This window comes from Pectobacterium peruviense (assembly GCF_002847345.1).
Classification (GTDB): domain Bacteria; phylum Pseudomonadota; class Gammaproteobacteria; order Enterobacterales; family Enterobacteriaceae; genus Pectobacterium; species Pectobacterium peruviense.
Genome location: NZ_LXFV01000030.1, coordinates 1 through 57,671 on the forward strand (window position 1 = coordinate 1; position 57,671 = coordinate 57,671).

General features: G+C 50.6%; 49 protein-coding genes, 6 tRNA genes and 1 pseudogene (1 of these 56 running past the window's edge). 22 read left to right on the forward strand and 34 right to left on the reverse strand.

The window, feature by feature from the left end:
* A partial coding sequence (locus A0G03_RS17910; protein WP_244177738.1) for a retention module-containing protein occupies window positions 1–1,377 on the reverse strand: 1,377 nt, incomplete at its 3' end.
* Between the two features lie 391 nt (window positions 1,378–1,768).
* On the opposite strand from A0G03_RS17910, the gene A0G03_RS17915 reads away from it, so the two are divergent.
* The 3 genes from A0G03_RS17915 to A0G03_RS17925 all read left to right on the forward strand — a co-directional run bounded on the left by A0G03_RS17915 (window position 1,769) and on the right by A0G03_RS17925 (window position 6,765).
* Entirely contained in the window at window positions 1,769–3,121 is a 1,353-nt protein-coding gene (locus A0G03_RS17915; RefSeq protein ID WP_048261538.1) for a TolC family outer membrane protein, read from the forward strand.
* A 79-nt stretch (window positions 3,122–3,200) separates the two neighbouring features.
* Window positions 3,201–5,417, forward strand: a complete 2,217-nt coding sequence (locus A0G03_RS17920; RefSeq protein WP_048261540.1) for a type I secretion system permease/ATPase — start codon at window positions 3,201–3,203, stop codon at window positions 5,415–5,417.
* The gene (locus tag A0G03_RS17925; protein ID WP_048261541.1) at window positions 5,404–6,765 is read left to right on the forward strand and encodes an HlyD family type I secretion periplasmic adaptor subunit; all 1,362 of its coding nucleotides are present in this window, start codon (window positions 5,404–5,406) and stop codon (window positions 6,763–6,765) included. Before A0G03_RS17920 ends, A0G03_RS17925 begins: the two co-directional genes overlap by 14 nt.
* A gap of 169 nt (window positions 6,766–6,934) precedes the next feature.
* Here A0G03_RS17925 and A0G03_RS17930 read toward each other — a convergent pair whose 3' ends face one another.
* Window positions 6,935–8,449: a sensor domain-containing protein gene (locus tag A0G03_RS17930; protein ID WP_048261543.1), complete on the reverse strand. Its 1,515-nt coding sequence runs from the start codon at window positions 8,447–8,449 to the stop codon at window positions 6,935–6,937.
* A gap of 787 nt (window positions 8,450–9,236) precedes the next feature.
* Window positions 9,237–10,028, reverse strand: coding sequence for a cyclic-guanylate-specific phosphodiesterase (pdeH, locus tag A0G03_RS17935; RefSeq protein WP_072062053.1), 792 nt, complete (start codon window positions 10,026–10,028; stop codon window positions 9,237–9,239).
* A gap of 471 nt (window positions 10,029–10,499) precedes the next feature.
* Between pdeH and A0G03_RS17940 the strand changes: the two genes are divergently transcribed.
* On the forward strand, window positions 10,500–10,760 hold the full coding sequence (locus tag A0G03_RS17940; RefSeq protein WP_072062054.1) for a YfhL family 4Fe-4S dicluster ferredoxin: 261 nt from the start codon (window positions 10,500–10,502) through the stop codon (window positions 10,758–10,760).
* A gap of 18 nt (window positions 10,761–10,778) precedes the next feature.
* Here A0G03_RS17940 and acpS read toward each other — a convergent pair whose 3' ends face one another.
* The 7 genes from acpS to lepA all read right to left on the reverse strand — a co-directional run bounded on the left by acpS (window position 10,779) and on the right by lepA (window position 17,376).
* Window positions 10,779–11,159 (reverse strand): holo-ACP synthase, encoded by a 381-nt coding sequence (gene acpS, locus A0G03_RS17945; protein WP_048261549.1) that lies wholly within the window; start codon window positions 11,157–11,159, stop codon window positions 10,779–10,781.
* Window positions 11,159–11,890, reverse strand: coding sequence for a pyridoxine 5'-phosphate synthase (gene pdxJ / locus A0G03_RS17950; protein WP_048261550.1), 732 nt, complete (start codon window positions 11,888–11,890; stop codon window positions 11,159–11,161). The genes acpS and pdxJ overlap by 1 nt, the downstream gene beginning before the upstream one ends.
* 80 nt (window positions 11,891–11,970) lie before the next feature.
* Window positions 11,971–12,708 carry a DNA repair protein RecO gene (recO, locus tag A0G03_RS17955; RefSeq protein ID WP_048261552.1) on the reverse strand — a complete coding sequence of 246 codons (738 nt, stop codon included), beginning with the start codon at window positions 12,706–12,708 and terminating at the stop codon, window positions 11,971–11,973.
* Between the two features lie 11 nt (window positions 12,709–12,719).
* The gene (era, locus tag A0G03_RS17960; protein WP_048261553.1) at window positions 12,720–13,625 is read right to left on the reverse strand and encodes a GTPase Era; all 906 of its coding nucleotides are present in this window, start codon (window positions 13,623–13,625) and stop codon (window positions 12,720–12,722) included.
* Window positions 13,622–14,302, reverse strand: coding sequence for a ribonuclease III (gene rnc / locus A0G03_RS17965; RefSeq protein WP_048261555.1), 681 nt, complete (start codon window positions 14,300–14,302; stop codon window positions 13,622–13,624). The genes era and rnc overlap by 4 nt, the downstream gene beginning before the upstream one ends.
* Window positions 14,303–14,594: 292 nt before the next feature.
* A complete protein-coding gene (gene lepB, locus A0G03_RS17970; protein ID WP_048261557.1) occupies window positions 14,595–15,560 on the reverse strand; it encodes a signal peptidase I in 966 nt (321 codons plus the stop codon).
* Between the two features lie 16 nt (window positions 15,561–15,576).
* Window positions 15,577–17,376, reverse strand: coding sequence for a translation elongation factor 4 (lepA, locus tag A0G03_RS17975; protein WP_048261559.1), 1,800 nt, complete (start codon window positions 17,374–17,376; stop codon window positions 15,577–15,579).
* On the opposite strand from lepA, the gene A0G03_RS21790 reads away from it, so the two are divergent.
* The gene (locus A0G03_RS21790) at window positions 17,368–17,580 is read left to right on the forward strand and encodes a hypothetical protein (protein ID WP_113631580.1); all 213 of its coding nucleotides are present in this window, start codon (window positions 17,368–17,370) and stop codon (window positions 17,578–17,580) included. The genes lepA and A0G03_RS21790 overlap by 9 nt on opposite strands.
* A 92-nt stretch (window positions 17,581–17,672) precedes the next feature.
* Here the strand turns inward: A0G03_RS21790 and rseC are convergent, their stop codons facing one another.
* The 4 genes from rseC to rpoE are packed head-to-tail and all read right to left on the reverse strand — an operon-like array spanning window position 17,673 to window position 20,366.
* A complete protein-coding gene (gene rseC, locus A0G03_RS17980) occupies window positions 17,673–18,125 on the reverse strand; it encodes a SoxR-reducing system protein RseC (RefSeq protein WP_048261561.1) in 453 nt (150 codons plus the stop codon).
* Window positions 18,122–19,084, reverse strand: coding sequence for a sigma-E factor regulatory protein RseB (gene rseB / locus A0G03_RS17985; protein WP_048261562.1), 963 nt, complete (start codon window positions 19,082–19,084; stop codon window positions 18,122–18,124). Before rseB ends, rseC begins: the two co-directional genes overlap by 4 nt.
* Window positions 19,084–19,731, reverse strand: a complete 648-nt coding sequence (rseA, locus tag A0G03_RS17990; RefSeq protein WP_048261564.1) for an anti-sigma-E factor RseA — start codon at window positions 19,729–19,731, stop codon at window positions 19,084–19,086. Before rseA ends, rseB begins: the two co-directional genes overlap by 1 nt.
* Before the next feature lie 59 nt (window positions 19,732–19,790).
* Entirely contained in the window at window positions 19,791–20,366 is a 576-nt protein-coding gene (rpoE, locus tag A0G03_RS17995; RefSeq protein ID WP_005973561.1) for an RNA polymerase sigma factor RpoE, read from the reverse strand.
* A gap of 392 nt (window positions 20,367–20,758) precedes the next feature.
* Between rpoE and nadB the strand changes: the two genes are divergently transcribed.
* Window positions 20,759–22,360: an L-aspartate oxidase gene (nadB, locus tag A0G03_RS18000; protein ID WP_048261566.1), complete on the forward strand. Its 1,602-nt coding sequence runs from the start codon at window positions 20,759–20,761 to the stop codon at window positions 22,358–22,360.
* Between the two features lie 70 nt (window positions 22,361–22,430).
* Here nadB and trmN read toward each other — a convergent pair whose 3' ends face one another.
* On the reverse strand, window positions 22,431–23,177 hold the full coding sequence (gene trmN / locus A0G03_RS18005) for a tRNA(1)(Val) (adenine(37)-N(6))-methyltransferase TrmN (protein WP_048261567.1): 747 nt from the start codon (window positions 23,175–23,177) through the stop codon (window positions 22,431–22,433).
* Between the two features lie 134 nt (window positions 23,178–23,311).
* On the opposite strand from trmN, the gene srmB reads away from it, so the two are divergent.
* A complete protein-coding gene (gene srmB, locus A0G03_RS18010; protein WP_048261569.1) occupies window positions 23,312–24,637 on the forward strand; it encodes an ATP-dependent RNA helicase SrmB in 1,326 nt (441 codons plus the stop codon).
* A 72-nt stretch (window positions 24,638–24,709) separates the two neighbouring features.
* Here srmB and grcA read toward each other — a convergent pair whose 3' ends face one another.
* The gene (gene grcA, locus A0G03_RS18015; RefSeq protein ID WP_005973551.1) at window positions 24,710–25,093 is read right to left on the reverse strand and encodes an autonomous glycyl radical cofactor GrcA; all 384 of its coding nucleotides are present in this window, start codon (window positions 25,091–25,093) and stop codon (window positions 24,710–24,712) included.
* A gap of 392 nt (window positions 25,094–25,485) precedes the next feature.
* Here grcA and ung point away from each other — a divergent pair, with 392 nt between their 5' ends.
* Complete coding sequence (gene ung, locus A0G03_RS18020; protein WP_048261571.1) at window positions 25,486–26,172, forward strand: uracil-DNA glycosylase; 687 nt, start codon at window positions 25,486–25,488, stop codon at window positions 26,170–26,172.
* Between the two features lie 179 nt (window positions 26,173–26,351).
* Here ung and A0G03_RS18025 read toward each other — a convergent pair.
* Both A0G03_RS18025 and A0G03_RS18030 read right to left on the reverse strand, forming a co-directional pair.
* Window positions 26,352–26,427 (reverse strand) — tRNA-Ala (locus tag A0G03_RS18025).
* A gap of 47 nt (window positions 26,428–26,474) precedes the next feature.
* Window positions 26,475–26,550, reverse strand: a tRNA-Ala gene (locus A0G03_RS18030).
* 265 nt (window positions 26,551–26,815) lie between these two features.
* Between A0G03_RS18030 and A0G03_RS18035 the strand changes: the two genes are divergently transcribed.
* Window positions 26,816–27,685, forward strand: a complete 870-nt coding sequence (locus tag A0G03_RS18035) for an alpha/beta hydrolase (protein ID WP_241771510.1) — start codon at window positions 26,816–26,818, stop codon at window positions 27,683–27,685.
* A gap of 73 nt (window positions 27,686–27,758) precedes the next feature.
* On the opposite strand, the gene gltX is transcribed toward A0G03_RS18035, so the two are convergent.
* Window positions 27,759–29,174 carry a glutamate--tRNA ligase gene (gltX, locus tag A0G03_RS18040; RefSeq protein WP_048261575.1) on the reverse strand — a complete coding sequence of 472 codons (1,416 nt, stop codon included), beginning with the start codon at window positions 29,172–29,174 and terminating at the stop codon, window positions 27,759–27,761.
* 291 nt (window positions 29,175–29,465) lie between these two features.
* Between gltX and A0G03_RS18045 the strand changes: the two genes are divergently transcribed.
* The 4 genes from A0G03_RS18045 (at window position 29,466) to A0G03_RS18060 (ending at window position 29,899) form a co-directional block, all read left to right on the forward strand.
* Window positions 29,466–29,541 (forward strand) — tRNA-Val (locus tag A0G03_RS18045).
* A gap of 57 nt (window positions 29,542–29,598) precedes the next feature.
* Window positions 29,599–29,674 (forward strand) — tRNA-Val (locus tag A0G03_RS18050).
* Between the two features lie 66 nt (window positions 29,675–29,740).
* Window positions 29,741–29,816, forward strand: a tRNA-Val gene (locus A0G03_RS18055).
* A gap of 7 nt (window positions 29,817–29,823) precedes the next feature.
* Window positions 29,824–29,899 (forward strand) — tRNA-Lys (locus A0G03_RS18060).
* Between the two features lie 32 nt (window positions 29,900–29,931).
* Here the strand turns inward: A0G03_RS18060 and A0G03_RS18065 are convergent.
* A complete protein-coding gene (locus A0G03_RS18065; RefSeq protein ID WP_048261577.1) occupies window positions 29,932–30,756 on the reverse strand; it encodes an oxidoreductase in 825 nt (274 codons plus the stop codon).
* 148 nt (window positions 30,757–30,904) lie between these two features.
* Window positions 30,905–31,999, reverse strand: a pseudogene (locus A0G03_RS18070) (NADH:flavin oxidoreductase).
* A gap of 187 nt (window positions 32,000–32,186) precedes the next feature.
* On the opposite strand from A0G03_RS18070, the gene A0G03_RS18075 reads away from it, so the two are divergent.
* The 3 genes from A0G03_RS18075 (at window position 32,187) to A0G03_RS18085 (ending at window position 34,654) form a co-directional block, all read left to right on the forward strand.
* Window positions 32,187–33,236, forward strand: a complete 1,050-nt coding sequence (locus A0G03_RS18075; protein WP_048261579.1) for an aldo/keto reductase — start codon at window positions 32,187–32,189, stop codon at window positions 33,234–33,236.
* 84 nt (window positions 33,237–33,320) lie between these two features.
* The gene (locus A0G03_RS18080; protein ID WP_048261581.1) at window positions 33,321–33,902 is read left to right on the forward strand and encodes a TetR/AcrR family transcriptional regulator; all 582 of its coding nucleotides are present in this window, start codon (window positions 33,321–33,323) and stop codon (window positions 33,900–33,902) included.
* Between the two features lie 317 nt (window positions 33,903–34,219).
* On the forward strand, window positions 34,220–34,654 hold the full coding sequence (locus A0G03_RS18085; RefSeq protein ID WP_048261583.1) for a DoxX family protein: 435 nt from the start codon (window positions 34,220–34,222) through the stop codon (window positions 34,652–34,654).
* A gap of 84 nt (window positions 34,655–34,738) precedes the next feature.
* On the opposite strand, the gene A0G03_RS18090 is transcribed toward A0G03_RS18085, so the two are convergent.
* The 7 genes from A0G03_RS18090 to dgt form a co-directional block, all read right to left on the reverse strand.
* Entirely contained in the window at window positions 34,739–35,731 is a 993-nt protein-coding gene (locus A0G03_RS18090) for a sulfate/molybdate ABC transporter ATP-binding protein (protein ID WP_011094813.1), read from the reverse strand.
* Window positions 35,721–36,602 carry a sulfate ABC transporter permease subunit CysW gene (gene cysW, locus A0G03_RS18095; RefSeq protein ID WP_048261586.1) on the reverse strand — a complete coding sequence of 294 codons (882 nt, stop codon included), beginning with the start codon at window positions 36,600–36,602 and terminating at the stop codon, window positions 35,721–35,723. Before cysW ends, A0G03_RS18090 begins: the two co-directional genes overlap by 11 nt.
* A 12-nt stretch (window positions 36,603–36,614) precedes the next feature.
* Window positions 36,615–37,427 (reverse strand): sulfate ABC transporter permease subunit CysT, encoded by an 813-nt coding sequence (cysT, locus tag A0G03_RS18100; protein ID WP_048261588.1) that lies wholly within the window; start codon window positions 37,425–37,427, stop codon window positions 36,615–36,617.
* 155 nt (window positions 37,428–37,582) lie between these two features.
* Entirely contained in the window at window positions 37,583–38,587 is a 1,005-nt protein-coding gene (locus tag A0G03_RS18105; protein ID WP_397241439.1) for a sulfate ABC transporter substrate-binding protein, read from the reverse strand.
* A gap of 513 nt (window positions 38,588–39,100) precedes the next feature.
* On the reverse strand, window positions 39,101–40,258 hold the full coding sequence (locus A0G03_RS18115) for a CdaR family transcriptional regulator (RefSeq protein ID WP_048261593.1): 1,158 nt from the start codon (window positions 40,256–40,258) through the stop codon (window positions 39,101–39,103).
* A gap of 231 nt (window positions 40,259–40,489) precedes the next feature.
* Window positions 40,490–41,953 carry a serine endoprotease DegP gene (gene degP, locus A0G03_RS18120; RefSeq protein WP_048261595.1) on the reverse strand — a complete coding sequence of 488 codons (1,464 nt, stop codon included), beginning with the start codon at window positions 41,951–41,953 and terminating at the stop codon, window positions 40,490–40,492.
* Window positions 41,954–42,142: 189 nt separating this feature from the next.
* The gene (gene dgt, locus A0G03_RS18125; RefSeq protein WP_048261597.1) at window positions 42,143–43,654 is read right to left on the reverse strand and encodes a dGTPase; all 1,512 of its coding nucleotides are present in this window, start codon (window positions 43,652–43,654) and stop codon (window positions 42,143–42,145) included.
* Window positions 43,655–43,777: 123 nt separating this feature from the next.
* On the opposite strand from dgt, the gene mtnN reads away from it, so the two are divergent.
* The 3 genes from mtnN (at window position 43,778) to A0G03_RS18140 (ending at window position 45,830) form a co-directional block, all read left to right on the forward strand.
* A complete protein-coding gene (mtnN, locus tag A0G03_RS18130; RefSeq protein ID WP_048261598.1) occupies window positions 43,778–44,476 on the forward strand; it encodes a 5'-methylthioadenosine/S-adenosylhomocysteine nucleosidase in 699 nt (232 codons plus the stop codon).
* A 3-nt stretch (window positions 44,477–44,479) separates the two neighbouring features.
* Window positions 44,480–45,319, forward strand: a complete 840-nt coding sequence (gene btuF / locus A0G03_RS18135; RefSeq protein WP_048261600.1) for a vitamin B12 ABC transporter substrate-binding protein BtuF — start codon at window positions 44,480–44,482, stop codon at window positions 45,317–45,319.
* 232 nt (window positions 45,320–45,551) lie between these two features.
* Entirely contained in the window at window positions 45,552–45,830 is a 279-nt protein-coding gene (locus A0G03_RS18140) for a hypothetical protein (RefSeq protein WP_048261603.1), read from the forward strand.
* A 138-nt stretch (window positions 45,831–45,968) separates the two neighbouring features.
* On the opposite strand, the gene erpA is transcribed toward A0G03_RS18140, so the two are convergent.
* The gene (gene erpA / locus A0G03_RS18145; protein ID WP_005969047.1) at window positions 45,969–46,316 is read right to left on the reverse strand and encodes an iron-sulfur cluster insertion protein ErpA; all 348 of its coding nucleotides are present in this window, start codon (window positions 46,314–46,316) and stop codon (window positions 45,969–45,971) included.
* Window positions 46,317–46,583: 267 nt separating this feature from the next.
* Here erpA and hemL point away from each other — a divergent pair, with 267 nt between their 5' ends.
* Both hemL and A0G03_RS18155 read left to right on the forward strand, forming a co-directional pair.
* Complete coding sequence (gene hemL / locus A0G03_RS18150) at window positions 46,584–47,864, forward strand: glutamate-1-semialdehyde 2,1-aminomutase (protein ID WP_048261605.1); 1,281 nt, start codon at window positions 46,584–46,586, stop codon at window positions 47,862–47,864.
* Window positions 47,865–48,039: 175 nt separating this feature from the next.
* Window positions 48,040–48,663 (forward strand): glutathione S-transferase family protein, encoded by a 624-nt coding sequence (locus A0G03_RS18155; protein WP_048261607.1) that lies wholly within the window; start codon window positions 48,040–48,042, stop codon window positions 48,661–48,663.
* Window positions 48,664–48,665: 2 nt separating this feature from the next.
* On the opposite strand, the gene A0G03_RS18160 is transcribed toward A0G03_RS18155, so the two are convergent.
* Entirely contained in the window at window positions 48,666–50,126 is a 1,461-nt protein-coding gene (locus tag A0G03_RS18160; protein WP_048261609.1) for an aminotransferase-like domain-containing protein, read from the reverse strand.
* Window positions 50,127–50,261: 135 nt separating this feature from the next.
* On the opposite strand from A0G03_RS18160, the gene A0G03_RS18165 reads away from it, so the two are divergent.
* Window positions 50,262–50,852 (forward strand): LysE family translocator, encoded by a 591-nt coding sequence (locus tag A0G03_RS18165; RefSeq protein WP_048261611.1) that lies wholly within the window; start codon window positions 50,262–50,264, stop codon window positions 50,850–50,852.
* Between the two features lie 42 nt (window positions 50,853–50,894).
* Here A0G03_RS18165 and fhuB read toward each other — a convergent pair whose 3' ends face one another.
* The 4 genes from fhuB to mrcB all read right to left on the reverse strand — a co-directional run.
* Complete coding sequence (gene fhuB / locus A0G03_RS18170; RefSeq protein ID WP_048261613.1) at window positions 50,895–52,913, reverse strand: Fe(3+)-hydroxamate ABC transporter permease FhuB; 2,019 nt, start codon at window positions 52,911–52,913, stop codon at window positions 50,895–50,897.
* Entirely contained in the window at window positions 52,906–53,832 is a 927-nt protein-coding gene (gene fhuD / locus A0G03_RS18175) for a Fe(3+)-hydroxamate ABC transporter substrate-binding protein FhuD (protein ID WP_048261615.1), read from the reverse strand. Before fhuD ends, fhuB begins: the two co-directional genes overlap by 8 nt.
* A 16-nt stretch (window positions 53,833–53,848) precedes the next feature.
* Window positions 53,849–54,646 carry a Fe3+-hydroxamate ABC transporter ATP-binding protein FhuC gene (gene fhuC, locus A0G03_RS18180; RefSeq protein WP_048261697.1) on the reverse strand — a complete coding sequence of 266 codons (798 nt, stop codon included), beginning with the start codon at window positions 54,644–54,646 and terminating at the stop codon, window positions 53,849–53,851.
* A gap of 612 nt (window positions 54,647–55,258) precedes the next feature.
* Window positions 55,259–57,671, reverse strand: the 3' portion of a protein-coding gene (mrcB, locus tag A0G03_RS18185; RefSeq protein WP_048261617.1) for a bifunctional glycosyl transferase/transpeptidase. The gene runs 68 nt beyond the window's last position; 2,413 of the gene's 2,481 nt are visible here — the last part of the coding sequence; the start codon falls outside the window, past its right edge; it ends in the stop codon at window positions 55,259–55,261.

A 57,671-nucleotide genomic window follows, 5' to 3' on the forward strand; every position in this document is an offset into this window, starting at 1 on the left:
CGTGGCATTGCCTGCGGTATCACGGGTGGTGACCGTCGCAGAAACATCACCGTTCGCGGCCAGCACTGAACCTGGAACATTAACGCTCCAGGTCTTGCCATCGGTATTCACCGTCGTCTGGTAGGTCTCGATGCCGACTTTTATGGTGACCGCATCACCCGCTTTGACGTCGTTATCAACCTTACCGGTCACCGCGATGGTCTGACCGGATTCAGCAGCGTTAATCACGTTATCCGACGTCACATCGTCGATAGAAATCGACGCCGTTGGCGCAACGGTGTCAACGCCGTAAGCGTGAGTGGTGTTCGCCGTGGTGGCGTTGCCTGCCGTATCGCGAGTCGTCACGGTCGCAGAAACATCACCGTTCGCCGCCAATACCGATCCCGGCACATTGACGCTCCAGGTCTTGCCATCAGGATTCACTGTTGTCTGGTAGGTTTCGGTGCCCACGGTGACCGTCACCGCATCGCCCGCTTTGACGTCGTTATCGACTTTACCGGTCACCGCGATGGTCTGACCCGACTCGCTGGCGTTAATCACGTTATCCGACGTGAGATCGTCGATAGAAATTGAGGCAACAGGGGGCAAGGTATCGACGGTTACCGCTTCGCTTCCCCCAGTACCAGGAATGCCCGCAGCATCGGTATAGCTGCCGTCAGGGATGCTGACGCGGACCTCTCCCTCAAAATTGGTGGCTGGCCTCAATGTCGCCGTCCAGCGGGTAGAATCGTTAGGATCTTGTACCAAATTCGTTATGGAGCCGTTTGTGACAGTGACATCACTGAGATCAAAACCGACGGGAGTTCTTGTAAAAACGAAACTTATTGTGCCGTCACTGTTTATAACAATGGTGACAGAAGGCGGTGTGGTATCGGTAGTATCCGTTGCTGCAATAATTGAGGTGGATGAATCTATGCCATCCAGCACAGACGAGGCTCTGTCAGTAAACGATATGCCTGCCGTATCATAACCAATCGGGGTAGTAACAACGTCGCCCGTTAAATTCAGCACCACCGTTGAATTGAAATGCCCACCGCCGCCGTCACCCGCGTCTCCCGAGTCGTCATTACCCGCGGCAGTGGCCTCTAATACTTGCGTTGGGTCGGCACCCTGAGCGATGGCATCTTGTATAGCAGCGACATCATTGGCGACATCCACATTTTTCTGAGAAGACGCACTACTCACATCACTCCAGCGACTATCACGCCCCAGATCCAACGTTTTACCATCGGGTAATGTGATTGAAACCGCGCCGTTAGCGCCGGTAACAACTTCTTCCCCACTGTAAACCCGATCGCCAGCAACCAGCAGCCTCTGGCTCCCATCAAGCGCAACGATAAAAACCTGTCCAATGACGAATTTAATAACACCAATCACACTATTCAAAATACTTTCTCCTTGATATCTATAATTATTTTTATGATATTGCGATATTGCGGCTATAGATCTTGGATATCATCCTGATAAGGTTGATTTGCTGTGTGTCGTCCTGACATTTTATGAAAAAAAGCGTTACGATAGTGCTGTTGTTATGCGTCAAACGCTTGACTCAATGAACGATATAATAAAAAATTCAGAATATTCTTTCCAGAACTTTACTCATTTAGAGTAACCCTTATTTTTCTTGCAGTAGGGCCCTTCCGGAATGAAAATTAACATATTGATATTAAAGGAATAAAAGCAAATCAATTCGTTAAGCGTTTATATAACACTCAAACACTTTAATAGGAATAATCACAAATAAAGTTTTTGTGAAGGAAAACTGCTGATGATTCATAGATACCGTTTTGCTTTATTATCTTTTATTACCGTTTTTTCCACAGCGACGCATGCCGATACGCTCCAAGAAGCAATAAAAAATACGCTCTATACACATCCCGAAGTGAGCGCATCCATCAATAGTCGTTTTTCTGCCGAACACGATTTACGTGCAGCAAAAGGGGGATACCTTCCTTCCATCACGCTGAGTGCAGGTGTTGGCCGCGAAGAAACAGATAGCCCCTCAACACGTGCCAGTATCAATAAACGCGTTGAACTCAGCCGCCAAGAATCAAGTATCAATCTGAGCCAGACGGTATTTGATGGTTTTGCCACCTCCAGCGAAGTAGGCAGACAGCGTGCCACCGTTAATTCACGTGCTTATAAAGTATTAAATACCAGTGAGGCAACAGCGTTAGACGCTGTTCAGGTGTATCTCAGTGTGCTGCAACGTCAGGAATTCGTACGTTTGGCAGAAGCCAACCTTGCAAGCCATGAACGTATTTACGATCAAATAAGGCTGCGTAGCGAGCAAGGCGTTGGGCGATTGGCAGACTTGGATCAGGCTGAAGCACGTTTGGCACAAGCACGAAACAACGCACTGACAGAAAAAACCAATCTTGACGATGCCAAAATCAACTATATGAGCATTGTGGGTAAGGTGCCGGAGAATTTGGTGATGCCCGATGCATCAGCGATAAAACTCCCCGTCTCGTTGGAGGAAGCCCAGCGCATCATGCTGGCAAACAGCCCGACGCTGAAATCCGCAGAGTCGGATATTGAAGCGACTCAGCAACAGTATGAGACGTCAAAATCAACGTTTTACCCGCGCCTTAATGTTGAACTCTCTCGCACAATGGATAATAACGTTGACGGGACACGCGGCCAGAACAATGAGTGGCAGGCGATGCTGCGGATGCGCTACAACCTGTATGAAGGCGGTAGCAGCAAGGCCAACATGGAATCCAAAGCCTATCAGGTAAAAGAAGCACAGGATGTCCGAAATAATGCCCTGCGCCTGCTCAATGAAGAACTCAAGCTAGCCTGGTCAGCATTAAGCAACTCGCGTCAGCAGGTTCCGATTGCTGCCGAATATGCCGATCGCAGTATGAAAGTACGTACCGCCTATCAGAAGCAATTTGGTCTGGGGGAAAGGACGCTATTGGACTTGCTAGATAGTGAAAACGAGCTGTTCACCGCGCAACGCCGCCTGGTTGAGGTTCGCTTCATCGCCCTCTATACCGAATACCGGATCACATCACGTATGGGAGAGCTATTAAACCGTTTAGCAATCCCTGCCCCTGATGCGGGTACCAGTTTGACAAACGTAACAACCCACGCAGAGTTGCCGAGCCTCAATTAATATATTTCATTAGTCAGACGGCGATAAATTATGGTTTATATGCGAGAGAATTACGTTGCGTAAGGGAACGTTCAGTTAAATGAAGTTGCATTCAGTAGAAGAGACGAAGGGTTCTGATGAATCGGTCACCCATGAGCCTATCGTTCATGAACCCATCGTCCATGAAAATAGTGACCCTCGCAGCCGTCACGACGATCCCTTATTGGATAGTTTGCTGATCCTTTGTACCTTGCAGGGGAAATCCGTCAGCCGTACAACACTCACCGCTGGGTTACCATTAGCCAACCAGCGGTTGTCTGTAAAATTGCTTCCAAGAGCCGCTGCGCGTGCGGGGTTGCAAGGGCGGGTTCTCAAGCGTTCTCTGAATAAAATTTCTGAGATGTCGCTCCCCGCGATGCTGCTGTTACGGGAAGGACGAGCGGCGATTCTGTTAGGCTGGAATGCAGACGGCAGTGCACGCCTGATGCCCAGTGAAACAGAAGGCGGAGAAATTTCCGTTGAGCACAATACGCTGCAACAGAATTACCTTGGTTTGGTGATGTTTGCCCAGCCTCGTCATCAGTTCGATCTGCAGAATCCGTCTCTGATTCCTCGCACCAAATCCTGGTTCAAGGATACGCTTAAGCTTTCACGTTCACTTTATCTTGATGCCATCCTCGCTAGCTTGCTGGTCAACATTATCGCGCTTGCCACACCGCTATTCGTGATGAATGTCTATGACAGAGTTGTCCCGAATCAGGCAACGGCGACATTGTGGGTGCTGGCTATCGGCGTTACTGGCGCTTTCGTTTTCGATTTAATACTCAAAACGCTGCGCGGCATTTGCCTCGATATGGCGGGCAAAAAAACCGATCTGATTATTTCTGCCACGTTATTTGAACGCATCACGGGTATGTCGATGAAAGCTCGGCCAGCACGGGTCGGTAGCTTTGCGCAGAATATTCATGAATTTCAGTCGCTAAGAGATTTCCTTTCTTCACTAACGCTGACGACGCTGATCGATTTTCCCTTTACCCTGCTTCTGCTGCTGGTTATCGGCATTATCGGCGGCCCGCTCGTCTGGGTTTCCATACTGGCCTACCCTATTGCCCTGCTGGCAAGCTGGGCGATGCAAAAACCGCTGTCCGCGACGATCGAGAAAACGATGCACCTTGCCAGCGAACGGCAGGCTACGTTGATCGAAACTTTGAGCTGTCTGGATGCCATCAAGGTCAACAATGCGGAAAGTGAACGACAGCACCAGTGGGAACAGACGATTGGCAGTCTAGGCAAGCTCGAAATGCGGGCAAAAGCGTTATCATCACTGGCGGTAAATCTGACACAGTGGTTCCAGCAATTTGCTGGCGTTGCCATGATTGTCGTCGGCGTCTATATGCTGATTAACGGCAAACTCAGCATGGGTGGACTGATTGCCTGCTACATGCTGAACGGCAGAGCGCTGATGCCTTTAGGTCAACTGTCTGGCTTGGTCAGCCGTTACCAGCAAGCGCGTTTAACCATGCAAACCACCGAACAGATGATGCAGTTGCCGCAAGAACGTAGCGATAACGAGCGCCCGCTGAAGCGCGAAAGCATCCGAGGCGGTATCGAATTTCGCGATGTGACGTTCAATTATCCAGAACAAAAAACCAGTTCACTTCAAAGCATCAGCCTGACTATCGCTCCCGGTGAGAAAGTGGGCGTCATTGGCCGCAGCGGCTCAGGTAAAAGTTCGCTACAAAAATTGATCGTGAACCTCTATCAGCCCAATGCGGGCAATATTCTGATCGACGGCGTCGATGCTCGTCAGTTAGATGTCAGCGATTTGCGCCACAATATCGGCTATGTTCCTCAGGATATTCAGCTATTCAGCGGATCGCTACGCAACAACCTCATTAGCGGCGCACGCTATGTCGAAGACGAAGCCATGTTGCGAGCCGCAGAAATTTCTGGGGTGAACGAGTTTGCACGTCTACACCCCGATGGTTACAACCTTCAGGTTGGCGAACGCGGCCAACAACTCTCCGGCGGGCAGCGTCAGGCTGTCGCAATAGCCAGGGCGTTATTGCTCGACCCACCCATTCTGGTGCTCGATGAACCCACCAGTTCGATGGATAACACCAGCGAAGATCGACTAAAGCAGGCTCTGGCTCCCGTGATTGCGGAAAAAACGCTCTTGCTGGTCACACACCGGGTTTCAATGCTGGCGCTGGTCGATCGCTTAGTGATTGTCGATAGAGGTAAAATTATTGCTGATGGGCCGAAAGCGATCGTGATGGATGCGTTGAAGAAGGGGCAGATCAATGCGTCTCGGTAAATATATCAAACGAATCAAACGATATTTTGTCGGCGGAGACGAAGAAAGCCTGCAAACAATGCCAGAGGTGAGCCGAGCAATGGCTGAGGATTCGCCACGCTCTATTCGCTTCACGCTGTGGGCTATTGGTGCTTTTTTCCTGTTTTTTATCCTGTGGGCAGGGCTTGCAAATATTGATGAAGTCACTCGGGGTGACGGGAAAGCGATCCCTTCCTCTCGGCTACAAAAAATCCAAAACCTGGAAGGTGGCATTATCACGGAAATGTTCATCCGTGAGGGTCAGGTTGTCAATGCAGGCGACCCTTTGCTACGCCTTGATGATACGCGTTTCGCTTCTAATGTCGGTGAAACCGAAGCCGATCGGCTTGCGCTGCTATCGCGAATTGAGCGCCTGAGTGCCGAAATCAGCGGCCAGGAGCTCGTGCTTTCCGAAGAAATTACGACGCAAGCACCGAAAGTCGCGGCAGGAGAAAAAGAGCTTTATAACAGCCGCCGCCAGCAGCTTCATAATGAGATATCCGGCCTGGAAGAGCAGTTGATTCAGCGCCGTCAGGAACTGCGAGATTTCTCGGCCAAAGAGATTCAGTTCCGCAATAGTCTGGGTCTGCTTCAGCAAGAAATTAAAATGTCAGAGCCGCTGATCGCAGAAGGCGCTATTTCTAAAGTAGAAGTTTTGCGTCTGCGCCGTGCTGAAGTTGAAACCCGTGGTCAGCTTGATTCCATCAAACTCTCCATACCGCGGGCGGAGTCTGCGATTAAAGAGGGTGAGAATAAAATAGAGGAAACGCGCAGCCGCTATAAAAGCGAGGCGTTATCTCAACTTAGCGAAGCACAAACCAACCTGAACAAAATTGAAGCCACAGGTAAAGCACTTGAAGATCGGGTAAACCGAACGCTGGTTGTATCCCCTGTTCGCGGTATCGTGCAGCAGGTTCTGGTGAATACCATCGGTGGCGTGATTCAACCGGGTAGCGATCTGGTGGAAATTGTCCCGCTGGATGACAAACTGCTAGTGGAGGCTAAAATTCGTCCTCAGGATATTGCCTTCTTGCATCCAGGTCAGGATGCCATAATAAAATTGACAGCCTATGACTACACTATCTACGGTGGCTTAAAAGGTCAGTTGGAACAAATTAGCCCAGACACGGTAACGGATAAAGAAGGGAACAGCTTTTATATTATTCGGCTCCGGACTGATAAGAATTATTTAGGTTCAGCCGATAAACCCCTTCTTATCATTCCTGGCATGGTGGCTTCTGTTGATATAATAACGGGAAAGAAAACGATCCTCAGTTATTTGTTAAAGCCGATTATTCGGGCAAAAGCAGAAGCACTACGAGAAAGATAAATAAAAAGGTGCTCAGTTGAGCGCCTTTTTTCTATTCTATACTCCAAATAATTCGAGTCTCAGGACAAAACGTTAGCATTTTGAACAACGCAAAGCGTTGGTCCTTTAAGGCGTGGGCCTCGTAACGCGGCCAACGCACATGTAGCTTGAAGTATGACGAGTATATTTATCAGTGATCGTTCATGCTGTGATAAATCTGAGTTTGACTCCGCCCCATGGCTTTAGCCTGATACATGGCAGAATCAGCATTAATTGCCAGCGTCAGAGAATCAGAGCCATGCTCTGGGTACAGAGCAATACCGATACTGCATGAGATATCAAGCGCTTTACCATTGATCTCAAAAGGTTTATTCAACGCGTTATGAATTTTATCTGCGACATAAAGTGTATTATCAATTTCTTTAATGCCTTGAAGCAGAATAATAAATTCATCACCGCTACGGCGATATACCGTATCCGAATCCCGAACTGCACCACGCATACGCGCAGCGGCTTCTTTTAATAGTAAATCGCCGACGGCATGTCCGAACGAATCGTTTATCTGTTTAAATTTATCGAGATCCAAGAACATCAGCGCGATTTTCCTGCCTGTTTGTTTAGATAACAAAATCGCTTGTTCCATTTGTTCGGCGAACGTCAGGCCGTTAGCCAATGACGTTAATGAGTCATAGTGCGCCAACTGCCGATAGTGTTCCTCGCTGCGTCGCAGCATATCGATGGCATGATAGCGCTCTATGGCGATCGCAATCAGCTGTGCCGATTTCTCTATAGAGAAAATCTCGTCTTCGGTCGGCACGTACACTTTGCGGTGGTAAACACTTAAAACACCTAATATTTCTTTATTTTGACCGATGATAGGTTCAGACCAACAGGAACGCAGCCCAGCATATAATGCGAGCCCTTTGTACAACGACCAGTGTGGATGAACAGAGATATCGTCAGCGATTACGCGTTTACCGGTATAAGCCGCGGTCCCAAAAGACGCGACACCGTCGGCAATTTTCACGTTGTGAATGGCATTTTTATAAAAACCCGGCAAGCTCGGCGCAGATCCCAGCGTCAGACATTTTTTGTCTTTATCGACCAGCAGCACGGAACAGACAATACGGCCAGGATTTTTTTCCTCAACGCTGAAAATGATTGCATCCAGAATATCCTTCAGCGGCGCGCCGCTTGATAACAACTCCAGTGCACGATTGTATGAATTATCATGATGTTCCTGTGATTTCCGTTCCGTAATATCTAACTTAATACCGACATACTGAGTCGCGTTACTCGCCTTATTATATATTTTAACGATATTGGCCTTTTCCCAATACAACTGCCCATCTTTACGTCGGTTAACGAACTCACCACTCCATACATTACCTTTATTTATGGTCGCCCACAGATCTTCATAGACGCTGGCGTTAGTCATACCGGAGTTTAATATATTCGTTTTTTTGCCAATAACCTCATCCGGCATATAGCCAGACATGGTAATAAACTGACGATTTACATAAATAATTTCACAATTTTCATCTGCGATCATAATTGAGGCAGGACTATATTCCATTGCAAAGAAAGTCATGTTGAGAAAATCTTGTTTTTTCTGCTCAGTTTTAAACTTTTGTTTAATTTTTCTATTTTTGACAGAAGAAAACAATAACAACAACAAAAGTAGGGTTATTATAATTTCATACACAATAACACTCTCCTCAGGCCCGAGCGGTCCTGATCGTACAAATCACAACGCTGATGACGAAAAATCCCGGCAACAAACCCCCACCCCGTAGATTTTCAGGGTTGGTGCATTTCCGGAGAGCAGAAAGGATGAAAGAAAAAATGCTCCATGAAGCAGGAGTATTTAGAAACATAGCAACGTCAGCATAAAGCCCTCGCATATCACTGTGCGCAAATAAAAACAGCAAATTCAAAAGAGTATCTTAATTTAATAGTAGTAATTGTTCGGGTTATAAGCTTCTCTAATGGAATAAAAGAATATTCCTAAAGGTACATGGCGATATATTCTGAACGTCAATTTTTTGTAAGCAAATCAATTATACCAATAAGTATCATTGTTTTAATCAACAAAATCTATCACAAAATGATTTTTGATCGTTAACAGTAAACATTATATTTTTTTACCATTAAAAATCAAATAATTAAAAGAAAAAAATAAAATCATTAACGCAAACCTCTGATTATATATGTCATAATTTGATGCAAAATCTACCACCTCTCTTCCCTTCTCTTTTTTGAAATTAAACACTGCCATAACAAATAAAACAAGAATCAAACAACAAAAATAAAACAAAAAACAGCATTTTCCCTTATCACCTAGAGGATAAAACGAGATACATTAAGTGGCTATTTTTTATACGGCAATAAAACATTAGGAAATATAATGAATCGATGCGAAGGAGGGAAAGCGAGGAACAGACAGCAGGACATTAATAATTAAATTAATAGCCTAAACAACAAGTTATCACCTATAACTCAAGCTTCAATGCTTCAAAATTCTCAAATGGCTGGGGACGCGAGAGGTAGTAACCTTGGGCAGCATAAGCATGTGATGCCTGCACAATCGCCCACTCCTCCTGCGTTTCAATGCCCTCAATTACCACATAATTGCAAAAGCGCGATAGTAAAGCGATCAGAGCAGGAAAAACGGTCCGCCCTTCGCCACTTTGTTGCAGGAGAATAAAAAGCTCACGCGCCACTTTGATGCAGTCATACTGAGCCAGCATAAGTGATGAAAAATTCGCCATGCCGCAGCCGAAATCATCCAGCCACAAGGTTTGCGCTTCAGGAAGCTTGGTCAGTACTTCTTTCGGCAGCCCTCCCTGATTTTCAACCATTTCAAAACGAATCCAGGGCATTGCTGCGATCAGGCGCTTGGCTTCTAAATTATTTTGCAACGCCAATAAAGTCATACCATCAATGTTGACGGAGGCAAAAAGATCGTCGCGAATAAATCGAAAATTCCACTGAGATAAAAGTTGCAGTTGTTCTACAATAATTAGAAGGCGGGTTTCAACATCAATATTAGCGAAGTATTTTTCAGGAGAGATGAACTTTTGCGGCAGGGTAGGAGAAAAAACGGAAGTCAGCAACTCAATAGCCATTAATTTACCTGATGTTCGGTAAATGGGCTGAAAAGTATACCGCCGTTGGCATTGGTGCCAGTAATCAGCGCCTAATGCTTCTGCGCTTCCTTGTTGGAAAAATCCTGCCCCAACCAGATTAAGATGACCTTCCTGCTGCACTATGAGTTCCGCCATTAAACTGACACTATTAGTTATAAAATTATATCATATGGACATGCACCGTCATCGACTCTCCAGATGCAAACGTCATCGGTAATACCGATTAAATCGATGTCCATCGATATTACAAAAATAAGTGGTTCAATATCACAACTAAATTTATTTAAATTGTAAATCAATAAATTAAAACCCAAGACACACAGTCGCACTGGCTGATTCGTACATTTTAAAGCATACGTATAAAACCAATTTAACGAACAGATGGTAATTTTACCCTGTAACCTCACTATTTATGCAGACAATAGGTTGCATGCTGAAGGCCTCCGAAAACGCAAAAAAACCACAGTAAGCCGACTCGGAAGGAAGATGTGTCGAAGACAACGGGGGGCAGTCTGGCTGTATATTATCGATCAATGACAGTTACGCGTGTCTAAATGGGCCCTAGCGGGTATAATCTGCGCCCTGTTTGTAAGGTAGAAGAACATCATGGCGTTACTCATCACCCATAAATGCATCAACTGTGACATGTGCGAGCCTGAGTGTCCTAACCAGGCCATTTCCATGGGCATGGACATTTATGAAATCGATACCACTCTCTGCACTGAGTGCGTTGGCCACTACGATACGCCTACATGCCAGAAAGTTTGTCCCATCGACAATACGATCGTCAAAGATCCAAACCATGTTGAAGGTAATGAGCATCTGTGGGAGAAATACGTGCTCATGCATCACGCCGACAGGATTTGAGAGTCTGTTTACAAACGGTCAACTTTCGATAATCACCGTCGCACAGGCATAGCGTCTTTCATCAGCCAGTGTCACATGTACATGTCTGACACCCATCTGTTCAGCCAGCTCTGCCGCTTTAGCAAAAAACCGCAGACAGGGTTTGCCCAGTTCGTCATTAAAGACCTCAAACTGGTTGAACGCGAGGCCATTACGAATTCCTGTACCAAACGCTTTTGCTGCCGCTTCTTTCACAGCAAAACGCTTGGCGAGGAAACGGACAGGCTGCTGATGCTGCTGATAATGCGCCCATTCAGCATCCGTCAGAATGCGGCGAGCCAATCGCTCGCCTGAACGTTCAATCACCACTTCAATACGGGAGATTTCGACAATATCCGTTCCCAGCCCGAGAATCGCCATCAGCGGCGTGCTTCCCGCATCAGAATTTTCATTTCGCCAACTGCATCCTTCAGCCCGCTCATCACTGCACGCCCGATAATCGCATGCCCGATATTTAATTCGTGCATTTCCGGCAACGCCGCAATCGGAAGAACGTTATGGTACGTCAAGCCGTGACCAGCATTCACCTTGAGCCCTTTCGCCGCCGCGTAAGTCGCCGCATCACGAATGCGCTCGAACTCATGCTGACGAGTTTCATCATCTGGCGCATCGGCATACGCCCCAGTATGGATTTCGATATAGGGCGCACCGCTGGCAACGGCAGCATCAATTTGCCGTTTATCCGCATCAATAAAGAGCGAAACCAGTATGTTAGCCTGGCTAAGTCTGGCCACTGCGTTCTCTATTTTTTCCTGCTGCCCTGCCACATCTAACCCGCCTTCCGTTGTCACTTCCTGGCGTTTTTCGGGTACCAGACAGCAAAAATGCGGCTTCACCTCACAGGCGATGTTCAGCATTTCTTCCGTGACGGCCATTTCTAGATTCATACGGGTTTGGAGCGTCTCTCTCAGGATCCTCACATCACGATCCGTAATATGGCGACGATCTTCACGCAAGTGCACCGTGATACCATCCGCCCCCGCCTGCTCAGCGACAAAAGCCGCTTGAACGGGATCGGGATACGCCGTTCCGCGTGCATTACGCAGTGTCGCAATGTGATCAATGTTAACACCAAGTAACAGTTCAGCCATGATAAATCCTCGGTAAAGTCATGCACGGTACGTGGCAGTTTACACCGATGTCACGGCGTCAGGGTACTGACGAAAGGGGATTATTTATCAGAAGAAGTAGGTTTGGACAAATTAGCCGCAGGAACGAACTGCCTGAATAGTTCACGACTTTTCAGCGGTTTCCCCCCCAGATACGGTTTTAACGCAATGCGGGTGAAACGCTTTGCAGCCTTCAGTGTGCCAACATCAGGAAATTCACGTGATGCCAGTGAATGTAACTCATGCCCAGTAAAACTCTTATTATCAACAACCAGACTGGCGATGAACCCTCTTTCCTCTCGATACTGATAGGTCATGGTATCCGCCACGGGTTCGCCGCTACCAGCACAATGCAGGAAATCGACGCCATATCCCAGGTAGCCCAATAACGCCAATTCAAAGCGTCTTAATGCCGGTTCTGGAGAAGCATCTTGTGCAGCAAGGTGTTGTAAACAGTGGAGATAATCGAAGAAAAGAGCGGAATAATTAGTTTCGTGTTCCAGCACGCGGGACAGCAGCTCGTTAACATATAAACCGCTATACAGCATCGAGCCAGTCAGTGGCAGCGCCAGTGAGACGGGCTCCGCACTGCGTAATGTTTTCACTTCACCCCGCCCGCTCCAGCGCACCAGCAGCGGAGTAAAAGGCTGTAAACAGCCTTTTAGGCTAGAGCGTCGAGCTCGCGCACCTTTGGCAAGCACGCGAACACGACCATCGCTTTCGCTAAACAGATCCAGCAATAAACTGGTTTCACTATAAGGTCGCCCATGTAAGACAAATGCGCGCTGCCAGCCTTCCATCGACGTAAACCTTACAAGTCTTCGCTATAACCCAGGCTGCGCAGGGCACGTTCGTCATCTGCCCAGCCGGATTTCACTTTAACCCACAGTTCAAGGTGAACTTTGGCTTCGAACATCTCTTCCATATCATGACGAGACTCGATACCAATGGTTTTAATTTTGGCACCTTTGTTACCAATGACCATCTTCTTCTGGCCTTCACGTTCAACCAGAATCAGGCCATTGATGTCATAACCGCCGCGTTCGTTAGTCACGAAACGTTCGATTTCGACCGTTACGGAATACGGCAATTCTTCACCCAGAAAACGCATCAGCTTTTCACGGATAATTTCCGATGCCATAAAACGCTGAGAACGATCGGTGATGTAATCTTCCGGGAAGTGATGAGTTGCCTGCGGTAAGTGTTTACGCACAATGCTCGCAATCGTATCAACATTTGTGCCTTTCTCCGCAGAGATAGGCACGACATCAAGGAAGTCCATCTGTTGGCTGAGGAACTGGATATGCGGCAGTAACTTGGTTTTATCCGTGACGTTATCGACTTTATTGATCGCCAACAGCACAGGAAGTTTCTGGTCACGCAGTTTATTCAACACCATGTCATCGTCGTCGTTCCAGTGCGTACCTTCAACAACGAAAATGATCAGCTCAACGTCACCAATCGAGCTGCTAGCCGCACGGTTCATCAGGCGGTTAATCGCTCGTTTTTCCTCAATATGCAGCCCCGGCGTATCCACATAGATAGCCTGATAAGGCCCTTCAGTGTGAATACCCATAATGCGGTGCCGCGTCGTCTGGGGCTTACGTGACGTAATGGAGATCTTCTGCCCCAGTAATTGATTCAATAACGTCGATTTTCCGACATTAGGTCGACCAACAATCGCGACAAAACCGCAGTGTGTTTGTATTTCGCTCATTCAAGCCCCAGTTTTTTCAACGCTTGTTCAGCCGCAGCCTGTTCGGCTTTACGACGACTCGATCCAGTACCAATGACCGACTCACTAAAGCCGCTCACCTCACAGTGGATAGTAAATTCCTGATCGTGTGCTTCCCCACGAACCTGCACAACCAGATAGGTTGGCAAAGGTAAGTGACGCCCTTGCAGAAATTCCTGCAACCGCGTTTTCGGATCTTTTTGCTTATCGCCAGGACTGATTTCATCCAGACGCGTTTGGTACCAATTCAGGATCAAACGCTCGATATTCAGGATGTCGCTGTCGAGGAAAATACCACCAATCAACGCTTCGACCGTATCAGCCAAGATCGATTCACGACGAAAACCACCGCTTTTTAATTCACCAGGACCGAGGCGCAAGCACTCTCCCAGTTCAAATTCACGCGCGATTTCCGCCAAAGTGTTTCCTCGCACCAGCGTTGCCCGCATCCGGCTCATATCCCCTTCATCAACCTTAGGGAAACGGTGATACAGCGCATTGGCGATCACAAAACTCAGGATGGAGTCACCCAGGAACTCGAGTCTTTCATTATGTTTGCTGCTGGCACTGCGATGTGTCAACGCCTGTAACAAAAGCTCGTACTGCTGAAAAGTATAGCCCAGCTTTCTTTGTAAACGATTTATCAGGATGGGATTCATGTGTTACCAATAGATCAACGATGCGTCAAAAACAGCAGCATACGGAACAGCCCTGCTTACCAATTCGGTCAAAACTGTTTCGTTTGCATTGGCTCCCATCAGGGAGCCTGCCTTTCTGCCCGTCATACTTCGCGTTGCATGTCCGTTAACGTGGTTCAAACGATAACGTTTTGTCCTGCAACTTCCATTATTTAGGGCACGTTCTTTCAAAAAGAACATTTCAGAAAATATTCTACAACGGACAGCATCAGAATGCTGCCTGTATCTTATTTTGAGTAATGCTTACTTTTGATTAATGAATACCACCGATGCGGCTCAAACGTACACCAGTAGGCCATTCACCTTCCTGCTTCTCAAAACTCATCCAGATAGCAGTGGCTTTACCGACCAAATTTCTCTCCGGTACAAAGCCCCAATAGCGACTATCCAGGCTGTTGTCGCGGTTATCACCCATCATGAAGTAGTGCCCTGCTGGGACGACCCATGTCGCAAGCTGCTGCTGCGATTGCTGATAATAACCACCGAGCTGATCCTGCTGGCCCGGCACTAATAAGATATTATGCGTCACATTACCTAATGACTCTTTGCGCGCGCCCATGCGGACACCATCCACGCTGTTGTCATTGGCTGGCACCTGATAGAAACCACCACGCGATTCCATACCAGGCTGGTTAAAAGTCTGAACAAAATCGCTAGGCTGTACATTACTGTATGTGACTGCCAGTGCGGTATCACACGCCTGCTGCCCTTGACAGGATGGACGAATCGTTACCTGCTTGGTCATCGGGTTATAGCTGACGCGATCGCCAGGAATACCAACCACACGCTTGATGAAATCTACCTTAGGATCGGACGGATATTTAAACACCACCACGTCGCCACGCTTCGGATGCCCCGTTTCGATCAGCGTTTTTTGCGTGAAGGGTTCTTTAATGCCATAGGCAAATTTTTCCACCAGAATAAAATCACCGATCAACAGCGTCGGCATCATCGAACCAGATGGAATTTGAAACGGCTCATAAATAAAAGAACGCACAACCAATACTAAAGCAACGACTGGGAATACGGACGCTATCGTCTCAATCCAGCCTGGCTGTTCAATGGCTTTCGATGAAACCGCGCCATCAGCCAGATTGGCACCGCTCATAGCGGCAAATTTTTTCCGGCGAGCAGGTTCCCAGACGAAACGTTCTAAACACCAGACAATCCCCGTGACCAGCGTCACCAATGCCAAAATTACGGCAAACATATTGGCCATGCATACTCCTCAGAATTTATTTACTGTCTTTGCCGACGTGCAGAATTGCCAGAAACGCTTCTTGCGGCAGCTCGACATTCCCGACCTGCTTCATACGCTTCTTACCATCTTTCTGTTTCTGCAACAGTTTCTTCTTACGGCTGACGTCGCCACCATAACACTTGGCCAGTACGTTTTTACGCAATTGCTTAACCGTCGCACGCGCAATAATGTGGTTACCAATCGCAGCCTGAATCGCAATATCAAACTGCTGACGCGGAATGAGTTCTTTCATCTTTTCGACGAACTCACGGCCACGATATTGTGAATTATCACGGTGAGTAATCAGGGCCAATGCGTCGACACGCTCGTTGTTGATTAATACATCAACACGCACCATGTCCGATGTCTGGAAACGTTTGAAGCCGTAATCCAGCGACGCATAACCACGAGAGGTTGATTTCAGACGATCGAAGAAATCGAGCACCACTTCAGCCATCGGAATTTCATACGTCAACGCAACCTGATTACCGTGATACACCATGTTCGTCTGCACGCCACGCTTCTCAATACAGAGCGTAATCACGTTGCCCAAATATTCCTGAGGCATCAGCATATGACACTCGGCAATCGGCTCACGCAGTTCCTGAATGTTATTCAGCGGCGGCAGTTTAGACGGGCTATCAACATAAATGGTTTCTTTAGCCGTCGTTTCTACTTCATATACGACCGTCGGTGCAGTGGTGATCAATTCCAGATCGTACTCACGCTCCAGACGTTCCTGAATGATCTCCATGTGCAGCAGACCCAGGAAGCCACAGCGGAAGCCAAAGCCCAGCGCAGTAGAGCTTTCCGGCTCATAGAACAGAGAGGCATCATTGAGGCTCAGCTTGCCTAACGCATCACGGAATGCTTCATAGTCGTCGGAACTGATCGGGAACAAACCGGCATAAACCTGAGGTTTGACTTTCTTAAAGCCCGGCAATGCTTTTTCAGCTGGCTGACGCGACAGCGTCAGGGTATCCCCGACTGGTGCCCCCAAAATATCTTTGATGGCACACACCAACCAACCTACTTCGCCGCAGTTCAATACATCGCGGTCGATCTGCTTCGGTGTAAAAATACCAAGACGGTCAGCGTTATACACCTGACCCGTACTCATCACCTTAATTTTGTCGCCTTTGCGCATCGTGCCGTTTTTGATACGTACCAGCGATACCACGCCAAGGTAATTATCAAACCAGGAGTCGATAATCAGCGCCTGCAACGGTGCATCAGCGCTGCCTTCCGGCGGCGGAATATCACGCACCAGACGGTCCAAAATATCCGGCACGCCAACTCCTGTTTTCGCGGAGCAACGCACGGCATCAGTGGCATCAATACCAACGATGTCTTCAATTTCTTGAGCAACACGATCTGGATCAGCAGCAGGCAGGTCGATCTTGTTCAGAACCGGCACCACTTCCAGATTCATATCTAACGCGGTATAGCAGTTAGCCAGCGTTTGGGCTTCAACACCCTGCCCAGCATCAACAACAAGCAGCGCGCCTTCACAAGCAGCGAGCGAGCGGGAAACTTCATAAGAGAAGTCAACGTGCCCAGGCGTATCAATGAAGTTTAACTGGTAGGTTTGGCCGTCCTGCGCTTTATAATCCAGCGTTACGCTTTGTGCTTTAATCGTTATTCCGCGTTCACGTTCCAGATCCATGGAATCCAGAACCTGCGCAGCCATTTCACGCTCGGTTAAACCGCCGCAGATCTGGATAATACGGTCAGATAACGTCGATTTACCGTGGTCGATATGGGCAATAATGGAGAAATTTCGTATATGCTTCATTATAAAAATTTTTCTACCTTGATATTCCTGAAATTCTTGCCGATGGGCATGCGCATAGGTGAAAAAATCAGCGATGTTATTCCACCTGAATCGCAGCATTCTACATGCGAGAAGCGTGAAAACCTAGTCATGTCCGGTGCATTCCCCTTGATTATGACGGTTTTATTTGGAATAGCAGAACAACGAGAGGAAAGCAGGAAGTAAAGTGTCATTACGTGGCAAACATCGTGTCGAAAGATAACAAAATACTGAACGCTGTCTCCGCATCGCACGCCGTTTATGCTCAGGCGCACAGGTCAATTTTGTAAGAGCGTGCCAGGCAACGCAATTTGCAGGATAACAGGCTCATAACGCTTATTCTTACCTAACCGTTTTGCCCATCGCTTCACGCCGATAAACGCGAATCCACCGCCCAACAACGCACCGATAACAGCAGCCAAGTCGGTACCGAATAGCGTTTGGAATACCGCAGCACCAAACAACAGTCCCACCAGCGGAACGAAGTAAACCAGAGCGGCAGAAAGTAGTAATCGCCCCTCGGAAATTCCCAGCTCTACTTTTTGCCCGACCTCTAAAGGTCGATCGTAAGGGACATACAGCGTATTTTCAGCGGAAAGCCCGAGCTGACTTAACAACCCCGTTCCACACGACGAGCGAGATTTACAGGTGCCACATCCCGCACTCGGTTCACACCGCAGTTCTGCGATGCCATCCTGCCATGATACAACCGTTGCCCACTCTTTGATCATGGCTGCACCTTCAACACGATACTGTCAGCCACGCGTTTAGCCGTAGAAGGCGGAATATCACCGACAACGGTAATCTCGCGATTTCCCCGCATGACGGTATGAATAGCACGTCGCCCCGTGAGCAGAGACTGTTCCTCGCTCACGTCAGAAGACGGGCTAATGTTAATCGAGAAACTGAACAAACCATCGCTGTACAGCCGTGTTTCAATCGGAACAGATGATCCAGGCAATACTTTCTTATTGTGCGAAAGTGCTTTCATCCCTGTAGGCAGCCATTCTGGTTCCCAGGTAAAATCACCTTTTTCTGCAGCAGGCGTCGGTAAAACAGGAGGTAGTTTGATCCCTTCCAGCGGACGCATCACGCTAACCACATCATCGTCAACAATCAGCGATGTCGTTAAGAATTGCTCCAACCGCTTGTCGCCATTGCGATCCTGTAAATCAATCCGCAGGGGAAGTTTCGATTCCGCATCGATCCAGACCATGTAGCTGTAGCGTGTACCATCGCGTGAAATAACCCGAACCCCTGACGCCAGACGATCGGCAATACGCACCCTTCCGTCGGCGGGAATAAAGTCATAATAAGGCGATAACTTCTGGAAATCAGCGAAAACCAGAGAAGGGAGAGAATCGACAATATGATCGCTGGCGAGCGTAAACGGCTCAAAACCCGGATCGAAATAGCTAACTTCATTGCCACGCTGCACGATTTCGCGTCGCGGCCCGTCCATAAACAGCAATTGAGCCAAGGAGCGATTGTTGACTATGGCATGGCGATATCGTACCGACTCAAATCCTTGCGGGGTGATGTTGATGAATGAAATTTCGTAATTCAGAGAACGAACGGCGCTATTCATCTGCTGCAGCAACACACCCGGCTCAACATTCTGAGCCGGGGCGAACGTAGAATAAAACAGACTGCCAATCAGAAAACAGGCGGCGAACCAAACACGCTTCATTACCGAGACTGTGTTCCTAATGATTGAGTGCCGGGAACTTGAATTGCCGCTTGCTGATCGTCCTGCGGCAGAGCGTGTTCGGCATGCAGCCGACGCTGTAATTCGTAGTCCTGCAAAATGGCGTTAAGGCGGTTACGCTGCATATCAGATTTCTGTTGGCCGCTATGAGGGGCAATATTTTCTGACGGCACGCCCAAGCTCACTGGGGAAGCCGTGCCCATAGCAGGCAAGGTACTGAACACACCAGATTCGACAACATGCTCGGGTGCATTACCCTGCTGGTAATTTTGTACGCCGACGATCACCGCTAAAGATACGCAGGCAGCGACACCGATTTGTGTCAGTTGGCTACCCCACGGACGGATTTTGTGCCAGAAAGGCATCTTCGTCCACTCGACAGGTTGTGGCTGAGATTCAGGCTGCGCTTGGGGAACCAGACGCACAGGTTCCTTTTCAATTGCAGCAGCAACACGAGAAGCGATGTCCAGATGAATCACGTTTTCACTGACATCACCACGCAACGTATCACGAATTAGATGATAACTTTGCCAACTTTGCTGCAACGCGTCATCGCGTGACAGTGCGCCTAACAGTTCGGAATCTACTGCTTCGCCATCCATTAAAGCGGAAAGTTTCTCTTTCTGCATACCGACACCCTTACCTTGTCAAATCCATCATTAGTCATGCGGATAGCTGAAAACGCTCGCTAGCGCTGAATAAGCGGTTGTACTTTATTATCAATAGCTTCCCGCGCCCGGAAAATACGAGAACGAACAGTGCCGACGGGACAATCCATAATCACGGCAATCTCTTCGTAGCTTAAACCGTCCAACTCACGCAGCGTAATCGCTAAACGTAAATCCTCCGGCAAAGACTCGATAGTTCGGAAAACTATGCTTCGTAATTCCTCTGACAACATTAAATTCTCAGGGTTCGATATTTCTTTCAGTGCGCCCGCATTTTCATAGTTTTCCGCGTCATTGGCATCAATGTCGCTGGAAGGCGGGCGGCGACCCTGAGCTACCAGATAATTCTTGGCCGTATTCACTGCAATACGATACAGCCACGTATAAAATGCACTATCGCCACGGAATGATTCCAACGCGCGATACGCTTTAATAAACGATTCCTGTACCACGTCCGGCACGTCCCCTTGTGGAACATACCGCGATACCAGACTCGCTACCTTATGCTGATAACGAACGACCAACAAGTTAAACGATTTTTGATCGCCTTTTTGGACTCGCTCGACCAGAACCTGATCTGCCAGTTGCTCGCTCATCCGAGGTAATCTCTACTCAAACCGTTCTCCACACATAAAATAATACTGCCAGCTATATAAGTCATATTTAGAGCAAGCTCCTCATTAGAACCAAGACATTCAATAAAGTTCCGGGTCATTATTTTTCTTTTACTTAGCGCCGTTACTCGTCTTTGCGATGCGTATCATGACGCATTCTCTTCATTACACATTGTCTTCAGCAAAAAATTGTCTTCATCTGAGGCTTCTACGCTCTTGCGAGATGATACGATAAATCCAAGGTATTCGCACGATTCACCATGCTCCACCACTCGCTTATTCTTTATAGTGTAAGGGGCTAAAAACCCATACTGCAATCAACCGTTGGGTGCTACCATCGGAATTCCTCTTCTTTTCGTATCCACGACACGACCATGCAAACGACCACTGAACACGTCTGTGATGTTTTAATCATTGGCAGCGGTGCTGCCGGGCTTTCACTGGCGCTGCGTCTGGCTTCACAGGCCAACGTGACGGTACTAAGCAAAGGCCCACTCAACGAAGGCGCGACGTTTTATGCTCAAGGTGGAATCGCAGCCGTTTTCGATGAAACCGACACGATTGATTCTCATATCGAAGATACTCTGATCGCTGGCGATGGCCTGTGTGAACGGGAAGCCGTTGAATTCATCGCCAGTAATGCCAAACACTGCGTGCAATGGCTGATCGAACAAGGCGTGCTATTCGATACCGAAACTAGCACCAGCGGTGAAGAGCGCTATCATCTCACGCGCGAAGGTGGGCATAGTCACCGTCGGATTCTGCACGCAGCGGATGCAACCGGAAAAGAAGTGGAAAATACGCTGGTGCAGAAAGCGTTATCCCATCCGAATATTCGGATTATGGAACGCTGTAATGCTGTAGATTTAATTACCTCCAATAAGCTCGGCTTGCCTGGCACACGCCGCATTATTGGTGCTTATATATGGAACCGTGAACGGGAACGCGTAGAATCCTGCCGGGCGAAAACGGTAGTTTTAGCGACCGGTGGCGCATCCAAAGTTTATCAATACACCACGAATCCTGATATTTCCTCCGGCGACGGTATCGCTATGGCGTGGCGTGCGGGTTGTCGCGTAGCAAATCTGGAATTCAATCAATTTCACCCGACCTGCCTGTTCCATCCGCAGGCGCGAAATTTCCTGCTAACGGAAGCGTTACGCGGTGAAGGCGCATACCTCAAGCGCCCCGACGGCTCCCGCTTTATGCCCGATTTCGATGCAAGGGGCGAGTTGGCTCCGCGTGATGTAGTCGCCCGAGCGATTGACCATGAGATGAAACGGCTTGGTGCAGACTGCATGTACCTAGACATCAGCCACAAACCCGAAGCGTTCATCAAACAGCACTTCCCCACCATCGATGAAAAATTACAGTCTCTTGGCATTGATCTGACACGAGAAGCGATACCGATCGTACCAGCAGCGCACTATACCTGCGGTGGCGTGATGGTCGACCAACATGGGCGTACCGATCTTGACGGCCTGTATGCGATTGGCGAAGTCAGCTATACCGGATTACACGGCGCAAACCGCATGGCATCTAATTCACTGCTGGAATGTCTGGTTTATGGCTGGTCAGCCGCTGAGGATATTTTGCAGCGCTTACCGCAAATCAAAGCGGTGAAAAAATTGCCGGATTGGGATGAAAGTCAGGTAGACAACTCCGACGAACAGGTGGTGATCCAGCATAACTGGCATGAGCTGCGTCTGTTTATGTGGGATTACGTTGGGATCGTGCGGACCACCAAGCGATTGGAGCGGGCACAACGTCGTATCCATCTGCTTCAGCAGGAGATCAATGAGTACTACTCTCACTTCCGTATTTCCAATAATTTGCTGGAGCTACGTAATCTGGTGCAGGTAGCCGAACTCATCGTTCGCTGTGCGTTGGAAAGGAAAGAAAGCCGCGGGCTGCATTATACGCTGGACTATCCAGAAAAGTTCGAGGCACCGACACCAACGATTCTGGTGCCATAATGCATAAAAATCGTAGTTAACAAAAATCATAGTTCAGAAAAGGCAGACGCGGCTACAAGGCGTCTGCCACCTACATGAAAAGATAAAAATCTTTTGTGAGTTGCTGGAAATCCGTCGAATAACGTCTTTCTGCATCACGGATTGCCAACGAGGAATTCACACACTCACTTTCCTGACGAGACAGCGCCAGTAAAACGCGATGCGCCGGCCTTTCTTCCTGTTCAGATATGCAAAGCTGGTGCTGAACGTGCCACTGATGTTGCTGAGCCAGCGGAATAAAGTGCTCCGCAACCTGAACAGGCAGCACCACGCAAAAAAGCCCTTCGGGCATCAGTAGTTGATGAGCACAGCGCAGCAGCACGTCATGGGTTAACAAAGTGGTGTAGCGCGCCTGTTCACGCTGGGCTGAACCACATGCGATTCCCGGCGAGAAATAAGGTGGATTACTTATAATCAACGAATAGTCAGCGGATCGCGTCGCGGCGAAACGCACGATATCCTCAGCATAAACCGTTATTCTTTCCGCCCATGGAGAGGCGGCAACGTTTTCTCTCGCCTGCTGACTGGTGGCACTATCCAGCTCGACCGCATCAATCCGAATATGTGGCTCGGAACGTTGTGCCAGCATCAACGCGAGGAGGCCAGAACCACTGCCGATATCCAGAATCCGCGTAGCTGAGGACACCGGCACCCAGGCTCCTAGCAAAATACCATCGGTTCCAACCTTCATTGCACAGCGATCGTGCGCCACAAAGAATTGCTTGAAGGTAAATCCATCCCGACGCAATGTCAGTTTATTATCAGCCTGATGACTCATGAAAATAAGATTCCAAACGCAAACCGCAGTAGCATAGGCGAAACATCAATGCAGGAAAAGTGCCGATATCTGCTTAAACAGGTGAAGAAACCGGCCAATCCGTCTATAATCGGCGCCCCAAATAGAGGTAGACCATGACTGTAACCAATTTTTCCGAGCTCGATCTTGATGAAAGCCTGTTAGACGCCCTGCGTGATATGGGTTATGAACGTCCGACTGCGATTCAAGCCGAGGCAATCCCTCCGGCGATGGAAGGCCGTGACGTACTGGGCTCCGCGCCAACAGGAACAGGTAAAACCGCCGCCTATCTGCTGCCGGTTTTGCAGCATCTTATCGATTTCCCTCGTAAAAAATCAGGTCCACCTCGTATTCTGATCCTCACGCCAACCCGTGAACTCGCTATGCAGGTTGCCGATCAGGCGCGAGCATTCGCGGCACATACGCATCTGGATATCGCCACTATCACTGGCGGCGTGGCGTATATGAACCATGCAGAAGTGTTCAGTGAAAATCAGGATGTCGTCGTCGCGACGACTGGCCGTCTGATGCAATACATCAAAGAAGAAAACTTCGATTGCCGCGCGGTAGAAACGCTGATTCTGGACGAAGCGGACAGAATGCTGGATATGGGCTTTGCCCAAGATATTGAACACATCGCCGGAGAAACCCGCTGGCGTAAGCAAACGCTGCTGTTTTCTGCGACGCTGGAAGGGGATGCGATCAAGGATTTCGCCGAGCGTCTGCTCAACGAACCGGTTGAAATCGAGTCCGATCCATCGCGTCGGGAACGTAAAAAAATTCTGCAATGGTATTACCGTGCCGACGATCTCAAACACAAAACGACCCTGCTCTGCCATCAGTTAAAACAGCCAGATGTTACGCGTTCTATCATCTTTGTACGCAAGCGTGAGCGGGTGCATGAGCTCGTATCCTGGCTGCATGAAGCGGGCATTAACTCATGCTATCTCGAAGGCGAAATGGTGCAGGCCAAGCGCAACGAGGCGATCAAACGCATGAGCGATGGTCGGGTTAACGTACTGGTGGCAACAGATATCGCAGCGCGCGGCATCGATATTGACGATGTCAGCCACGTATTTAACTTCGACTTGCCGCGTACAGCAGATACTTACCTTCACCGTATCGGCCGCACCGGCCGTGCGGGTCGCAAAGGCTGTGCCATCTCTTTCGTTGAAGCGCACGATCACCTGCTGCTGGGAAAAATCAGCCGCTACCTGAATGAGCCGCTAAAAGCGCGCGTCATTGAGGAACTTCGCCCAGAGACCAAAGCGCCAAGCGCCAAAACGACGGGCAAACCGTCGAAAAAAGTGCTCGCCAAGCGGAAAGAGAAAAAAGAGAAGGAAAAAGAAAAAGTTAAAGTGAAGGTTCGCGATCGCGACAGTAAAAATGTTGGTAAGCGTCGTCAACCAACAAAGAAAACTGACGAACCGTCTGCTGAATAAAACAGTCGATGTTTTATATAGATGTAAAAAAGGGAGCTTCGGCTCCCTTTCTGTTAAAGCTTAAGTAACAACTTACAGGCTTGCGGTAAAAGTACGAGCGATAACGTCGCGCTGCTGTTCCGGCGTCAGTGAGTTGAAACGAACAGCATAGCCAGATACGCGGATGGTCAACTGAGGATAGTTTTCCGGATGCTTAACGGCATCTTCCAGCGTCTCACGGCGCAGAACGTTTACGTTCAGGTGTTGACCACCTTCCACACGCACTTCAGGTTTGATTTCCAGCGGGATTTCACGATACTCGATCTGACCCAGATCGCTCACCGGAACGATTTGATCTTCGCTATAACCAGATTTAGCACATACGCAACGCGCCTGTGATTTTTCTTCATCCAGCAACCAGAAGGAATTGATCAGAGCGCTGTCGTTAGCCTTGGTGATTTGAATACCAGTAACCATAATTGCCTCCGTAAAACGGCGTGTTATTGTCTTAGTTAAAAACCGACATCGTTAAAAACTAGCTTAGTAAAAATCGCTATAGGCAAAAAACTGCCAGATTTCATAACGATCGTATAAAACTATGTTTCTCTGCTCTCTTATATACCAGCCTGATAACCAGATATCTTTGACTTAAATCAATTTTAAAACCCACCAACTTAGTGGCACGCAAGCAATATATTGTTTTATATCAATTTTACCAACACATCGAATTGCAAATATTTTTATAAATTTTCAATTTTTTTTCAAGAAAAGTCCCTTTCATCCCGACAATTGCGGTTACGGTTTTACCTCGGCACGATAGATCGGTAAGCTACCTACAACACCATTTAACCTGTAAAAAAGAGTGCATGATGGCGACCTCTCTCACCTGGCATGACGTGCTGGCACAAGAAAAGCAGCAGCCTTACTTCATCAATACCCTTGAATTCATAGGGAAAGAACGGGCTGCTGGTAAGACGATTTATCCCCCGCAGAAGGATGTTTTTAACGCGTTCCGCTTTACCGAACTGCATCAGGTCAAAGTCGTCATTTTGGGGCAAGATCCTTATCACGGCCCAAATCAAGCTCACGGACTGTCATTTTCTGTACGTCCGGGCGTCCCCGCTCCGCCTTCTTTGGGTAATATTTATAAAGAACTGGCGAACGACATCCCTGGATTTGAAATTCCACGACACGGTTTTCTGCAAAGCTGGGCGGAGCAAGGCGTTTTACTGCTAAACACGGTATTAACAGTTGAAGCTGGGCAAGCGCACTCACATGCCAATCTGGGCTGGGAAACCTTTACTGACCGCGTCATTGCTGCATTAAATGAACAGCGGGAAGGCTTGATTTTTCTCTTGTGGGGTTCGCATGCACAGAAAAAAGGCAATATCATTGACCAACAGCGTCACCATATTCTGAAATCACCGCACCCATCCCCACTGTCTGCACACCGTGGATTTCTGGGCTGTAAGCATTTTTCGCAAGCCAATCAGCTTCTGGAACAGCAAGGATTATCGCCAATAGATTGGACGCCAAGGCTTCCGGAAGAGGTCTAAGCGGTAGCGGTTTGGTTGCTTTCAAAGAATGGGAGCAGCCGACTATCCTTTACAAAGAACTGCTTATAAAAGAATCGTTAACAAGAAGCTACTTACACGTGTATTAAGCAAATGAAAAACGCTGATTGAATACGGATAAATCGAGAAAAAAGAGATAAATAGGAAGTAACGCGATGATTTGGTGGAGCTAAGCGGGATCGAACCGCTGACCTCTTGCATGCCATGCAAGCGCTCTCCCAGCTGAGCTATAGCCCCACAACGAGTGGAATGTTCGTGATAACTAACCAAACAGAGGGAGTGTTTGGTGGAGCTAAGCGGGATCGAACCGCTGACCTCTTGCATGCCATGCAAGCGCTCTCCCAGCTGAGCTATAGCCCCGTATCTTACAGCATTACCGTAAAGGCAAGTACTGTGCGAACGCGTCGCATAATATGAAACCCAATTAGCAGTGTCAACGGCTAAATCCGGTTATCCGATCAACCGCTGAAAAAGACGCCAAAGGTAAGAAAAAACAGGCGGCAATTTCAGTGTCATCTCATCATAAACACAATAAAAAGCTGCCAACGATAACGCGATTTATTATCATCGTTCTACGTTACGCTTTTGTCTTCTATTAAGCACCCAGCACATGCGCTATTTTCCTATGATTGTATTTTCTCTGATGATATCTACATCTTGCATGCTGCCCGTTCGGGCTGAGCCAACCATTCCTCATATTACCGAACAAGCAAAAGCTCAATTTGAGATCAGGCACGTTGAGATGCAAAGCGGTGCACAACATTCCTATCGGCTTTTCATCGCGCTTCCCCGCCAACCCGCACCAGAAGGCGGCTATCCGGTGCTGTACATGCTGGATGGCAATGCTCAGTTTCCTGTAGCCATAAACAGCTACAACGCGAAGAATGGCGCAGCACCGCTGATTGTCGCTATCGGTTATCCGATCGATAAGCCTTACGATGTTCCCGCCAGAACGCGAGACTACACGCCACCAACCACACTCACCGATCCAGATTTTGCCACAGGCGGTGAAGCCGAGGCGTTTTATCAGTTCCTGCAATCCACCGTAAAACCCTGGGTTGAAAAAAATTATGCCGTTAATAAACAAAAACAAACACTTGCTGGACACTCTTTCGGTGGTCTGTTTACGCTCTATACGCTTTTTAACCACACCGAATCTTTCCAGCGCTATGTTGCTGCAAGTCCGTCTATTTGGTGGGGCAATGGCGTTGTGGTTCCAACAAGAACGCCGCTGCTTGCTACACCGCCGCTGTCAATTACCGTCACAGCAGGGGCAAATGAAGATGAACCTGTCAAAACGCGGGCGGGTCAACCCGTTGATGAAAAACGGACAGAACGGCTCAGCCAGAGAAAAATGGTTGAAAGAGCAAAAACGCTGGCCACACAGCTCAATGAGCAAGGTACAAAAGCCGACTTTATTCTTTTCCCTGGAAAGGGACATGGTGACGTGATTCCCGATGCTATTGGTAAAGCGGTCGCTATAGCCGGTCAATAACCCTCATACCCTATAATAAAAAACCCCGGCATTTTGGCCGGGGTTCGTTTTGTATACATTCACATGATAGTGATTACTGCTGGGTTTCACGCTCGGCAATGAACGCCAACGCTTTATCAATACGCGCCAGCGAACGCTGTTGACCAACCGCGTGCACGGTAACATCAACACCCGGAGACTGACCTGCGCCTGTTACCGAAACGCGCAACGGCATACCGACTTTACCCATGCCCTGACCCAACTCGTCCGCCGTCCCCTGAATGGCGTGGTGGATGTTCTCTGCCGTCCAGCTAGTAATCGCTGCCAGTTTTTCACGTACCAGCTCAAGCGGCTGACGCGCAACCGGACGCAGATGTTTCTTCGCGGCATCGGCATCAAACTCAGCAAAATCTTCATAGAAATAACGGCAAGAGTCCGCGATTTCTTTCAACGTCTTACAACGTTCACCCAACAAGCCGACCAGTTCGCTCAACTGCGGGCCGGTGCGAGTATCAATTCCAGCTTGCTCAATATGCCATGACAAATGCGTCGCAACGTATTCAGCAGGCAGATGGTTAATATAGTGATGGTTCAGCCACTGCAGCTTCTCTGTATTAAAGGCGCTCGCCGATTTGTTGACGGCATCCAATGAGAACAGAGACTTCATCTCATCAATAGAGAAGATTTCCTGATCGCCTGATGACCAACCTAAACGCACCAGATAGTTCAGCAGTGCTTCTGGCAGATAGCCATCATCGCGGTATTGCATCACACCGACAGCGCCGTGACGTTTGGATAATTTCTTACCATCGTCACCCAGAATCATCGACACGTGCGCATACTCAGGTACTGGTGCGCCCAGCGCTTTCAGGATGTTGATCTGACGCGGCGTGTTGTTGATATGGTCTTCACCACGAATAACGTGCGTAATTTCCATATCCCAGTCATCGATAACGACACAGAAGTTGTAGGTCGGTGAACCGTCAGTTCGGCGGATAATCAGATCGTCGAGTTCCTGATTGCTGAATTCGATCGGCCCACGAATGCGGTCATTAAAGATGACTGAGCCTTCTTGTGGGTTAAGGAAACGGACAACGTGCGGTTCATTATCAGCATGATGCGCGTGAGAACCACGGCAGCAGCCGTCATAACGTGGCTTATCACCATTTTCCATCTGCTGCTCACGCAGCGCTTCCAGACGCTCTTTCGAACAGTAGCATTTATATGCCGTACCGTTTTCCAGCATCTGGTCAATAACGGCGTTGTAACGGTCAAAACGTTTAGTCTGGTAGTACGGGCCTTCATCCCAGTTCAGGCTCAGCCAGTTCATACCATCCATAATGGCATCAATCGCGTCCTGAGTTGAACGCTCCAGATCGGTATCTTCAATACGCAGCACAAACTCGCCGTCCTGATGACGGGCAAACAGCCAAGAGTACAGTGCGGTACGAGCGCCGCCAACGTGAAGATAGCCAGTAGGGCTAGGGGCGAAACGGGTTTTGATTTTCATTTGGGATTACAGCCTTATTACGCAACGGCTGTCGGCATAGACCGACATAAGCTCAGAGAACAAAAGTGGGCAACATTCTATCACTCTGCTTCGATTCCTCAACGCCGTAACATGCCGCACGCGCTTTTATTGTGGTTGAAGGAGCAAGATAGCTGACTGAATTGCACAAGGATACGGCGCTAACGGCGATAAATACGACGCCTTGCCTAATTTTGCAACGAACAATCATTTTAGTTTTAAAAAGCGTTGACTCATATTCAAGGATCCCTATAATGCGACTCCACACAGCGGGGGTGATTAGCTCAGCTGGGAGAGCACCTCCCTTACAAGGAGGGGGTCGGCGGTTCGATCCCGTCATCACCCACCACTCTTTACTGATTTAAGTAAGAGTTTCTCGCTGTGTAGAGTAAGAAGATTTGAGATTGGGTGATTAGCTCAGCTGGGAGAGCACCTCCCTTACAAGGAGGGGGTCGGCGGTTCGATCCCGTCATCACCCACCAATCTCTACCAGCTGGTCTTCTTATTAGAAGTTGAAGTAAGTATAGAAGTAAACGTAGTACAGAAGTGGGTGATTAGCTCAGCTGGGAGAGCACCTCCCTTACAAGGAGGGGGTCGGCGGTTCGATCCCGTCATCACCCACCACTTCTGCGGGTCGTTAGCTCAGTCGGTAGAGCAGTTGACTTTTAATCAATTGGTCGCAGGTTCGAATCCTGCACGACCCACCAATGTAAAAAGGCGCCCTAAAGGCGCCTTTTTGCTATCTGTCATTTACTACGTCGAGCTGAAGATTTTTTCGGATACCAGAATCCAACATACTCGGCGCAAATCGACGCAATAACGTCAGACGAGCCGCCGCCGTACCAGCCGTGTAGCGAATTTTCGGGTGTTTCGCTTGGGCCGCTTTCAGCACAACCTTGGCTACGACAATTGGGTCATCCGCATTTTCCATCGCCTGCTTCAACACTTTGTCTAATTCGCGCCGTACAAACGCATATTCATCCAGCATTGCATCCGGCTGCACATTGTTCGCTTCAAACTGCGTCTTCGTATATGCAGGTTCAACAACAGAAATCCGGATACCACGAGTGCGTAACTCATGATCCAGTGATTCTGAATAGCCTTCTACTGCATGCTTGCTGGCGACATAAAGTGCCGTGTAAGGCATCGGCACAACGCCCAGAATAGAACCGATATTGATGATACGACCAGCCCTCTGCTGACGCATGTGAGGCACGACAGCCTGAATCATCCGAACAACTCCCCAAAAATTGGTGTCAAAGATTGCCTGAGCCTGTTCAAGCGAGCTTTCTTCCGCACCTGCTGGGCTCAGCCCAAAGCCCGCGTTGTTCACCAACAGATCGATGCGCCCTTCCCGCCTGATTAGTTCACTCACCGCCTCTTTAACTGACTTATCGCTAGTCACATCCAACGGCAGCATTTCAAACCGCTGATTCCCTAACGATGCACCTCGCCTGCTGGTTCCGTATACGGTATAGCCCGCTAATGCCAGTTGCTCCGCGACAGCTTCCCCAATCCCCGATGAAGCGCCAGTAACCAGCGCAACAACTTTATCTAACGCCATAAAAAGCCCCTTATCTGTTAAACCTCAACAATTAAATGATGATTGACATATATAATGAGAAAATAAAGCCGACATGGAACCATCCGATATCGGCAGAAAAATAGATTGTCAGGCTGCCACAGTCTTAATTCACCATGGCACCTAAACGTCATGCCAGTACGGCTAAATCCGCTGCATCAAAACCGCGTAATTTATCAGTCTGTCCAGAACGCACTTTTTGCACCCATTGCGCATCAGAGATGCAGTACCCGGCCGACCGCGATCAAATCAAACTCTTCCCGCTCCATTCGTGCATACAGATTGTCCAGCGCCGCCGTACCAGAACCTTCACCACCAAACGCAGCAAAGAAATCTGAGCTTAACCCTACCGAGCCAACGCTGATTGTCGCCGCGCCTGTCAACTTCTTCGCCCAACCGGCGAAGTTCAGCCCTTCAGCCCCGTCAATCTCAGGGAACTCCGGCTCCCAAAAACGACGCTGAGAGCAGTGGAGAACATCCACACCCGCCTCAACCAGCGGTGCCAGCCAGTCCGTCATCTCTTGTGGTGAGGTGGCAAGCCGTGCGCTGTAATCCTGCTGCTTCCACTGACTCACGCGTAAGATCAGCGGGAAATCCTCACCAACAGCGGCGCGGACCGCACGGATAATCTCTGCAGCAAAGTGGGAACGCTCACGGATCGTGGCTCCACCGAAGATATCTGTACGCTTATTCGTACCCGGCCAGAAGAATTGATCGATCAGGTAGCCATGTGCACCATGCAGCTCCAGCGTGTCAAACCCCAGACGTTTGGCATCGGCTGCCGCACGGGCGAAAGCCGCCACGGTATCGGCGATATCTTCTTCTGTCATCACCACACCACGAGGCTCACCCGGACCAACCAGCCCAGAAGGGCTCTCAACAGGGGCATCAAGTTCCCAGCCGCGACCGTGCGTTGATCCCGTGTGCCAAATTTGTGGGCCGATACGCCCCCCTGCAGCATGAACCGCTTTAGCCACCGTATCCCAGCCCGCCAGCGCCGCTTCACCATGGAAAAATGGAATCCCTGGCATGTTACGCGAAGCAGGGCGATCGACAACGGTTCCCTCCGTTAGAATCAGTCCTACGCCCCCCTCAGCGCGGCGTCGGTAATATTCCGCATTCGCCCCTCTTCCGCCATACTCCGCGTCATGGGTGCCATAACGATGCGATTGGGAAGGGTTAACCCTTTCACCGTGAAGGGACTAAACAGAATATCGTCAGACATGGATATTTCCTTTTAAGGTTTAACGCCATAGCGGCGTTGAACATTGATTAAAAACGCAATTCATGCAGTTAAGCAACCTCTGTTAGCATCGCCTCTCGTAAAGATAATGCCACCCTGCTTGCACTTATAGATGATGCATGACATATATAATAAATGTCAATCAACATTTAAATGTAAGGTGAACAGTATGAAATACACGACGTTTGGACGGAATACGGGATTACGTGTCTCGGAGCTGGCTCTCGGAACAGGAAATTTTGGCACCGGGTGGGGATATGGTTCTGAAAAAGAACAGGCTAAACAGGTATTTGATCGTTATGCCAATGCTGGCGGCAACTTCATCGATACAGCAGATGCTTACCAATTCGGTCAATCTGAACAGATGGTCGGAGAATTTATTGCCGCAGACCGCGATCATTTTGTCGTAGCGACGAAATACACCTTAAGCGCCATGCCGGATGCCGGAATTTCACGAACCGGCAATAGCCGTAAGAATATGATCTCATCGGTAGAAAACAGCCTTAAGCGACTGAAAACCGATCGTATCGATGTGCTGTGGGCGCACTTTGATGACCAATTAACTCCGCTTGAAGAAATTGTTCGTGCTTTCGACGATCTCATTCGAGCAGGGAAAATCCAGTACGCTGGCTTCTCTAATTTCCCAGCCTGGCGCATTGCCCGAGCGGACACCATCGCGGAACTGCGCGGCTGGTCGCGAATTGCCGGTATTCAGGTGGAGTACAGTCTGGTACAACGCACAGCAGAGCGAGAACTGCTGCCGATGGCAGAAGCAATGGGTCTGGCGGCCACGCTTTGGTCTCCGCTGGGCGGCGGCTTGCTGACAGGAAAATACCGTCAAAGCAAAGAAGGCCGTCTGATCGGTTTTGGCGGAAGATTAGTGCACACCGAGCAAGATACGGCCTTGCTGGATGAAGTATTTCGCGTTGCAAACGACGTGAACGTCATGCCAATACAGGTTGCCATCGCCTGGTTACGGCATAAATCCGCACGCTCCAGCACCAGCCTGATCCCCATTCTGGGTTCTCGCACGCTGGCACAGCTGGATGATACGCTACTCGCATTAGATGTGACGCTAAGTGAAGATCAGGTCGCGCGACTAGATGAAGTTAGTGCTATTTCGTTGGGAACACCGCACGATCAGATCGCGGGAACGTTGCCCCGTGCTCAAGGAGGCGACAGCACTAATATCGTTACGCCGTGGCCACCACGAGCCTGATCTGACTATTGATGAAAGGCATCATCTATTGAGTCTGGTTTTTTCATACTTTAAGATGATGCCTGACAGAGGAAGGAGAACAAAATGGCCCGTGTATCAAAACAGCAGATGGAGCGTAACCGAGAGGAAATCATCCAGGTGTCTTCACAGCTCTTTCGTGAACGAGGCCTGAACGGCGTCAGCGTGAACGATTTGATGGCCGCGGCTGGATTAACCCACGGTGGCTTTTATGGCCATTTTGCTTCTAAAGATGAACTCGCCGCAATCGCCAGCCGTAAAGCGTTTGAAGATTCCGGTTCTCGCTGGAAGGAAATAAGCCAACACGCCGATCAACATGATCTACGAACGATGGTGGAACACTATCTTTCCCCTGACCACCGTGACGGCGCTAAGGATGGCTGTGCGATCACCGCGTTAGCCAGCGACATCGCCAGAGAAAGTGAAGACAAACCGGTACGTGAGGTTTATCTCAGCGGCGTCAGAGCTATGCTGGGCAGGCTGGAGTCCATCTCCACGATAGAAGATAAAGAACAGCGCAGGCTGCATGCTCTGGCGCAATTCGCACTGCTGTCCGGCGCACTAACGTTAGCCCGTGCAACAGCTGGTGATCCCTTATCGGACGACTTTCTTAACGCCGCTAAAAAAGCACTGCTTGGCGAAGCATAAACCGGTTATGAAGGGGCCTACCGCATCCATGATAAGCCCCAAACCGCGTTCCCTCTTAAAATATTCCCTACAAGCTATTCCCTGACCTTCAGTCGGTCAGGTTGTAGACGCTTTTCATAACATATTGTTATTGCGTTATTCTCATCCATCATTAGACCGCCACAATTGCAGTGCTATGCTTATCCGCGTTGACACGCTTCACCTAATTTTTTGACAGAAAATATCAAATTTATTTGTTTTCTATTCAGGCGCTAAATCGACGACACTGCCGCCTTATATCCAATAGCACTTTTCGCTTACTCATGAGGTTGTCTAGTATGATTTCTCAGTTGAATCAGTGGTTCACGCGTTTAACCGATCATCCCGATGCAGGTAAACTTTTACTGCGTTTAACCGTGGGTATTCTGTTGCTGTTTCACGGCGTAGCAAAAGTTGAGCACGGCGTAGGCTGGATCGTACAGATGCTGCAAGGCGCAGGCCTGCCAGGTTTTATCGCTTATGGCGTTTATGTGGGTGAAGTCGTTGCGCCGATTCTGATTATTCTGGGCGTATTTACTCGTATTTCTGGCCTGATTGCCGCGGTGACACTGGTTGTCGCTACGCTGATGGTGGGTACTGGTAAATTCTTCACCTTGACCAACGTCGGCGCGTGGGCACTGGAACTGGAAGCACTCTATTTCTTCGCGGGCATTATCATCATGCTGGTTGGCAGCGGTCGTTACTCTGTAGCCTCTAACCCCGCTTATCGTTAATTCTTTCAACCGAAAGGATTAACCGTAAACGCAAAAAACCCGCGAATTTCGCGGGTTTTTTTATTGCTATCGTCGGCCTGCCGATCAGATTTCCCAGTCGTGATTATAGCGCTTGGGCTTGAACTGAATAACGTCACCTTTCTGCAACCCTTCCAGGCTCACATCGTCTTTTGCGACTTCAGCTTCAATTAACTCCGACTGCTCACCCAACTTCAACGACAGACGCGTCAAGGCTCCTAACGGGCGAATATCGCGAACCGTCACCGCCTGATAGCCATCCTGAGCTTGAACAGACAACGACACTTCATGTGGGCGGAACAGAATAGTTTCTTCCGTTTGCGCCACTTTCAGACGGTTACTGTCGCCAAGGAAATGGTAAACAAATTCGCTGGCCGGATGGTTATATACCTCTGCTGGCGTACCGATTTGCTCAATCACGCCTTTGTTCATCAGCACGATGCGGTCGGCCACTTCCATCGCCTCTTCCTGATCGTGTGTTACAAATACCGATGTCAGATCGATATCTTCATGCAACTGAGATAGCCAGCGACGCAGCTCTTTACGCACCTTGGCATCCAGTGCACCAAAAGGTTCATCCAACAGCAGAATGCTCGGTTCAACGATCAACGCACGTGCCAGCGCAATACGCTGACGCTGGCCGCCGGAAAGCTGTTCAGGATAGCGGTCTCCCAGCCAGTCCAACTGCACCAGATTCAGCAATTCATGCACTTTCTTTTCGATGTCACTCTTCGACGGGCGGATATTCTTCGGCTTCATTCGCAGCCCAAACGCGACGTTATCGAACACCGTCATGTGGCGGAACAGCGCATAGTGCTGGAAGACAAACCCGACGTTGCGTTTACGTACATCGTGGACGGACACATCCTGACCGTGAAAGATGATACTGCCGCTATCCGGCTGCTCCAGCCCGGCGATAATACGCAGCAACGTCGTCTTACCACAGCCTGATGGCCCCAGCAGCGCCACCAGCTCGCCGCTGTGGATCGACAAATTAATCTCGTTCAGCGCCCGAAACTGGCCAAATTGTTTATTAATATTGCGAATCTCAATGCTCATTTTTGGCCAACTCCTGTTGTTTCTGTATTTGCTTCGTCAATCGACTTTCACTCCACTGACGCAGTAGCAGCACCACCAGCGACATCATCAGCAGCAGAATCGCCACGCTGAAGGCAGCAACGATGTTGTACTCGTTATAAAGAATTTCGATATGCAGCGGCAGCGTGTTAGTCAGGCCGCGAATATGACCGGAAATGACGGAAACCGCGCCAAATTCCCCCATCGCACGTGCGGTACACAGCACCACACCGTAAATCAGCGCCCATTTCACATTCGGCAGCGTAATGTGCCAGAACATTTGCCAGCCATTCGCCCCCAGCAGTCGCGCCGCTTCTTCTTCCTGCGAACCCTGTTCTTCCATCAGCGGAATCAGCTCACGGGCAACATAAGGCAATGTGACGAAAATCGTCGCCAGTACGATGCCAGGCACGGCATAAACAATTTGCAGATCGTGTTCGAGCAGGAAGGGATAGATCTTGCTTTGCGCCCCAAACAGCAGCACATACACCAGCCCCGCAACAACGGGTGATACGGAAAAGGGCAAATCGATCAGCGCCAGCAGAAAGCTCTTGCCACGAAATTCGAATTTCGTCACACACCACGCCGTCGCTAGCCCGAACACCACGTTTAACGGCACGGAGATAACAGTCGCGAGTAACGTCAGCTTAAGCGCAGAGATCGCATCCGGTTCGCTAATCGCGTCCCAAAATGCACCAATGCCTTTATCCAACCCCTGAGTCACTACCATCATCAGCGGCAGCACCAGAATCAGAAAAAAGACGACCCACGCCAGTGACACCAGAATGTAATAGGCTGCGGGCTGTTTCTTTCTTTTAGCCGCGCTGTCCTGAGCGGAAATAACCTGTTCCATGACGACCAGCCCTTACAGTTTCGGTTGAATGCGGCGCTGCAACACGTTAATCAGCAGCAGCATAATGAAAGAAACCAGCAGCATGAACACGCCGATCCCGGTTGCTCCCTTGTAATCATACTGATCGAGCTTAGAGACAATCAGCAGCGGCAGGATTTCAGTTTTAAAGGGAATATTCCCCGCGATAAACACCACAGAACCGTATTCCCCTACGCCGCGAGCAAAAGCCAGAGCAAAGCCAGTCAGCCATGCGGGTAACAGCGCAGGAACTAACACATGACGGAAAACCTGAAGCGGGCGGGCGCCAAGGCAGGCTGCGGCCTCTTCCACTTCTTTGGGAATATCGGCCAACACTGGTTGCAGCGTTCTTACCACGAAAGGCAACGTAACGAAGATCAGCGCCAGCGTGATACCAATGCTGGTGTAGGCAATTTTGAAAGGAAACAGCGAACCAATCAAACCATTCGGCGCATACAACGCCGTTAGAGCAATCCCCGCCACGGCGGTTGGCAGCGCGAAGGGCATGTCGATCATGGCATCGATCACTTTACGGCCGGGGAAAGTATAACGAACGAGTACCCACGCCAACAGCGTCCCGAGAATACCGTTAATAAAAGCCGCAGCCAGCGCCGTACCAAACGAAAGCCGCAGAGAAAACAACACCTGACGGCTGGTGATGAGATCCCAAAATTGACCGAAGGTTAGTTGGCTGGCATACAAAAACATCGCTGCCAACGGAATAAGAACAATTAATCCTAAATAGCTCAGGCTAAACCCTAACGTTAGCCCGAAACCGGGGATCACTGAGGAAGAACGCTGTGACATACCGTGCCTTTAATTTTCATACTCACTATCCAGCCAACAACTGCTTGCCGACACGCACTACCTGACAGAACATTTCAGGCGGCAGTGGTCTGCCTTTTTAACCTGAAAAAGCCGCTACGGTTAATAGCGGCCTTAATCCGTCAGACGTTACAAAATTACTTATTGATCTCTTTAAAGATTTTGTCGAACACGCCGCCATCGTTAAAGAATTTGTCTTGTGCCGCGGTCCAGCCACCGAAATCCTTATCGATCGTCACCAGGTTCACCGGTGCAAACTGATCTTTAAACTCTTCAGCAATTTTGGCGTTACGTGGGCGGTAGAAGTTTTTACCGATAATGCGTTGTGCTTCATCGCTGTAGAGATATTGCAGATAAGCCTCTGCTTGTTTCTGTGTTCCTTTACGCTCAACCACTTTGTCGACAACCGCTACCGGCGGTTCAGCCAGAATTGACAGAGACGGCGTGACGATTTCAAGTTGATCGCCGCCCTGCTCTTTTAGAGACAGGTAGGCTTCGTTTTCCCATGCCAGCAGCACATCGCCCAACTGGCGTTGTACAAAGCTGATGGTCGCGCCACGCGCACCGGTATCCAGTACTGGAGCATGGCGATACAGTTCGGTGACAAATTTCAGTGCGGTTTCTTCATTGCCGCCCGGTAGCGCTTTGGCATAGGCCCATGCAGCCAGGAAGTTCCAACGTGCGCCGCCAGAAGTTTTCGGGTTTGGCGTAATCACTTCAACACCCGGTTTCACCAGATCGTTCCAGTCTTTGATTTGCTTCGGATTACCTTTGCGTACCAGAAAAACGATGGTGGAAGTGTAAGGAGTGCTGTTGTCAGGCAAACGCGCCTGCCACTTAGGATCGATCAGCGGTTGGTTCAGGTTTAATGCATCAATGTCACCGGCCAGCGCCAGCGTCACCACGTCGGCCTGCAAGCCGTCAATAACTGAACGCGCTTGTTTTCCAGAACCACCGTGCGAGTTTTTGATGGTGATATCTTCACCCGTGGTCGCTTTCCAATGCTTAATAAACGCGGCATTGTATTGCTGATACAGTTCACGCGTCGGATCGTAAGACACGTTTAATAATTCGGTAGCCGCCGAGGCCACACCAGAAAATAACAGCGCTGCCGTAGCAACAGATAACCCCAGACGACGTATTGACATTCTTATCACTCCCTAACCTTAATGCTTGAAAGTATTTAGATGAATGTGGCCGACTGACGCCTTTTATACGGCGATACCCTAAATAATTCGAGCTGCAAGAAGGCGGCGACACAGCGAATCCCCAGGAGCTTACATCAGTAAGTGACTGGGGTAAGCGAGGACAAATCGGCTAGCCGATTTGAACGCCGCTTGCGGCGACCCTTCAGGGCGAGGCTCAGATATGAGCCGAGTATTACCAACGCACATGCAGCTTGAAGTATGACGGGTATGTCAGGCTGACAACATGGGAGTGACAATAGTGGATATAGGGAAGGGGCAAAAATATTGTTTCGCGATAATTTATGCTATCGCGTTATATTGTTAATGGTTATGTCATAGTTTTCAGTCTAAGCAATTTTGTTACGACTGAAGACCGAAATGGATAGCCCTGATACCGAGTGGCATCAGGGGGACACGGTAGAGATTCAGATGACCTAAAGGTGGACGTAAAGCCGTTTCTCTTCTGCCCTACTCTTCTTCATCCAGTTGCAAGGCGACATACAGCAGCAGGCGGTCATCGAAATTCCCCAAATCTAATCCCGTCAATTCAGAGATACGATTAAGGCGATACTCCAATGTATTACGGTGAATAAACAGCGCTTTCGCCGTCGCACCGGGTTGAACGTTATTACGGAACCACGCACCTAACGTCCGGCGCAGCAGGCCATTGCCGTCCATTGCCTTGAGCTTCGAAAGCGGACGTACCAGTTCGTTTGCCTGCCAACCGCCACGCAGGCTATCCAACAGCACGGGCAGCATCAGATCCTGATAGTAATAACAACGCTGGGCGGGCATACGCTGCTTGCCTACGCTCATCGTCGTGCGCGCCGTGCGGTAAGAGCGAGCTATGCTGCCGGGGCCAGCAAAATAATTCCCCAGCGCCAGCCGCACCCGCAGCCGACTGCTTTCCGCCATCCGCGACATCAGCGTATCCACGCGTCGACGATGTTCTTCCGCATCCCAACGCCCGTGGTTATTCAGCGCCGGTTTTAATACCACCATTTCCGTCAGCGAGACAATCGCGATCAGGTTGTCTCGCTCTGGCGTGGTCAGCAGGGTTTGCAACTGCTGTAGTTCAGCCATTGCCGAGTCTACGCCAAGCTGCCCGCTGTCCACTTCGATCACCGCTGCGACGCGGGGTTTATTCATATCGATACCTAGGCGCTGCGCCCACTCCATCAGAGCGGGAGACAGATCGTCGGTACGGATCAGGTTCAACACCAGCTCTTCGCGCAGACGGCTATCCTGTGCCAGCATATGCAGCAGCCTTGCCTGCTCCAGCATCATTTCCGCTGTCATACAGACAAGCTCGCCGTATTGCCGCAGTTGGCTAGGGTTCCCCGTCAGACCGATAACGCCGACGATTTCACCGTCAATGCGCAGGGGTAAATTGATGCCCGGACGCACGCCGTGCAGATGGCGCGCCACGGCGTCATCAATATCGACAACACGCCCCTGAGAGAGTGCCAGCAGCGCCCCTTCGTGCAGTTCCCCCAATCGTTCCTGATCGCCACTGCCGATAATCTTACCGCGAGCATCCATCACGTTGATATTGCTATCAATGATCTGCATAGTTCGCGCGACAATATCCTGTGCCATCTTGGCATTGAGATGATACGACGCCATTTTTACCTCTGAGAGGAACATTGACAATTGCACCAGCATACCGCCACACGGTGCGCCACACATTGTGCAAATTAACAAAGAAAGGGGAATTAGGTTAAATCTGTGGAAGAACTCACAAAAGCGCTTTTATGGAGAAACGAGAAATAGCCGGGCACCTGAGCGCCCGGCCAGACAATCAACGTAACATATTGTCTTAAAGGTAATTATTCACTTACACATTGAACAGTTCGATTACTGCGCCAGCAGATAAATCGTGCTGTCACCACGGCGAACGTTAAACGCTAATACCGCCGGTTTGCTGTCCAAAATTTTACGCAGTTCGCCAATATTCTGTACCGCCTGTTGGTTAACGCCAAGAATAATGTCGTCCTTCTTCAGCCCTACTTTAGCCGCCGCGGAGCCGGGTTTAACGTTATCCACTTTGACGCCTTTTTTATCGTCCAACTGAGTATTGCTCAGTTCAGCACCTTCAATGCCGGAGTAGAGATTACCGGAAGCCACCTGAGCCTGATTGCTCTGTTGCAGCGTCACATCAACCGTCAGCGGTTTGCCATCACGCAGCAGCCCCAGCGCGACTTTGCTGCCCACTGGCAGCGAACCAACCTGTGCACGCAGCGCGGAGAAACTGCTAACCGCTTTTCCATTCAGCGTGACGATCACATCGCCCGCCTTTATGCCCGCTGCATCTGCCGCCGATTTTGGTCGCACCTGACTCACAAACGCGCCGCGCTGTGCATCAACCTTCATCGCTTGCGCCAGTTCGGAATTCAGCTCAGTACCGGTAATGCCCAGTTCACCGCGCTTCACTTCACCAAATTCGACAATCTGTGCAACGACGCTTTTCACCATATTGCTGGGGATAGCGAAACCAATCCCGATATTGCCGCCGTCTGGCGCAAGAATCGCGGTATTCAGCCCAATCAACTCCCCATTCAGGTTCACCAGTGCGCCACCAGAATTACCCCGGTTGATCGCCGCATCGGTCTGAATAAAGTTCTCGTAGTTTTCAATATTCAAGCCGCTACGTCCCAGCGCAGACACAATGCCCGATGTCGCAGTTTCTCCCAGACCATACGGGTTACCAATTGCTACGGTGTAATCACCGACCCGCAGTTGGTCCGAATCCGCGACCTTAATGGCCGTCAGATTTTTAAAGTCTTTCAACTGCACCAGCGCGATATCTGAACGTGGATCTTTGCCTAACACTTTGCCGTCATACTTACGGCCATCACTGAGTCGAATCTGAATCTTATCGGCGTTATCCACCACGTGACTATTGGTCACCACGTAGCCTTTTTCGGCATTAATCACGACGCCCGCGCCCAAAGCCTGGAAGTTTTCCTGTTTGGGTTGTGGTTGACCGTTGTCATCATCACCTTCTCCCTGACACATCGGAGACGACTGGAAAGGCGATCCCTCTTGGCAGAACGGTGAGTTCTCACCAAAAAACGGCTGAAGCTGCGGCGGAATACCGTCTTTGCCCGCATTGCTTTCTTTACCTGAATTGGTGGTATGCCCTTCAACGTAGATGCTTACGACAGAAGGCATCACATTTTCCAGCATAGGGGCCAGGCTGGGTAATTGACCCGATGACGCAGCAGACGCGGCTGACTCCGCCGCATTCGCTGTGGTGGAACCCATAGCCATCGCCAGACTTAACGCCAGCGCACTCAGAACCAGTGATTTTCTTTTCATAGGAGTATGTCTCATAGTAATCAACACGCGAGTCTTACGGCCCGTGTACCCGACACCGGGTACACTCAGTGGTCGTGCTGTATGAGATAAATATGAACCAACAATGTTCCCGAGGGGAAGAGCGTGAAGCGTAAGGAAATATTGAACGGCTTTACAAAACTCGCGATTTCCGTTGCAGCCTGTTCATGGCTAATCCGCCGCCATCAGTTTGCGGTACTCGTCGTAGGCGTACAAATCCGTCATACCGCTGATGTAATCCTGAATCAGACGTGCCCGATAATAATATTCACGGATGATGCGCTCGGGTTCAGCGACGCCGTCCAACTCAGTGACCGCTTCACGATAGGCCAAGCAATGCTTGCTGGATAACTTGTGATAAAGCCGCGTTTCAATCGGATAACGTTTGTGCGTATCGTCGCTGACCAGCTGGCTGAAATCCTGGTAAGGCATCTCGAGCAGTGGGCTATAAATATCCAGCAGGCCGCGAATCACACGGTCACCCTGTAGCTCCAGTTGCTCAACCTCATGGTGATTGAAAACGTGCTTTAAGGCGACATGCTTGAAGATCCCTAACAGGCGATTCTGCGGACTATCATCCTCAAGCAACGCCTGATTAAACGATCCGGCATGGATCGCTGGCAGGTTATCGATAAAACGCTTCGCGGCATGGGGCACCATCTGCTGCACGGTGTTAACACGGAGATTCATAAAGAACTGGTCGTCGTGACTGCGCCATTTTAAACGCTCACGCTCTTTGTAGGCATATTCAATCGTTTTGGCGAAAATGTCTTTCTCTGCGCCTGCGCCCCAGTTTTCACGCAACAGATCGTACAGTTCTTCTATTGTGAGGATATCTTTCTCGACGGCATCTTCTAAATCCGCGATACAGTAGGACACATCATCAGCCGCTTCCATAATGTAGCTCAGCGGATGGCGATGAAATTCCCCCATATCCAGCTCTTCACGCAGCCGCAAGACAAATGCTTCTTCTGCCAGATAGTAACCCGGCTTCTTCATCAGATAGTTGTAATCGGCGGGAAGATCGCCGTGCCAATACGCGGGGCGGGTATATTTCAGGATACAGGCTACTTGACTGTAGGTCAGATTGAGTTTCAGCAGCGTATGCACCAGCCGGATCGCCTGCGCATTGCCTTCAAAATGGCTTAGATCCTGCCGGATCTGCCCGCGCAGATCGTCTAGCCCATCCTGCTGCATCCGCAGCGTAGGGACTTTACAATCGTCGACGCGTTCCGGGGATCCACTGTCCAGATAATGGCTATCCAGCAATTTTCTGAACCATTGATTAATCGCGGACTCGCCAAAATGGCCAAACGGCGGATTGCCGATGTCGTGCATCAGACATGCCATTTCAACCAGGCTTTCAAACGGCGTTTGTCTATCCGCTAGCCCGAGCGACTCCAGTCGGCCGTCGGCTTGCAGACGGTGCAAAATCTCTTTTGCGATGTAACGGCCAACCTGCTGAACTTCCATTGAGTGGGTGAGACGGGAACGTACCGCAGCATTACGTTCCAGCGGAAAGACCTGGGTTTTTTGCTGTAATCGGCGAATGGCAGCGGAGTTAATAATACGACCGCGATCGCTTTCAAACTGACGCACAATCGCATATTCACTCTCAGCCGTTTTAGGTCGACTGAAATGCCGCTGAAAGCTCATTTTTTTGGCGAAATCGATATCAGACATACAGTTCTCCCTGTCATCCCGCTACAGCACAATGATGGATACTCCATCTCATCCCGCTAGCCATGATAGACTAACGTCCGCGATATACACCTTCCATTTATAACAGAATTTACGGGGAACCTTATGAAAGTCGGTATTATCGGCGCGATGGAACAAGAAGTAACGCTGCTGCGCGATCGGATTGAAAACCGTCAGACCTTCCAGCGTGCGGGTTGCGAAATCTACACCGGACAAATCAACGGTGTAGACGTCGCGCTGCTGAAATCCGGTATCGGCAAAGTCTCCGCCGCACTCGGTACCACTCTGCTACTGGAACATAGCAAGCCGGACGTAGTGATTAATACCGGTTCCGCTGGCGGCCTGGCACCGACACTGAACGTCGGTGATATCGTGATTTCCGATGAAGTGCGCTACCACGATGCCGACGTGACGGCCTTTGGCTATGAACCCGGCCAGATGGCGGGCTGCCCTGCCGCTTTCCCTGCCGATGAAAAACTCATCGCACTGGCGCAGGAAACCATTGCCGATTTGCAGCTGAACGCCGTGCGCGGTTTGGTTGTTAGCGGCGACGCCTTCATTAACGGCGCAGAGCCGTTAGCACGCATTCGTACCACCTTCCCGAAGGCTATTGCCGTAGAAATGGAAGCCACCGCGATCGCACATGTCTGCCATCAATTTGGCGTACCGTTTGTGGTGGTTCGCGCGATTTCTGATGTGGCCGATAAAGCCTCACACCTGAGTTTTGATGAGTTCCTGAGCGTTGCTGCACAGCAATCAACGCGGATGGTAGAAGCGATTCTGGCCAAGCTGGCTGCGCGCTAATCGATGACCGTCAGGTTCCTCTGCTGGCTGACAGGGCTGCTGCTCTGCACCGCCGCTTATGCCATTCCGCAGCGTGTTATCAGTCTCGCACCACACGCGACGGAAATGGCCTATGCGGCAGGAATGGGCGAACAGCTGATTGCGGTCAGCGCTTGGTCAGATTACCCGCCGGAAGCGAAAAAGCTGGAACAGGTTGCCTCCTGGCAGGGAATCAACCTTGAGCGGATCCTCGCACTCAAGCCCGATCTTATTCTGGCCTGGCGCGAGGGTAACCCGCAGCGTCCGCTGGAACAGCTCGCTAATTTCTCGATTCCCATCGTTTATCTGGATGCGAAAACGTTAGACGATATTCCGGCGTCATTACGACAGTTGGCAACCTATAGCCGCCATCCTGAACAAGCCGAACGGGCCGCGACAGATTTTCAGCAACAAATAGGCGAACGACAACACGCGGATGAGAAACGTAAGGCAGCACACATAGCGCCATTGCGGGTATTCATTCAATTTGGCACTCAGCCGCTGTTTACCTCGTCAAAAGCGACGCTGCAAAGTCAGATCGTTTCACTGTGCGGGGCAGAAAATATCTTTGCCGACAGCCCAGTACCCTGGCCGCAGGTAAGCCGTGAACAGGTGTTAAGACGGCAGCCACAGGCCATTATTATCGGCGGTACGCCAGATAAAATTGCCAATGCACAGGCATTTTGGCAACCGCAGTTAGCGGTTCCCATTATTACCGTCAATGAGGACTGGTTCAGCCGTAGCGGCCCTCGCTTGCTCTTGGCAGCACAACAAATTTGCTCTCAATTAATAGAATTAAGATCCACGTCTTCGTCAGCAAAGTGATTGTTAATTAACACTGTGAAATCATTCCGATAACAATAGCTTCATTAATATACAAGTTGTAACACTAGCAGACTTTTATTTCGCCATTATTTGCCGATAATCTGAGCGTAACGGTGGAATCATAGACACCAATAAAAGGTGTTGATTACCACTGGGCGATAAAGCCAAAGCAATATGCAGTAAATAAAAATTTTGAACCGATATCGGTTCCTTTACACCAGGTAGCTTTAACATGAAAAGTGCGTTGCTTTACGCGGGTCTGCTGATGGCGGCCTGTAGCACGGCATATGCAGGGAGTCAGGGTGGGCAAATTAACGCTCAACTGACGATATTACCGTCGTGTGGCGTCACGCCGCAATCCGGTCAATATCAAATGAACTGTAACGTAGCATCTGTACCTCAACCTAAAATTACTGAGTCACGTATTCAGGTCGATCAGGCAAAATTTTCTACCTCCGCGACAAAAACGACGCAAGGTACGGAAACACGGTTGATTACGGTCGAATGGTAACCACAGTAAAACACGGGGCGTATTTTTTAGCGCTTCTGTGGCAGGTTAATTGTTATAAAAAATGTCTGCTATAAAAAAACCGTGTCTCAATAAGACACGGTTTTTATTTTTTAGTCGGTGAATAACTGTAATGCGGGATCAGACGCTGAAAGAGGAACCACAGCCGCAGGTAGATTTCGCATTCGGATTCGTCACGATGAAGCGAGAACCTTCCAGCCCTTCGGTATAATCGACTGCTCCGCCAACCAGATATTGCAGGCTCATCGGATCAACCACCAGCGCCACGCCCTGTTTCTCAATGGTCATGTCGCCATCGTTGATTTGATCATCAAAGGTAAAACCATACTGGAAACCGCTACAGCCGCCGCCCGTGATGTACACGCGCAGTTTCAGCTCTGGGTTTTCTTCATCAGCAATCAGGTTTTTCACCTTGCTTGCCGCCGCATCGGTAAATTGCAGAGGCAGTGCTGCTATATCGTCGCTCATATTTTTACTCCCAACTCAGGGCTTATCAGGTGATAGACCCACATTCATATGCTTATTATCCGGCAGGATTAGAAAACGTTCAAGATTTGACAGCTGCTGTTGAAATAATCGCCGCATTATGCCGCTTCATATGCCCCTCAGCCAGTACTATCAGTGGGTATGATGCAACGCGTTTTCAAGTGAAAACCTGCACAGCGATTTCATAACGGCGGTCAGTTCATTAGAATACCCCTACATTTTACGATCAAGACCAGTCAGGACCGCGTAATGAACAAATCTGAAAGCCTGTATGCTGCGGCGCAGCAACTTATTCCCGGCGGTGTGAATTCACCTGTCCGCGCCTTTAACGGCGTCGGCGGCACGCCGTTGTTCATCGAACGGGCAGACGGAGCCTATCTCTACGACGTCGACGAACAGGCGTACATTGATTACGTGGGATCGTGGGGCCCAATGGTACTGGGTCATAATCACCCGGCGATTCGTGATGCTGTGATTGCTGCCGCAGAACGCGGTCTGAGTTTTGGTGCTCCCACTGAGATGGAAGTGCAGATGGCGCGTCTCGTCACATCTCTAGTGCCGAGCATGGATATGGTACGAATGGTCAACTCCGGAACAGAAGCCACCATGAGCGCGATTCGTCTGGCGCGTGGTTACACAGGCCGCGATAAAATCATCAAATTTGAAGGCTGCTACCATGGTCACGCCGACTGTCTGCTGGTAAAAGCAGGCTCTGGTGCGCTGACGCTGGGTCAACCGAACTCTCCCGGCGTTCCGGCCGACTTCGCCCGTCATACGCTGACCTGCGTCTATAACGATCTGTCATCCGTACGCGCCGCGTTTGAACAATATCCCAACGATATCGCCGCGATCATCGTCGAGCCCGTTGCGGGCAATATGAACTGCGTTCCACCGCTGCCAGATTTCCTGCCCGGCCTGCGTGCACTGTGTGACGAGTTTGGCGCTCTGTTCATCATCGATGAAGTCATGACCGGCTTTCGTGTCGCGCTAGCAGGAGCACAGTCACACTACGGCGTAGTACCGGATCTAACCTGTCTGGGGAAAATCATCGGCGGCGGCATGCCAGTCGGCGCATTCGGCGGCAAGCGTGAAGTCATGCAGGCGCTGGCACCAACTGGCCCTGTTTATCAAGCGGGAACGCTCTCCGGCAACCCCATCGCCATGGCCGCAGGCTTTGCTTGTTTGACCGAAGTGGCGAAACCCGGCGTACATGAAAAGCTCACTGCGTTGACCAATCAGTTGGCTGACGGCCTGCTGACTGCCGCGAAAGCCGAAAATATTCCGCTGGTGGTTAATCAGGCAGGCGGCATGTTCGGCTTGTTCTTTACCGATGCCGACAGCGTTACCTGCTATCAGGATGTGATGAAGTGCGACGTCGAACGCTTTAAGCTTTTCTTCCACATGATGCTGGAAGAAGGGATTTATCTCGCGCCGTCCGCTTTTGAAGCAGGCTTCATGTCGCTGGCACATACGCCACAGGACATTGAACGCACCATCGAAGCCGCACAGGTCTGCTTCTCGCGCCTGTAAAGCGAACGCGTACACCATGGCGTCACGGAATGACGCCATGGCAGCTTAATAACAGCCCTCCTCTACCCTCAAATTCTGCCTTCCACCTTTTTCGTCAGGATTATCGTTTGAGAATGACAAGCCATTTCAAATTGGTTATGAGTATGTCTACTTGCCTGAAAATAGCGGAGAAGTCATGTTAAAGGTTCTAGGACGCACGTCGTCGATCAACGTTCGAAAGGTGCTATGGCTGTGCGATGAATTGGCAATTCCCTTTCACCGCGAAGACTGGGGTGATGGCTATAAGTCACCGCAATCACCGGAATTTTTAGCGCTCAATCCGAATGCCATGATACCGGTTATTCAGGATGAGGATTTCGTCATGTGGGAATCGAACGCGATCTTACGTTACCTCGCCAATGCGAAAGACGGAAGCTGGCTCTACCCACAGGATCCGCGTAGTCGCGCCGCGATAGACCAATGGATCGACTGGCAGGCCACCGAGCTCAATCCCTCATGGCGTTACGCCTTTATGTCGCTGGTACGTCAGTCTTCCGCGCATCAGGATCCGCAACTATTGGCAGAATCCTGCGCGCTTTGGTCGCGCACCATGGGCATTTTGAATCAGCAATTGGAGCGGACTGGCCACTACGTTGCAGGACACGCGTTTACGCTGGCCGATATTCCTATCGGGTTATCGGTAAACCGCTGGTATGAAACGTCGCTGGAACACACAGACTATCCTGCCGTCCGCGCCTACTATGAGCACTTAAGTGAGCGAGCAGGCTACCTGACCTGGGGACGAAACGGCACGCCATAACGCTATTCTGCGCTACCCGGCCCGATGCCGCTCATTTCACACGCCAGTGCGCCAGCACGCTTAAGCGCATACGTGTAGCGTTCATCAAACGGGTAGCAGCAAGACAGCCGAAGCGCGTGCTTACAGCGGCCGCTCAGCGTGTAGAGCTCACCGGGCGTGACGCAAATCTTTTCTTGCAACAAACGATGGAATAACTCAACCCCATCTACACTGCCGGGTAATTCCAGCCAGAAGACAAACCCACCCTGCGGCTGCGTCGCGCGCGTACCCTGCGGGAAATGCCGGGCAATCAGCCCACGAGCCTCATCCATCTGCGCGGCATAGCGGCGACGTAGCGTGCGCAAATGGTGATCGTAACCGCCGGACTCCAGAAACTGCGCCAGCGTTTCCGATAGCAATGCCGATTCCGCCATTGACGACACCGCTTTCAATCGCGCCACTTTTGCCCGGAAACGCCCCGACGCTATCCAGCCGATGCGAAAATCGGGTGCCAGCGTTTTCGTGAAGCTGGAGCAGTAAATAACCCAACCCTCGCGGTCGAAGGCTTTGACAGTCGGCGACAGCGGCCAGGTAAACTGAAGCTCGCTGTATAATCCATCTTCGATAAGTGGCACCTGATAATCATTGACCAGCTTTGCCAGCCGCTTTTTATCCGCCAGCGTCATGCTGCACCCTAACGGATTCTGCGCGTTCGGCATGGCGATAATCGCCTGTAACCGATTTTCTGATAGCAGCAGCTCCAACGCATCCAGCGCGAGGCCACGCTGCGGATCGGTAGGAATCTCTACCGTTTTCAATCCCAGACTGGCTAGCAGAGGAAAGAGATAAAAATAGGTTGGCGTTTCCAGCCCCACACAGTCGCCCGGCTGCGTAACCGTACGTAACGCCAGCTGTAGCGCTTCCATACAGCCGTGAGTGATCGTGATGTCCTCACGGGTCAATGTCATCCCCAAATCCATCGCTCGACGCGCCACTTCGCGTCGCAGCCGTTCACTGCCCGGCGGCAGCGCATAGCGCCCAATCAGTTCAGGCTGTCGTCGCAGCAAGGAGGCGGCAATGCGGCTGATCTTCTCAGTCGGATAGAAATCAGCATGCTGCGGGCACGCCAGAGAAATATTGGTGTAGTCGGGGTGAGTTTGGGCAGCAAACACGGTATCAATCAGATCCAGTTTTTCACTGCCCGGCACAATCACCTGCGCACGGTGAGGTTTGCTTTCCGTTAGCGACGGCAGACGCCCTCGGACAAAATAGCCGGACTGTGGTCGTGCTTCGATCAGCCCGCGATCTTCGAGAATACGCCAGGCATTCAACACCGTGTTGACACTCACCTGATGTGAACCAGCCACTCGACGAATAGAAGGCAAACGGCTTCCCGATGCTAGCGTCCCTTGATGAATGGCCGTGGCGAAGGTTTCCGCGAGTTGTTGATAGAGCGTGCTTTCTTGTGAATCGATGATGGACACAGTTCCCCCGCAAGCCAATGAGTACAGTTAACGATTAATGCATTTTGTACCCATTACAATAATCATTTTGTGTATCTGTAACCATTTATTTTTTCTGCCTACTATAGTGTTCTTCCCCATCATCAGGATAACACCATGCTCGATCCTTCTTTTTTCAGCTACGTCACCGTTATGTCGATCACGCCGGGGCCAAATAATCTGCTGCTGGCGACGTCAGGCGTCAATTTTGGTCTGCGTCGTACGCTACCGATGCTGATGGGCATTGTCATGGGTTGCGCGATACAAACGGTGTTGATGGGCGTGGCATTGGAGCTTTTGCTGAGTTGGATGAGCATGATCCGCCTTCCCCTTACCGTGTTGGGATGCGCCTATTTACTGTGGCTATCGTGGAAAATCGTGCGCTCGTCGGCACCAGAATTACAAGGGCGAGTACAGCCGATGACTGTACTGCAAGGAACATTATTTCAGGCGGTGAATCCGAAAGCCTGGCTGATGTCCAGCAACATCGCGCTGCTTTATACCGCCAGTAACGGCATTTTCACCATTATGATCGCCTTTATGGCGCTCAATCTGCCCTGCATTTTAGTCTGGGCGCTACTCGGCGATCGCATCGGTAAACATCTTCAGGAACCGTGGAAACTGAAAGCCTTCAACGGCATCATGGCGCTTTCTCTGGTGCTCACCACGTTCTGGATGCTGATCGAAGCCATCAACGTCTCCGGCTAATCACACGGCATCGGCGGTTTTCCCTTCCCGCCGACGCTCGCGTTACTTCACCTGTTTACGCAACAGATAAACAAAGTAAGGCGCACCGATAAACGTCGCGAGCAGCCCTGCCGGAATCTGCGCCGGAAAGAGGATCATCCGGCCAAACCAGTCCGCAATCACCATCAGCGCTCCGCCAATCAGCGCAGAGCTGGCGATTTGCGGCAACACACGGCTAAAGCCCAGCATCCGTGCCATATGTGGTGCCATGAGGCCCACAAAGCTCATCGGCCCAACCATCATGGTTGCCATTGCAGTCAGCACCGAAGCCAACAGCAAAACCAGCAGGCGAACTGGCGTGACGGCCACGCCAAGCGATCTGGCAGTTGTAGTACCAAGCGGCAGAATACGCAGCCAGCGCTGACAGAGCGGGACGATCAACAGCAGCAGAATCGCGATCGCTGCCGTGCGTATCGCATCTACAGGTTCGACCGCATAGGTTGATCCCGACAGCCAGGTCAGTACGGTGCCCATACGCGGATCGCCACTGGCTAACAGCAGCGCGATCACGGTAGAGAACGCCATACTCAGCGCGATCCCCGCCAGCAGCATACGCTGCGTGGAGAAACCGCCTCGTCCGGCGATAATCACCATGACCAACAGTGTCAATGCTGCCCCCGCGCTACCTGCCGGAAGCAGCCACACGAACGCGTTGCTGGGGATGAAGAACAGTAAAATAATGACGCCAAACGATGCGCCGGAGCTAATCCCCAGCACTTCCGGACTTCCCATCGGGTTACCCGTTAATTTCTGTATTAGCGTTCCCGCTACCGCCAGCATGACCCCAGCGGTTAGCGCAGCCAGAACTCGAGGCCAGCGCCATGAAAGCAGTTGCGCTAACACATCGCCACCGCCCCACTGCCAACCTTCCGCATCTTTCCCCAACATCAACGCCGTGATAATCACCATTCCCAGCAGCATGACGCCGAGCAGCAGCCACTTTCCCCACAGGCTACGTTCGAGTGTCGGCGTGCTATTACTGTCGACCATCGCGGGTTGGCCGCTATTACGCAGACGCGGCAGTAGCCACAGTAACAGCGGCGCGCCAATCAGCGCCGTTGCCGCGCCCGTTGGTACGTCAAGCCACACCCGGTTCAGCCAGATCACGCCCTGATCGGTGACACCGAGCAGCAGCGCTCCCAGCAGCGGGGCTAATAAGAGTCGGTGCAGTAAACGCCGTGCACCCAGCATTTTCGCCAGCAGCGGCGCAAACAGGCCGATAAAACCGATAATGCCCGCCGCATTCACCAACTGCGCACACAGGAAAATCCCCAACCCAAGCGCGCTCAAGCGTGCCAGCGACAGCCCAAGTCCCAGATTACGCGCAACGCCGTCATCCAGTCCCAGCAGCGTTAGCGGACGAATCAGAAGCAGCGCCAGACAGAAACACACCAGAAGACGCGGGAGAACAAACTGCACATTGCTCCAGTCCTGCTGGTTCAGCACGCCGCTGCTCCACAAGAATAAGCCTTGAAGCTGTTCATGATGGAAGAGCACCAGCAGTTGATTGACCGCGCTGCAGTAGAAACTCAGCACCAGCCCCGCCAGTATCAGCGTCACTGGTGATAATCGCTTGCCCCAGGCAACGCCAAACACCAGTGCGCCAACCATCAGCGCACCGATCATCGCAGCGGCCTGCTGGATCCATTCGCCACCGGGCAGTGCCCACAGGGTTACCACCGTGATGCCTAGCTGTGCACCTGTGGCGATCCCCAGCGTTGACGGCTCAGCCAGCGGATTACGTAAGACCTGCTGGAACAGCACGCCACACAGCCCCAGCCCTGCACCAATCAGCGGCGCCAGCACCATGCGCGGTAACAGGCTGTAGTGGAACAGAAGCTGCTGCATGTTGTTCAAAGCGGGCTGTGTCAGCGCCTCAAACCACTGCGATACAGGTAATTGCTGCTGCAAATTGTAGCTGCCCATCCCCAGAATCACGAGCAGCAGAAAACCAATTAAAACAATGGGAAGTACCAATGGGTGCACAGTACGCTTGTGCGCGATAGACAAAGAATTAGGCATGATTTCTCGCCTCCAATGCCTGATTCAATATGCGGCAAAAGCGCATCGCCGAGAGCGTTCCACCATACAGCCAAACGGCAGGCACACGCTGTAAACGCTGTTGACGCACAAATGGCATGGCCTGCCAGAGCGGATTATTATCAAGCTGCGCGCTGATGGCGCTATCGCCATGTTCGAAGCAGAGCACATTGGCATCACCGATTTCCACCAGACGTTCAATGCCCACAATCGTACTGCCCCAGAAGCTGGTTTCACCCTGCCAGGCATTCTCTATCCCGACATGATCCATCACTTCCTGAAAAAGACTGTTCTTGGCGATGATCAGTACATGACGGCTATCGATCAGCGTGATGAGCAACAGCGGCCGCTCGGTATACGGCTGAAGCGTGATTTTTTCCTGCTGGAGAAACTGCGACAACTCCGTCAGATGCCGTTCTCCGGCCGCCTTCATATTTAGCGCATCGGCCAGTTTCATCACTGAGGTCTGTGCCGATGTCAGCGGTTTTCCCTGTTCGCTGCTAAACCCAAAGCCTAGAAGCGGAGAAATGCGGGACATTTTCGCGACCGAAGGGCCATAACCTTCAGAGTAAAGAATCATGGATGGGCGAATCTGCGTCAGCAACTCAAGGTTAGGCTCAGTACGTAACCCCACATCAATCACTGACTCTGGCAACGCAGGCTCTTTCACCCACAGGTTGTAATTATGCTTATCGGCAATCGCGAAGGGCGTAATGCCCAACGCCAGAAGCAGTTCAACAGGCAACCATTCCAGCGCCACAATACGGCTTAAATCAGGAAAAACACGTGTTGCGCCTCTGCTCGCCGCCGAATAAACCAGCGGCGACAGCAGCAACGCCGTCAATAGACGACGGCGTTGCGGATCGGGGGAATGCGGGGAAGAAAAAAATTCAGGCATCATTAGCAGGTAAACCGAGTTAACAAACGAAGCTGACCGGTGCGCCACCAGCCGGATGAGGTAGAATGCCCATAGGAATGCCGTAGATACTTTCCAGCACATCCCCTTGCATCAGCGCGACAGGCTCACCCTGCGCAATCATTTTACCGCCGCGCAATGCCACCAGATGATCGCAGTAACGAGCAGCCATATTGATATCATGCAGCACCGCAATCACGGTGATGGCACGCTCGTGGCTCATGCGCTGAATCAGGGCCAGAACCTCAACCTGATGCGCAATATCCAGTGCAGAAGTCGGTTCATCTAACAGCAGGCAGCGGCTGTCCTGCGCCACCGTCATCGCCAGCCAGGCTCGCTGCCGTTCACCGCCGGACAGACTATCCACCAGACGGTTAGCAAACGGCTTTAATCCCACCAGCGTGATGGCCTCTTCGACCTTTTCCCGATCGGCGCTGCCGAAACGGCCTAATGCACCATGCCACGGATAGCGCCCCACGGCGACTAGCTCGCGCACGGTCATCCCTTCTGCGGCAGGAAGCTGCTGCGGCAAATAGGCAACCTGACGGGCGAACAATTTGCTGTCCCAGCTTCCGGTCGCCTGTTCACCCAACAGCGCGGTACCGCTGCTGGCAGGCTGATGGCGACCCAGAATTTTCAGCAATGTCGATTTGCCTGAGCCATTGTGCCCAATCAGACCACACACTTTCCCCACCGGAAACGTGATCGATAACGGGTGTAGCAGCGTGCGTCCGGCGACGGAAAAGCTCACGTCATCCAGTCTGTAGGTGGTATCAGGCAGTACAGTTTGATTTTGCATAGCGCTTTTGATTTTTAATGTCACGGACGGAAAGGGGTTAAGCGGCGATCGCTATTCCCGTAACTATCGAACCAGACCCATAACGATCAAGCTAAAAGAGAACGATAATGATTACGATAAAGGCAGCATGATAGGCGCAACAGAATGCCAATCGCAAGACTTTTACCTGTCAGCGCCAGAATGGCATGACAGGTAAAGCGGTATCAGGCAGGATGTGGTACTCGCCCCAAAATAGCAGATAAAAAAAACACCACAGATTCAGCCTATTAGGCACATTTTATGCCACTATTGAGGCGGTTTCGTGCGCGATAATACCGTTATTTTCATGCTACCTTGTAGCACGCGCCCGACATAGTGGGCTACGCCAGCCCCCTATGAACCCCAGCTTTTGCCGGGAATTATGCCGCTAAAGCGGTGCCTTCGTCGGTATCAAGCTTAACGGACCGCTTGCGACACGTTCCTGACGTGACGCAAGCTTTCGCCGCGTCCATGCGGCTCATCCTAAGCCTGCTATCTCCTCAGCATAATTTTTTACGCCGGATAACGACAAAACACGTGATGCTCCTGTCTTTGTCTATAAGAGACAATAGATTAACCGGGGGCTGTGAGAGATTATTGACCAAACATTTCTTTGATCCAGTCAGCGACGCCTTCGCCGTTTTGCTGGCCCTGCTGCGCGGAAGGCTGCGGCTGGCTAGCCTGACACAGTGCCTGCGGATTATCCGTCCAGACTGGCAAGACGCGTCCGGCGCTGCTGCCGTTGCAGATAAAGTTCCCGCTGGCATCCACCGTCATGGTCGTAATGCCTTCCGGCGGCGTCAACATCAACGGCAGCGGCGTTTGATTTTCCAGATAGCGACGATAAATCGTCAGCGCACCATTCGCCCCGGTCAGCTTGGCTGGGCCGTTGTTATCACGCCCTACCCAGCTAATCGCCACTTCTTTACCGTCAATTCCGGCAAACCAACTGTCGCGCAGATCATTGGTGGTACCGGTTTTTGCTGCCAGATGATAATTCGGGAATTTCACCGCCAGTGACCGTGACGTACCGCGTTCAACCACCTGCTGCATGCCGTATAGCGTCAAATAGGCTGCCTGCGCCGGAACCGCTCGTTCAGCCTGCGGGAAGCTTTGATACAACACCGTACCATCTTCCGCAATCACCGAACGCAGTGAGGAAAGTGGAGCACGATTGCCGCCGCTGGCGATCGTCTGGTATTCCTGCGCTACTTCCATCGGCGTGAGACTGATCGCCCCCAACAGCATCGCTGGTACAGTCTGAATCACGTTTTCGGGGATACCTAAACGCTTCAACGTTGCCGTGACCTGATCCAGCCCCACGGCCATCCCCAGATTGACGGTTGGGACGTTCAGCGAGTTTGCCAACGCATCGACTAACATGACGCGGCCACGGAATTCACGATCGTAGTTCTTCGGCTGCCACAGTTGTCCGTTAGGCTGCTTGAGCGACAGTGGTTCATCTGCCAACAGGGTATTCAGACGATAGGTGTCCGGCTGGCTCAGTGCCGTCAGGTAAGTCGGTGGCTTCGCCAGCGATCCGACAGGACGACGCGCCTGTAGCGCACGGTTAAATCCGGCGTACTGCGTTTGAGCACCGCCAACCATCGCGCGGACTTCGCCACTGAAACGATCGACAATGACCATCGCTGCTTCGAGATCGCTAACATTACGCCCTGCACGCAGTGCCGGGACGCCCACTTCTACCGCTTTTTCCGCTGCATCCTGCGAGACGGGATCGAGCGTGGTAAAGACCTTCACGCCGGAGAGATCGTTAACTTTGTCGCCAAGCCGCTGTTGCAGCTCCTGACGCACCATCTGCATAAACGCGGGCTGAGGACTGATTACGCCGCCTTTCGGCTGTACGCCCAGCGGACGCGCACTCAGCATGTTGTACAGGTCGGCATCAATCACCTGCTGATTCTGCAACAGGCGCAGCACCAGATTACGTCGCTCTAACGTAATATCTGGGTTACGCCACGGGTTGTATAGCGACGCCCCTTTCACCATCCCCACCAGCAGTGCCTGCTGATCGAGACTCAGTTCATTCACCGGACGACCAAAGTAATACAGGCTGGCAAGTGGGAAACCGCGTATCTGATCGTTACCGCTCTGACCGAGGTATACCTCGTTAAGATACAGTTCAAGGATACGATCCTTGCTGTAGCGATAATCCATGATCAGCGCCATATAGGCTTCGTTGGCTTTACGCCACAGCGAACGTTCGTTAGTCAGGAACAGGTTCTTCACCAACTGTTGCGTCAGCGTACTCCCCCCCTGCACTGCTCGTCCCGCCGTGATGTTCGCTAAAAACGCACGACCAATCGAGTACAGGCTGATGCCATCGTGCTCATAGAAATGACGGTCTTCGGTCGCCACCAGCGTATCCACTAACAGATCGGGGAAACCAGCACGTGGCACAAACAAACGCTGTTCGCCATTCGGCGACTGCATCATGGTGATCAGTTTTGGATCGAGACGGAAAAAGCCGAAGTTACGCTGATTGTCCAGATTCTGGATCTGCGACAGACGATCGTTGGCAAACGTCAGGCGCGCCTGAATCTGCCCTTCTTTCCCATCAGGGAAATCAAACGGACGGCGCAACATATCGATACTGTTGCCACGCACGCTGAATTCGCCCGGACGAGTAATACGGCTCACCTGACGGTATTGCATACCTTCCAGCAGGCTAATCATCTCTTTCTGGCTATAGGCCATGCCAGGCTCGAGGTTGACCATGCGGCCATAGACGGCAGCCGGCAACTGCCAGACTTTGCCTTCAATACGGCTGCGAATCTGGCTGTCGAGATAGACGCCATAGATCGCCATCGCTACGGCAAAGATCAGGAACAGCTTGATCGCCAGCCCCAGCCAGCGCCGTCTTCTTTGCGATTTCCGCGTCATTTTGTCATCGCCGTCGTAATCATCATCGTCGTCATAGTCGTCCTGATAATCGTCATAGTCATCATCATCATAGTCGTCATCCCTGCGACGTCGTATGGCCTGC

Bases quoted from the DNA above. Each gene is read 5' to 3' on its own strand.
- A0G03_RS17925 (WP_048261541.1), top strand. From the start codon at position 5,404: ATGCGTCTCGGTAAATATATCAAACGAATCAAACGATATTTTGTCGGC.
- fhuD (WP_048261615.1), bottom strand. From the start codon at position 53,832: ATGATGCCTGAATTTTTTTCTTCCCCGCATTCCCCCGATCCGCAACGC.
- btuF (WP_048261600.1), top strand. From the start codon at position 44,480: ATGACCGTCAGGTTCCTCTGCTGGCTGACAGGGCTGCTGCTCTGCACC.
- pdeH (WP_072062053.1), bottom strand. From the start codon at position 10,028: ATGGCGGAACTCATAGTGCAGCAGGAAGGTCATCTTAATCTGGTTGGG.
- ung (WP_048261571.1), top strand. From the start codon at position 25,486: ATGGCGACCTCTCTCACCTGGCATGACGTGCTGGCACAAGAAAAGCAG.
- rnc (WP_048261555.1), bottom strand. From the start codon at position 14,302: ATGAATCCCATCCTGATAAATCGTTTACAAAGAAAGCTGGGCTATACT.
- hemL (WP_048261605.1), top strand. From the start codon at position 46,584: ATGAACAAATCTGAAAGCCTGTATGCTGCGGCGCAGCAACTTATTCCC.
- rpoE (WP_005973561.1), bottom strand. From the start codon at position 20,366: ATGAGCGAGCAACTGGCAGATCAGGTTCTGGTCGAGCGAGTCCAAAAA.
- A0G03_RS18165 (WP_048261611.1), top strand. From the start codon at position 50,262: ATGCTCGATCCTTCTTTTTTCAGCTACGTCACCGTTATGTCGATCACG.
- grcA (WP_005973551.1), bottom strand. From the start codon at position 25,093: ATGGTTACTGGTATTCAAATCACCAAGGCTAACGACAGCGCTCTGATC.
- A0G03_RS17915 (WP_048261538.1), top strand. From the start codon at position 1,769: ATGATTCATAGATACCGTTTTGCTTTATTATCTTTTATTACCGTTTTT.
- cysT (WP_048261588.1), bottom strand. From the start codon at position 37,427: ATGTCACAGCGTTCTTCCTCAGTGATCCCCGGTTTCGGGCTAACGTTA.
- degP (WP_048261595.1), bottom strand. From the start codon at position 41,953: ATGAAAAGAAAATCACTGGTTCTGAGTGCGCTGGCGTTAAGTCTGGCG.
- A0G03_RS21790 (WP_113631580.1), top strand. From the start codon at position 17,368: ATGCTTCATTATAAAAATTTTTCTACCTTGATATTCCTGAAATTCTTG.
- lepB (WP_048261557.1), bottom strand. From the start codon at position 15,560: ATGGCCAATATGTTTGCCGTAATTTTGGCATTGGTGACGCTGGTCACG.
- A0G03_RS17920 (WP_048261540.1), top strand. From the start codon at position 3,201: ATGAAGTTGCATTCAGTAGAAGAGACGAAGGGTTCTGATGAATCGGTC.
- fhuC (WP_048261697.1), bottom strand. From the start codon at position 54,646: ATGCAAAATCAAACTGTACTGCCTGATACCACCTACAGACTGGATGAC.
- erpA (WP_005969047.1), bottom strand. From the start codon at position 46,316: ATGAGCGACGATATAGCAGCACTGCCTCTGCAATTTACCGATGCGGCG.
- recO (WP_048261552.1), bottom strand. From the start codon at position 12,708: ATGGAAGGCTGGCAGCGCGCATTTGTCTTACATGGGCGACCTTATAGT.
- gltX (WP_048261575.1), bottom strand. From the start codon at position 29,174: ATGAAAATCAAAACCCGTTTCGCCCCTAGCCCTACTGGCTATCTTCAC.
- A0G03_RS18140 (WP_048261603.1), top strand. From the start codon at position 45,552: ATGAAAAGTGCGTTGCTTTACGCGGGTCTGCTGATGGCGGCCTGTAGC.
- nadB (WP_048261566.1), top strand. From the start codon at position 20,759: ATGCAAACGACCACTGAACACGTCTGTGATGTTTTAATCATTGGCAGC.
- acpS (WP_048261549.1), bottom strand. From the start codon at position 11,159: ATGGCGATTCTCGGGCTGGGAACGGATATTGTCGAAATCTCCCGTATT.
- A0G03_RS18065 (WP_048261577.1), bottom strand. From the start codon at position 30,756: ATGGCGTTAGATAAAGTTGTTGCGCTGGTTACTGGCGCTTCATCGGGG.
- era (WP_048261553.1), bottom strand. From the start codon at position 13,625: ATGAGCGAAATACAAACACACTGCGGTTTTGTCGCGATTGTTGGTCGA.
- lepA (WP_048261559.1), bottom strand. From the start codon at position 17,376: ATGAAGCATATACGAAATTTCTCCATTATTGCCCATATCGACCACGGT.
- cysW (WP_048261586.1), bottom strand. From the start codon at position 36,602: ATGGAACAGGTTATTTCCGCTCAGGACAGCGCGGCTAAAAGAAAGAAA.
- rseC (WP_048261561.1), bottom strand. From the start codon at position 18,125: ATGATCAAAGAGTGGGCAACGGTTGTATCATGGCAGGATGGCATCGCA.
- A0G03_RS18090 (WP_011094813.1), bottom strand. From the start codon at position 35,731: ATGAGCATTGAGATTCGCAATATTAATAAACAATTTGGCCAGTTTCGG.
- dgt (WP_048261597.1), bottom strand. From the start codon at position 43,654: ATGTCTGATATCGATTTCGCCAAAAAAATGAGCTTTCAGCGGCATTTC.
- fhuB (WP_048261613.1), bottom strand. From the start codon at position 52,913: ATGCCTAATTCTTTGTCTATCGCGCACAAGCGTACTGTGCACCCATTG.
- rseA (WP_048261564.1), bottom strand. From the start codon at position 19,731: ATGCAGAAAGAGAAACTTTCCGCTTTAATGGATGGCGAAGCAGTAGAT.
- A0G03_RS18035 (WP_241771510.1), top strand. From the start codon at position 26,816: ATGATTGTATTTTCTCTGATGATATCTACATCTTGCATGCTGCCCGTT.
- A0G03_RS17940 (WP_072062054.1), top strand. From the start codon at position 10,500: ATGGCGTTACTCATCACCCATAAATGCATCAACTGTGACATGTGCGAG.
- pdxJ (WP_048261550.1), bottom strand. From the start codon at position 11,890: ATGGCTGAACTGTTACTTGGTGTTAACATTGATCACATTGCGACACTG.
- srmB (WP_048261569.1), top strand. From the start codon at position 23,312: ATGACTGTAACCAATTTTTCCGAGCTCGATCTTGATGAAAGCCTGTTA.
- A0G03_RS18115 (WP_048261593.1), bottom strand. From the start codon at position 40,258: ATGGCGTCGTATCATCTCAATGCCAAGATGGCACAGGATATTGTCGCG.
- A0G03_RS18075 (WP_048261579.1), top strand. From the start codon at position 32,187: ATGAAATACACGACGTTTGGACGGAATACGGGATTACGTGTCTCGGAG.
- A0G03_RS18085 (WP_048261583.1), top strand. From the start codon at position 34,220: ATGATTTCTCAGTTGAATCAGTGGTTCACGCGTTTAACCGATCATCCC.
- rseB (WP_048261562.1), bottom strand. From the start codon at position 19,084: ATGAAGCGTGTTTGGTTCGCCGCCTGTTTTCTGATTGGCAGTCTGTTT.
- trmN (WP_048261567.1), bottom strand. From the start codon at position 23,177: ATGAGTCATCAGGCTGATAATAAACTGACATTGCGTCGGGATGGATTT.
- mtnN (WP_048261598.1), top strand. From the start codon at position 43,778: ATGAAAGTCGGTATTATCGGCGCGATGGAACAAGAAGTAACGCTGCTG.
- A0G03_RS18080 (WP_048261581.1), top strand. From the start codon at position 33,321: ATGGCCCGTGTATCAAAACAGCAGATGGAGCGTAACCGAGAGGAAATC.
- A0G03_RS18155 (WP_048261607.1), top strand. From the start codon at position 48,040: ATGTTAAAGGTTCTAGGACGCACGTCGTCGATCAACGTTCGAAAGGTG.